This is a genomic window from Micromonospora sp. DH13 (genome assembly GCF_020873825.1).
GTDB lineage: Bacteria > Actinomycetota > Actinomycetes > Mycobacteriales > Micromonosporaceae > Micromonospora > Micromonospora haikouensis.
On sequence record NZ_JAHWGR010000018.1, the window covers coordinates 57,672 to 115,342 of the forward strand.

Annotated in this window: 47 protein-coding genes and 1 pseudogene (1 of these 48 only partly in view); 31 read left to right on the forward strand and 17 right to left on the reverse strand. The window is 72.6% G+C overall.

What is annotated here, in order from left to right; all coding sequences use genetic code 11:
• The first annotated feature begins 55 nt into the window (after window positions 1-55).
• Window positions 56-535: a GNAT family N-acetyltransferase gene (locus LPA42_RS18445; RefSeq protein WP_077937300.1), complete on the forward strand. Its 480-nt coding sequence runs from the start codon at window positions 56-58 to the stop codon at window positions 533-535.
• A 103-nt stretch (window positions 536-638) separates the two neighbouring features.
• The gene (locus LPA42_RS18450) at window positions 639-1,493 is read left to right on the forward strand and encodes an SMP-30/gluconolactonase/LRE family protein (protein ID WP_077937299.1); all 855 of its coding nucleotides are present in this window, start codon (window positions 639-641) and stop codon (window positions 1,491-1,493) included.
• A 61-nt stretch (window positions 1,494-1,554) separates the two neighbouring features.
• Here the strand turns inward: LPA42_RS18450 and LPA42_RS18455 are convergent, their stop codons facing one another.
• The 8 genes and pseudogenes from LPA42_RS18455 to LPA42_RS18490 form a co-directional block, all read right to left on the reverse strand.
• Window positions 1,555-2,502 (reverse strand): hypothetical protein, encoded by a 948-nt coding sequence (locus LPA42_RS18455; protein WP_077937298.1) that lies wholly within the window; start codon window positions 2,500-2,502, stop codon window positions 1,555-1,557.
• 105 nt (window positions 2,503-2,607) lie between these two features.
• Window positions 2,608-3,480 carry a helix-turn-helix domain-containing protein gene (locus LPA42_RS18460; protein ID WP_077937297.1) on the reverse strand — a complete coding sequence of 291 codons (873 nt, stop codon included), beginning with the start codon at window positions 3,478-3,480 and terminating at the stop codon, window positions 2,608-2,610.
• A gap of 151 nt (window positions 3,481-3,631) precedes the next feature.
• Window positions 3,632-4,024 (reverse strand): annotated as a pseudogene (locus LPA42_RS18465) (FAD-dependent monooxygenase); the annotation flags it as partial.
• A 163-nt stretch (window positions 4,025-4,187) separates the two neighbouring features.
• Entirely contained in the window at window positions 4,188-7,418 is a 3,231-nt protein-coding gene (locus tag LPA42_RS18470) for an efflux RND transporter permease subunit (RefSeq protein WP_077937296.1), read from the reverse strand.
• Window positions 7,419-7,580: 162 nt separating this feature from the next.
• The gene (locus tag LPA42_RS18475) at window positions 7,581-8,258 is read right to left on the reverse strand and encodes a response regulator transcription factor (protein WP_077937295.1); all 678 of its coding nucleotides are present in this window, start codon (window positions 8,256-8,258) and stop codon (window positions 7,581-7,583) included.
• On the reverse strand, window positions 8,255-9,451 hold the full coding sequence (locus LPA42_RS34510) for a sensor histidine kinase (protein ID WP_077937294.1): 1,197 nt from the start codon (window positions 9,449-9,451) through the stop codon (window positions 8,255-8,257). The genes LPA42_RS18475 and LPA42_RS34510 overlap by 4 nt, the downstream gene beginning before the upstream one ends.
• A 156-nt stretch (window positions 9,452-9,607) precedes the next feature.
• Window positions 9,608-11,422, reverse strand: a complete 1,815-nt coding sequence (locus tag LPA42_RS18485) for a family 43 glycosylhydrolase (RefSeq protein ID WP_077937293.1) — start codon at window positions 11,420-11,422, stop codon at window positions 9,608-9,610.
• A 40-nt stretch (window positions 11,423-11,462) separates the two neighbouring features.
• The gene (locus tag LPA42_RS18490) at window positions 11,463-12,893 is read right to left on the reverse strand and encodes a glycoside hydrolase family 43 protein (protein WP_077937292.1); all 1,431 of its coding nucleotides are present in this window, start codon (window positions 12,891-12,893) and stop codon (window positions 11,463-11,465) included.
• Window positions 12,894-13,649: 756 nt separating this feature from the next.
• On the opposite strand from LPA42_RS18490, the gene LPA42_RS18495 reads away from it, so the two are divergent.
• The 9 genes from LPA42_RS18495 to LPA42_RS18535 all read left to right on the forward strand — a co-directional run bounded on the left by LPA42_RS18495 (window position 13,650) and on the right by LPA42_RS18535 (window position 24,079).
• Window positions 13,650-15,905, forward strand: coding sequence for an alpha-L-fucosidase (locus tag LPA42_RS18495; protein ID WP_077937291.1), 2,256 nt, complete (start codon window positions 13,650-13,652; stop codon window positions 15,903-15,905).
• A gap of 100 nt (window positions 15,906-16,005) precedes the next feature.
• The gene (locus LPA42_RS18500) at window positions 16,006-17,076 is read left to right on the forward strand and encodes a sugar ABC transporter substrate-binding protein (RefSeq protein ID WP_077937290.1); all 1,071 of its coding nucleotides are present in this window, start codon (window positions 16,006-16,008) and stop codon (window positions 17,074-17,076) included.
• Window positions 17,073-18,614: a sugar ABC transporter ATP-binding protein gene (locus LPA42_RS18505; RefSeq protein WP_077937289.1), complete on the forward strand. Its 1,542-nt coding sequence runs from the start codon at window positions 17,073-17,075 to the stop codon at window positions 18,612-18,614. The genes LPA42_RS18500 and LPA42_RS18505 overlap by 4 nt, the downstream gene beginning before the upstream one ends.
• Complete coding sequence (locus LPA42_RS18510; protein ID WP_043962964.1) at window positions 18,607-19,647, forward strand: ABC transporter permease; 1,041 nt, start codon at window positions 18,607-18,609, stop codon at window positions 19,645-19,647. Before LPA42_RS18505 ends, LPA42_RS18510 begins: the two co-directional genes overlap by 8 nt.
• An 87-nt stretch (window positions 19,648-19,734) precedes the next feature.
• The gene (locus LPA42_RS18515; protein WP_096761626.1) at window positions 19,735-21,060 is read left to right on the forward strand and encodes an enolase C-terminal domain-like protein; all 1,326 of its coding nucleotides are present in this window, start codon (window positions 19,735-19,737) and stop codon (window positions 21,058-21,060) included.
• On the forward strand, window positions 21,057-21,962 hold the full coding sequence (locus LPA42_RS18520) for an amidohydrolase (RefSeq protein WP_077937302.1): 906 nt from the start codon (window positions 21,057-21,059) through the stop codon (window positions 21,960-21,962). The genes LPA42_RS18515 and LPA42_RS18520 overlap by 4 nt, the downstream gene beginning before the upstream one ends.
• A 19-nt stretch (window positions 21,963-21,981) precedes the next feature.
• Entirely contained in the window at window positions 21,982-22,299 is a 318-nt protein-coding gene (locus LPA42_RS18525; RefSeq protein WP_228986716.1) for an L-rhamnose mutarotase, read from the forward strand.
• A complete protein-coding gene (locus LPA42_RS18530; protein WP_077937287.1) occupies window positions 22,296-23,321 on the forward strand; it encodes a zinc-binding dehydrogenase in 1,026 nt (341 codons plus the stop codon). The genes LPA42_RS18525 and LPA42_RS18530 overlap by 4 nt, the downstream gene beginning before the upstream one ends.
• Window positions 23,318-24,079 carry an SDR family oxidoreductase gene (locus LPA42_RS18535; RefSeq protein ID WP_077937286.1) on the forward strand — a complete coding sequence of 254 codons (762 nt, stop codon included), beginning with the start codon at window positions 23,318-23,320 and terminating at the stop codon, window positions 24,077-24,079. The genes LPA42_RS18530 and LPA42_RS18535 overlap by 4 nt, the downstream gene beginning before the upstream one ends.
• A gap of 62 nt (window positions 24,080-24,141) precedes the next feature.
• Here the strand turns inward: LPA42_RS18535 and LPA42_RS18540 are convergent, their stop codons facing one another.
• Together LPA42_RS18540 and LPA42_RS18545 are read right to left on the reverse strand one after the other, a co-directional pair.
• A complete protein-coding gene (locus tag LPA42_RS18540; protein WP_077937285.1) occupies window positions 24,142-26,223 on the reverse strand; it encodes a family 43 glycosylhydrolase in 2,082 nt (693 codons plus the stop codon).
• Between the two features lie 256 nt (window positions 26,224-26,479).
• Window positions 26,480-27,883 carry an RICIN domain-containing protein gene (locus LPA42_RS18545; protein WP_077937284.1) on the reverse strand — a complete coding sequence of 468 codons (1,404 nt, stop codon included), beginning with the start codon at window positions 27,881-27,883 and terminating at the stop codon, window positions 26,480-26,482.
• 553 nt (window positions 27,884-28,436) lie between these two features.
• Between LPA42_RS18545 and LPA42_RS18550 the strand changes: the two genes are divergently transcribed.
• The 7 genes from LPA42_RS18550 to LPA42_RS18580 all read left to right on the forward strand — a co-directional run bounded on the left by LPA42_RS18550 (window position 28,437) and on the right by LPA42_RS18580 (window position 35,812).
• Complete coding sequence (locus LPA42_RS18550; protein WP_077937283.1) at window positions 28,437-29,828, forward strand: glycoside hydrolase family 43 protein; 1,392 nt, start codon at window positions 28,437-28,439, stop codon at window positions 29,826-29,828.
• 848 nt (window positions 29,829-30,676) lie between these two features.
• Window positions 30,677-31,843, forward strand: coding sequence for a glycosyltransferase (locus tag LPA42_RS18555; RefSeq protein WP_077937282.1), 1,167 nt, complete (start codon window positions 30,677-30,679; stop codon window positions 31,841-31,843).
• Window positions 31,840-33,162 (forward strand): aromatic ring-hydroxylating dioxygenase subunit alpha, encoded by a 1,323-nt coding sequence (locus tag LPA42_RS18560; protein ID WP_228986717.1) that lies wholly within the window; start codon window positions 31,840-31,842, stop codon window positions 33,160-33,162. Before LPA42_RS18555 ends, LPA42_RS18560 begins: the two co-directional genes overlap by 4 nt.
• Window positions 33,159-33,671 carry an aromatic-ring-hydroxylating dioxygenase subunit beta gene (locus LPA42_RS18565; RefSeq protein WP_077937280.1) on the forward strand — a complete coding sequence of 171 codons (513 nt, stop codon included), beginning with the start codon at window positions 33,159-33,161 and terminating at the stop codon, window positions 33,669-33,671. Before LPA42_RS18560 ends, LPA42_RS18565 begins: the two co-directional genes overlap by 4 nt.
• 7 nt (window positions 33,672-33,678) lie before the next feature.
• Complete coding sequence (locus LPA42_RS34515; RefSeq protein ID WP_077937279.1) at window positions 33,679-34,887, forward strand: MFS transporter; 1,209 nt, start codon at window positions 33,679-33,681, stop codon at window positions 34,885-34,887.
• Between the two features lie 3 nt (window positions 34,888-34,890).
• Window positions 34,891-35,283 (forward strand): carboxymuconolactone decarboxylase family protein, encoded by a 393-nt coding sequence (locus LPA42_RS18575; protein WP_077937278.1) that lies wholly within the window; start codon window positions 34,891-34,893, stop codon window positions 35,281-35,283.
• Window positions 35,273-35,812: a hypothetical protein gene (locus LPA42_RS18580; RefSeq protein WP_077937277.1), complete on the forward strand. Its 540-nt coding sequence runs from the start codon at window positions 35,273-35,275 to the stop codon at window positions 35,810-35,812. The genes LPA42_RS18575 and LPA42_RS18580 overlap by 11 nt, the downstream gene beginning before the upstream one ends.
• On the opposite strand, the gene LPA42_RS18585 is transcribed toward LPA42_RS18580, so the two are convergent.
• The 5 genes from LPA42_RS18585 to LPA42_RS18605 all read right to left on the reverse strand — a co-directional run bounded on the left by LPA42_RS18585 (window position 35,755) and on the right by LPA42_RS18605 (window position 40,810).
• The gene (locus tag LPA42_RS18585; RefSeq protein ID WP_077937276.1) at window positions 35,755-36,411 is read right to left on the reverse strand and encodes a flavodoxin family protein; all 657 of its coding nucleotides are present in this window, start codon (window positions 36,409-36,411) and stop codon (window positions 35,755-35,757) included. The two genes, LPA42_RS18580 and LPA42_RS18585, sit on opposite strands and share 58 nt — an antisense overlap.
• Before the next feature lie 169 nt (window positions 36,412-36,580).
• Window positions 36,581-37,408 (reverse strand): SDR family NAD(P)-dependent oxidoreductase, encoded by an 828-nt coding sequence (locus LPA42_RS18590; RefSeq protein ID WP_144082613.1) that lies wholly within the window; start codon window positions 37,406-37,408, stop codon window positions 36,581-36,583.
• Complete coding sequence (locus LPA42_RS18595) at window positions 37,405-38,247, reverse strand: amidohydrolase family protein (RefSeq protein ID WP_077937275.1); 843 nt, start codon at window positions 38,245-38,247, stop codon at window positions 37,405-37,407. The genes LPA42_RS18590 and LPA42_RS18595 overlap by 4 nt, the downstream gene beginning before the upstream one ends.
• Window positions 38,244-39,431 (reverse strand): mandelate racemase/muconate lactonizing enzyme family protein, encoded by a 1,188-nt coding sequence (locus LPA42_RS18600; protein ID WP_077937274.1) that lies wholly within the window; start codon window positions 39,429-39,431, stop codon window positions 38,244-38,246. Before LPA42_RS18600 ends, LPA42_RS18595 begins: the two co-directional genes overlap by 4 nt.
• Complete coding sequence (locus tag LPA42_RS18605; RefSeq protein WP_077937273.1) at window positions 39,431-40,810, reverse strand: aspartate aminotransferase family protein; 1,380 nt, start codon at window positions 40,808-40,810, stop codon at window positions 39,431-39,433. The genes LPA42_RS18600 and LPA42_RS18605 overlap by 1 nt, the downstream gene beginning before the upstream one ends.
• A 236-nt stretch (window positions 40,811-41,046) precedes the next feature.
• Between LPA42_RS18605 and LPA42_RS18610 the strand changes: the two genes are divergently transcribed.
• The 13 genes from LPA42_RS18610 to LPA42_RS18670 all read left to right on the forward strand — a co-directional run bounded on the left by LPA42_RS18610 (window position 41,047) and on the right by LPA42_RS18670 (window position 56,749).
• Window positions 41,047-41,862 (forward strand): IclR family transcriptional regulator, encoded by an 816-nt coding sequence (locus tag LPA42_RS18610; RefSeq protein ID WP_077937272.1) that lies wholly within the window; start codon window positions 41,047-41,049, stop codon window positions 41,860-41,862.
• Window positions 41,863-42,142: 280 nt separating this feature from the next.
• Window positions 42,143-44,242, forward strand: coding sequence for a hypothetical protein (locus LPA42_RS18615; RefSeq protein WP_198956519.1), 2,100 nt, complete (start codon window positions 42,143-42,145; stop codon window positions 44,240-44,242).
• A gap of 26 nt (window positions 44,243-44,268) precedes the next feature.
• Entirely contained in the window at window positions 44,269-46,485 is a 2,217-nt protein-coding gene (locus tag LPA42_RS18620; protein ID WP_228986718.1) for a hypothetical protein, read from the forward strand.
• A 32-nt stretch (window positions 46,486-46,517) separates the two neighbouring features.
• Entirely contained in the window at window positions 46,518-47,780 is a 1,263-nt protein-coding gene (locus LPA42_RS18625; RefSeq protein ID WP_228986719.1) for a Gfo/Idh/MocA family protein, read from the forward strand.
• Window positions 47,781-47,803: 23 nt separating this feature from the next.
• Window positions 47,804-49,039: an ABC transporter substrate-binding protein gene (locus LPA42_RS18630; protein WP_043962937.1), complete on the forward strand. Its 1,236-nt coding sequence runs from the start codon at window positions 47,804-47,806 to the stop codon at window positions 49,037-49,039.
• A 91-nt stretch (window positions 49,040-49,130) separates the two neighbouring features.
• Window positions 49,131-50,033 carry a carbohydrate ABC transporter permease gene (locus tag LPA42_RS18635; RefSeq protein WP_077937265.1) on the forward strand — a complete coding sequence of 301 codons (903 nt, stop codon included), beginning with the start codon at window positions 49,131-49,133 and terminating at the stop codon, window positions 50,031-50,033.
• Window positions 50,030-50,923 (forward strand): carbohydrate ABC transporter permease, encoded by an 894-nt coding sequence (locus LPA42_RS34520; protein WP_077937264.1) that lies wholly within the window; start codon window positions 50,030-50,032, stop codon window positions 50,921-50,923. Before LPA42_RS18635 ends, LPA42_RS34520 begins: the two co-directional genes overlap by 4 nt.
• A complete protein-coding gene (locus tag LPA42_RS18645; RefSeq protein WP_077937263.1) occupies window positions 50,920-51,951 on the forward strand; it encodes an NAD(P)-dependent oxidoreductase in 1,032 nt (343 codons plus the stop codon). Before LPA42_RS34520 ends, LPA42_RS18645 begins: the two co-directional genes overlap by 4 nt.
• Window positions 51,952-51,953: 2 nt before the next feature.
• Entirely contained in the window at window positions 51,954-52,961 is a 1,008-nt protein-coding gene (locus tag LPA42_RS18650; RefSeq protein ID WP_198956517.1) for a dihydrodipicolinate synthase family protein, read from the forward strand.
• The gene (locus tag LPA42_RS18655; RefSeq protein WP_077937262.1) at window positions 52,945-54,036 is read left to right on the forward strand and encodes a hydroxyacid dehydrogenase; all 1,092 of its coding nucleotides are present in this window, start codon (window positions 52,945-52,947) and stop codon (window positions 54,034-54,036) included. Before LPA42_RS18650 ends, LPA42_RS18655 begins: the two co-directional genes overlap by 17 nt.
• A 62-nt stretch (window positions 54,037-54,098) precedes the next feature.
• The gene (locus LPA42_RS18660) at window positions 54,099-54,938 is read left to right on the forward strand and encodes a fumarylacetoacetate hydrolase family protein (RefSeq protein WP_077937261.1); all 840 of its coding nucleotides are present in this window, start codon (window positions 54,099-54,101) and stop codon (window positions 54,936-54,938) included.
• Window positions 54,935-55,879: a GNAT family N-acetyltransferase gene (locus tag LPA42_RS18665; protein ID WP_077937260.1), complete on the forward strand. Its 945-nt coding sequence runs from the start codon at window positions 54,935-54,937 to the stop codon at window positions 55,877-55,879. The genes LPA42_RS18660 and LPA42_RS18665 overlap by 4 nt, the downstream gene beginning before the upstream one ends.
• A gap of 135 nt (window positions 55,880-56,014) precedes the next feature.
• Complete coding sequence (locus tag LPA42_RS18670) at window positions 56,015-56,749, forward strand: alpha/beta fold hydrolase (protein WP_096761623.1); 735 nt, start codon at window positions 56,015-56,017, stop codon at window positions 56,747-56,749.
• Between the two features lie 15 nt (window positions 56,750-56,764).
• Here LPA42_RS18670 and LPA42_RS18675 read toward each other — a convergent pair whose 3' ends face one another.
• Entirely contained in the window at window positions 56,765-57,136 is a 372-nt protein-coding gene (locus LPA42_RS18675) for a UBP-type zinc finger domain-containing protein (protein WP_228986720.1), read from the reverse strand.
• A gap of 133 nt (window positions 57,137-57,269) precedes the next feature.
• A protein-coding gene (locus LPA42_RS18680; RefSeq protein WP_077937259.1) for an NAD(P)-dependent oxidoreductase crosses the window boundary here: on the reverse strand, window positions 57,270-57,671 show its 3' portion. It continues 468 nt past the right edge of the window; only the last 402 of its 870 coding nucleotides appear in the window; the start codon falls outside the window, past its right edge; it ends in the stop codon at window positions 57,270-57,272.

Below are 57,671 nucleotides of genomic sequence, written 5' to 3' on the forward strand. Positions count from 1 at the left end.
GTCGCGCCGGGATAATGCGTTGCTCGCCGCCGCGGCGATCGGAAGGCTACGCCGGATGGGGACAGAGCCCGAGCACGAGCGCCCGGTCCGGCCGGCGACGGTGTCCGACGCCGACCTGGTTGCCGAGATGCTGGACGCCTTCAATCGCGAGTTCGACACCCCCACGCCGGGGCCACGGGTGCTCGCCGCCCGGCTGCGGCGGCTCCTCGCCGGTGAGCACTTCCTGGTCCTGCTCGGCGGCGACCCGGCCGTCGGGGTGGCCGTGCTCTCCTTCCGGCCCAGCCTCTGGTACGCCGGCCCGGTGGCCACCCTCGACGAGTTGTACGTGCGCCCCGAGACGCGCGGACGGCGGTACGGACACGCCCTGCTGGAGGCCGCCTGCCGGCTGGCCGGCGAACGCGGCGCCGGCTCGCTGGAGATCAACGTCGACGGCGCGGACGTCGACGCCCGCCGCTTCTACGAGGCGCACGGCTTCACCAACGTCGAGCCCGGGGCACCCGAGCCGATGTTCTACTACTATCGCGACCTGGACTGACCCGGGGCGATCCCGACGCCGGCACGCCACCGCCCGGGCCTGGGCGGCCAGCCCCTGCCGCCGCTCGGCGTGACCGGAGCGCGGATCGACTGAGGAGTGTCGGATGGTCGACGTCGAGCAGGTCACCCCGCCCCTCGCCGGGCACGGGGAAGGGCCGGTGTGGTGCCCGGCCGACCAGCGGCTGCGGTGGGTCGACATGCTGGCCGGGGACATCCTGGCGCTGGACCCGGCCACCGGGGTCGTCGCCCGCCGGCACGTCGCCCCGGTGGTCGCGGCCCTGCGCCCGCGATCCGCCGGTGGGCTGGTCGTCGCCGTCGAGCGGGGCTTCGCGCTGTTGGGGGACGACTCGGTGGAGCTGTTGCCCGAGGTCTGGCCGGACCCGTCGATCCGGATGAACGACGGGGCCTGCGACCCCCTCGGGCGCTTCTACTGCGGCTCGATGGCGTACGACGCGGCACCGGGGCGGGCCGCGTTGCACCGGCTCGACGCCGACGGCGCGGTCGAGACGGTGCTCACCGGGCTCACCGTCTCCAACGGGCTGGCCTGGACCCGGGAGGGCGACGCCGCCTGGTACGTCGACTCGGCCACCCAACGGTTGGACGTCTTCGCCTTCGACCTGGCGACCGGGGAACTGCGCGACCGGCGGCCGGCGGTGGACGTGCCGCCGGCGGTGGGCACCCCCGACGGGCTCTGCCTCGACAGCGAGGGCGGGGCCTGGGTGGCGCTGTGGGACGGGGGCGCCGTCCACCGGTACGCGCCGGACGGCCGCCGCACCGCCGTCGTGGAGCTGCCGGTCCGGCGCCCCACGTCGTGCGCGTTCGGCGGTCCCGACCACGCGGACCTCTACGTCACGTCGTCCCGCCTGGGCCTGCCGGCCGACGACCGCTCCCCGGCGGGCGCGCTGTTCCGGTTCCGCCCCGAGGTGCCGGGCTTCCCGGCCCATCCCTTCGCCGGCTGAGCACCCGCGATGCCGCCCTCGACGGCGTTCTCGTCGACGCCCGCCCGCCGGAGGGGAACGGTCAGCGGCGCGGCAGGGTGGCGACGATCAGGTTCGGGTCGGCGGCCGTCAGGTAGGCGGCGCTGGTGACGTACGCGGTGTTCGCGCGCACGGCGACCGCGGTCGGGTTCTGCAGGCCGTCGGCGGCGGTCAGCAGGGTCGTCGACCGGCCGGCGGCGTCGACCCGGACCACCCGGTTGGCACCGACGAGGGCGGCGATCACGTCGCTCCCGGCGAAGGCGAAGTCGTCGATGCTGCTCAGGCCGCTCGCCCGCACCTCGACCGGCCCGGGCTCGCCGTGGCGTACCGGGATCCTCAGCAAGGTGCCCCGGTCGTGGTTGCCGGCCCAGACCGCGCCGTCGCGGGCCTTGATCCCGTTGACGCCGAGGAACCCCGTCGCGGCCAGCTCCGGCGCCGACGACCACACGACGGCACGCCCGCCCGGCTGCACCGCCGAGATGGTGCCGAGCACCGAGTCGGTGACGTAGAACGTCCCGGTGCGCTCGTCGAGGGCCAAGCCGTTGGGCAGGCCGGCAGCGGGCAGCGCGGCGACACGGCACGGGACGCCGCCACGCGGCAGCCGGTACAGGCCCGTCGTCGCCGCGTCGCCGCTGGCGTACAGGAAGTAGATCGTGCCGTCCGGCTGCCGCACGATGCCCGTGGTCAGGGCGAAACCGAGGGCGGGCGTGTGGATACCGCCGTCGGCGGGGGCCGCCAGCGTGGCCAGGACCCGGACGGTGCCGTCCCGGTCGATCGAGGCGACCTGACGGGCAGCGGCGAACGTGACGTACGCGGTGCCGTCCGGCGCGAGGGCGATGTTCTCCGGCAGCTGACCCTGCGCGAAGTCGAAGTGCCGGAAGATCCGGGCGGAGGCGGGCGGCCCGGCGAGGGCGGCCGGTCCGGTGCCGGTGGTCAGTAGCGTCGCGGCGGCGAGTCCCGCGGCCACGGCGGCGAAGTTCCTTCTGCGCATCTCTGTCCTGTCTTCGTTCGGCCGCGGACCCGGTTTCGGGCACGCGGGATCGCCGCGCCGCGCACGGCGCGTACTTCTGGGGCGGGTTCTTCTCGGAGCCGGTGGTCAGCTCGCGGCGGTCACCCGGGCGGTGGCGGTGCTGTGCGTGAGCAGCATCATGGCCGCGTGTGACGGCGAGCCGACCTCGGTGGTGGCCAGCACGACCTGCTGGCCACGCTCGGTGCGCAGGCTCTGCTGGGTGACGCTGATGGCGCCCACCAGCGGATGCCGCATCTCGTACACCGGCTCGGCACCGGATTTCACCCGGTGGTCGGCCCACAGGGCGGCGAACTGGGGGCTGCCCAGCGACAGCTGCCCGATCAGCGTCGCCAGCGCCGCGTCGTCGGGATGTTCGCCGGCGGCCAGCCGCAGCGTGCCCACCACGGCGCGGGCCTTCGCCGGCCAGTCCGCGTACAGCTCGCGGACGTGCGGGTCGAGGAAGACCAGGAGGGGCATGTTGGGACGGCTCTCCGCGCGCTGCGGGGCGGCGAAGTCGACGTGACCGGCGAACAGCGCGTTCCCGGTGCGGTTCCAGGCGAGGACGTCGCCGCGCCGTCCCAGGACCATCGCGGGCACCTCGCCCAGCGCCGCCATGAGCTGGCGCACCGCCGCGCTGACCGTCTCCGGCGCCGACCGCCGTCCGGTGGCCCGGCGGCGGACAGCGCCGCCGGCCAGGACGTGCAGATGCCGCCGCTCGGCGTCGTCGAGGCGCAACGCCGTGGCGATCGCGTCCAGGACCTCCGCCGACGCGTTAGACGACTGCCCCTGCTCCAGCCGCGCGTAGTAGGACGGGCTGACCCCGGCGAGCAGGGCCAGTTCCTCCCGGCGCAGACCGCTCACCCGGCGCCGGCCGCCGTAGGTGGTCAGGTCGACGTCCTCCGGCCGCAACTGTGAGCGGCGGGCCTGGAGGAACTCCCCGAGCTGTCGTTTCGCGTCCACGACAGGAAGTATTCGGCAGGCCGCAGGCGTCAGCCACACCTTGCCAGGGTGAGGCACCCGGGCTTCCCGCCCCTCGACACCGACACCGGCACCGAAGACACCGCCGGTGCTGGTGCACGCCCTCCCAGTGGCCGAGGTCGACCAGCGCGGTGACCTCGGTGTCGCCGCGCAGGGTGGCGCTGCCGTGCCGGTCGAGGTTGGCGCGCAGGATCGCCTCCAGCTCCGGCTGGTCGAACAGGCTCCCCTGCGGGTAGCCGTGCCGGCCCGGTGTCACGTCGCGGGGGAACTCGGCCAGCACCCGCAGGCTCCGGTCGACCAGGCGCAGGCCCCGGTGTGGCCTGGAGATGGCCGCGAACTCCTCCCGCAGGCCCAGGCGGGCGAGGATGCGGTGCACCTCGTCGTCGAGGGCGACCGCGCGGGGCAGCGGATAGATCTCCGCCCACCGGTCGAGCACCAGGCACTCCACGCCGTGCTGGGCGAGCAGCGTCGCGGCGGTGAGCCCGGTGGGACCCGCGCCGACGGTGACGACCGGGGCCACGGTCACCGTGCCGCCCGCCTCATCATGGGGAGCTTACCGACGGCGGCGGCTCGCGGCCGGCCGAGGACCGGCACCGGTCCCCCGGCCGACCGACGTGGGACTGCCCGGCCGACCGCCCCCGGCCGGCACGCGCGATCCGAGTGTCGGCCGGGGGCGGTCGCCAGGCTCGTCAGGCGACCGGGACCGGTTCCTCGGCCACGGTCTCGGGCTGCGGCGCGGGGCTGCTCCGGCGGGCCTGGCGGCGTTCCCGGCGGCCCTCGACCATCGTGTAGAGGACCGGGATCAGGACCAGGGTGAGCAGGGTGGAGGTGACGAGGCCGCCGATGACGACGACGGCCAGCGGGGTGGAGATGAACCCGCCCTCACCGGTGATGCCCAGCGCCATCGGCAGGAGGGCGAAGATGGTCGCCAGGGCCGTCATCAGGATCGGGCGCAGCCGGCGCTGGGCGCCCTCCACGACCGCCTCGGCGACGCTCATGCCCCGCTCGCGGTACTGGTTGACCAGGTCCATCAGCACGATGGCGTTGGTGACGACGATGCCGATCAGCATCAGGATGCCGATCAGCGCGGCGACGCCCAGCGGCGTGCCGGTGACCAGCAGCAGGGCGAACGCGCCGACGAACGCGAACGGGATCGACACCAGCAGGATCAGCGTCTGGCGGATGCTGCGGAACACGCCCACCAGGATCAGGAACACCAGGGCGATCGCGGCGACCATGGCCAGGATGAGCTGCGAGAACGCCTCGCTCTGGTCGGCGGTGACGCCGCCGATCTCGTAGCTCGCCCCGGCCGGCAGGGTGAGGGTCTCGAGCTTGTCGGTGACGGCGCTGCTGGCCGCACCCGTGTTGTCGCCGACCGGGGTCGCGGTGACGGTGTTCGTCCGCTCGCCGTCGACGTGGGTGCGCTGCACCGGCCCGTCGATGCGGCTGACGGTGGCGACCTGGTCCAGGCGTACCGTGCCGGTGCCGGCGGGCAGCACGAGCGCCTTGACCTTGGCGAGGCTGTCCGGCCCGGTGTCGGCCGTCCGCACGAGCACGTCGCGCGGGGCGCCGTCGAGCGTGACCTGGGTGACCGTGGTCCCCTCGACGGACTGCCGCAGCGCCGAGACGATCGCGCCGGTGGTCAGCCCGGAGCGGGCTGCGGCCTCGCCGTCGGGCACGATGCTGATCTGTGGCGCGCTCTCGCTGAGGTCGCTCTCCACGTCGGTGACCTGCGAGACGCCGGTCAGGGCCTCCTGCACCTGCCGGGTGGCCTGGCTCAGGGCCTGGTCGTCGTCGGCCTGGATCGACACCGAGATGGTGCTGTCGCCGCCGGGCCCGCCGCCGCCGGGGCCGCCCCCGCCGCCGAGCTTCAGCTCGCCCGCGTCGGTGATGTCCGCGATCCTGTCGCGCACCGCGTCGCTGACCGTCGCGCTGTCCGCGCCGTCGGCCAGGTTGAGGGTGTACGAGACGTTGTTGGCGGTACGCGAGCCGAAGAACCCGCCGGACGACCCGATCACCACCTGGTACGACTCCACGCCGTCGACCGAGGCGAGGACGCCCTCGACCTTCTTCGCCGCGGCGTCGGTCGTCGCCAGGTCGGTGCCGGCCGGCAGGGTCTGGGTGACCCCGATCGAGTCCTCGCCGGAGTCGCCGAGGAAGGTGGTCTTCAGGCCCCCGGCCATCACGACCGTGGCGGCCAGCAGGGCCACCGCCCCGGCGAGCACGGTCTTGCGGTGGCCGACCGCCCAGCGGATGACCGGCAGGTAGACGCGCGGCAGCAGGCCCTGCCGCTCGCGTTCCTCCACCCGGGCGCGATACTCGTCGGCCGGCACGCCGGCGGCGTCCGCGGGCGCCTTCAGGAACCAGTAGGCCAGGACCGGGACGACGGTGAGCGACACCAGCAGCGAGGCGAGCATCGCGGCGGAGACGGTGATCGCGAAGGAGCCGAACAGCACGCCCACGAACCCGCCGACCAGCGCGATCGGCAGGAACACCGCCACGGTGGTGAGCGTGGACGAGGTGACGGCGCTGGCGACCTCACGGACGGCGGACAGGACCGCCGAGCGCCGGTCCTCGCCGTAGCCGAGATGGCGCTTGATGTTCTCCAGGACCACGATCGAGTCGTCCACGACGCGGCCGACGGCGATGGTCAGGGCGCCGAGGGTGAGGATGTTCAGCGAGTAGTCGCGCAACCACACCGCGATGAGCGCGACGAGCAACGACAGCGGGATGGACACCGCGGTGACCACGGTGGCGCGGGCCGAGCGCAGGAACACCACGATGACGAGGATCGCCATCAGCAGGCCCAGGGCGCCCTCCTCGACGAGGCCGTTCACCGCCTTCTTGACCCCGGGCCCGGAGTCGGAGACGACGACGAGCCGGGCGTCGTCGCCGAGCGCGGCCTGCAGCTCCGGCAGCTGGTCTCGAACGTCGTCGGAGATCTCCGGGCTGCTGCCGCCGTGGTCCATGGTGAGGGAGATGCCGAGGCTGGGCTTGCCGTCGGTGCGGGTGATCGACGTGACGGGGGCATCCGTGAGCGCCACGGTCGCGACCTGCTTGAGCTGCACGGGCTTGCCCGAACCGGCACCGGACGGGGCCGCGGCCGCCGGCGCGGGCGCGGCGGGGCCGCCCGGTCCGGCCGCGGGGCGGCCGGCGGCGGCCGGGCTGCCGGCGGACGCGGCCGGCGACAGCCACATGTTCTGGAGCTGGCTCAACGACGTGACCGGCTGGCCGACGGCCAGGCTGAGGTTGCGCCCGTCGGAGGTGATCTGCCCGGCCGACGAGGTGCCACCGAGGGCGCCCAGCGCGGTGACGATCGACTGCGTGCTCAACCCGGCCTTGCTCAGGGCGGCGGTGTCCGGCGTGACGGTCACGATCTGGTCGCGTACGCCCGAGATCGCGACGTCGTTGACGCCGTCGACCGCCCGCAGCGCCGGCACGACCTTCTCGTCGAGGGCCGCGGCGAGCGCGTGCTGGTCACCGCCGGAGGTGGCGGCCAGGACCATCGTCGGCAGGTCCGCGGTGCTGCCGGTGAGCACCTGCGGGTCGACGCCGGCCGGCAGCGCGGAGGAGATCTTGGAGACGGCCTGCTCGACGTCCGTAGAGGCCTGGTCGATGTCGCTGTCGAAGGAGAACGAGACCATCACCTGCACCGAGCCCTGCTGCGAGGTCGAGGTCGTGCTCTCGACCCCGTCGATGCCCTCGACGGCCTTCTCGATCGGGCCGGTGACCTGCTCTTCGACGACTTCGGGCGCGGCGCCGGGGTAGCTGGCGACCACGGTCACGGCCGGGAAGGACAGATCGGGCAGCAGCTGCTGCTTGAGCGACGGGATCGCATAGATCCCCAGGGCGACGAGGAGGACGGTGAGCAGCGCCACCAGCCTCCGGTTCGCGAGACTGACCCGGGACAGGAACAACACCAGCGACCTCGCTCGCGGCTAGACGATTCGGTGGCGCGCAGGGCGCCTGGCGAAAGTCTCCGGGCGGAGGGGTCCCGTTGGCATCGTCCAGCTGCGGTCGGTCCACTACCACAAATGTGGTATTCCGACCCACCGTCGTACCGCCGTGGGAGGGCGCGTCCCCTACGGGGTGGCGTCCCCGGGCCTGACCAACCCGCTCTGGTAGGCGACCACGACCAGCTGCGCCCGGTCCCGTGCGCCGAGCTTGGTCATGGCGCGGTTGACGTGCGTCTTCGCGGTGGAGGGCGCGAGGTGCAGCCGGGTGGCGATGTCGTCGTTGGACAGGCCGAGGGCGACCAGGGCGAGGACCTCCCGCTCCCGGTCGGTGAGCACGTCGAGCACGGTGGTGTCCGGCGGCGGGGCGGGGTCGCCGCTGGTGAGGAACCGGGCGATCAGCGCCCGGGTGGCCTTCCCGGACAGCAGCGCGTCGCCGCTGGCGACGGTCCGGATCGCCTCGATCAGTTCGGTGGGGGTGGCCCCCTTGCCGAGGAACCCGCTCGCCCCGGCCCGCAGCGCTCCCAGGACGTACTCGTCGAGCTCGAACGTGGTCAGGATGAGCACCCGCACCCCGGCCAGGTCCTCGTCGGCGGTGATGAGCTGCGTGGCCTGGAGGCCGTCGACCTCCGGCATGCGGATGTCCATGACCACCACGTCGGCGCGCGCCGCGCGGGCCAGCCGGACCGCCTCGCGGCCGCTGGCCGCCTCCGCGACGACCTCGAGGTCGGGCACGGATTCGATGATGCCGCGCAGGCCGGTGCGGATCAGGGCCTGGTCGTCGGCGAGGAGCACGCGAATGGTCACGGGGTGCCTCCGGGGCGTGCCGTGCTGGGCAGCACGGCGCGGACGTGGAACCGGCCGGCGCCGGCGGGCCCGGCGGCGAGGCTGCCGCCGACGGCGACGGCGCGTTCGCGCATGCCGATCAGGCCGTGGCCGGTGGGGTCCGACCGCTGGTGGCCGGAGCCGGTCGGGTTGTCGACGTCGATGACAAGGTCGTCGGGGCGGTATTCGACCCGCAGGCCGGCCGCGTCACCGGTGCCGTGCTTGTGCGCGTTGGTGAGCGCCTCCTGCACTATCCGGTAGGCGGCCTGGTCGATCGCGGCGGGCAGCGGCCGCGCCGGGCCGACCTGCTGGTGCTCGACCCGCAGGCCGGCGGCGGCGACGGAGTCCAGCAGCTCCCCGAGCTGCGCCAGGCCGCGCACCGGTTCGGTGGGCGCGTCGGCGTCGCCGTTCTGCCGCAGCAGGGCGAGGATGGTGGTCAGTTCGTCGAGCACGGTCCTGGCCGCCTGTCGCACGTGTGCCACCGAGGCCGCCGCCTGGTCGGGCCGGGTGTGCACGCTGTGTTCGGCCAGCCCGGCGTGCACGTTGATGACGGCGATGTGGTGCGCGACGACGTCGTGGAGGTCACGGGCGATCCGCACCCGCTCCTCGGCGACCCGACGGCGGGCTTCCTCCTCGCGGGTCCGTTCCGCGCGGCGGGCCCGCTCCTCGACGGCGGACACGTACGCGCGGCGGATGCGAGCGGCGTCGCCGATCGCGGTGGCCATGCCGATCCAGGCGGCCACGCCCAGCGGCGGGCCGAGCCAGCCCTCGCCGGTCCAGGCGACGGCCGCGCCGTACACGACGACCGCCGCGCCCCCGCCGGAGAGCCAGGCCGTGGGTCGGTTGGTGTGCGCCGCGACGGTGTAGGCGGCGACGGCGGTCACCACGAGGAAGGCCGGGGGTTGCCCGCCGGCGGCGACGGCGCCGGCGGCGAGCAGGGCCGAGACGGCGAGGACGGGCAGCGGCCACCGGCGGCGCACCAGCACCAGCGTGAAGGCCGCCCCGGCGGCCAACGCGTCGGGCCAGGCCAACGGGCGGCCCTCGGTCTCCCCCGGCCGGCCGACGAGCGTCATGACGAGGATCAGCGCCGCGACGGCCGCGCCGAGCAGCGCGTCGCGTGCGCCCGGGTGCGTCCGCCACCAGGCCGGCGACTGGTGAGCGCCCGGTTCGTCCATGAAGATCACATTACCGGGCGGCCCGCCCACCAGCGTCTGCCGAGCGTGGTACGCCCACCTACCGCAGCCGTGGTAGCGGACGGCGGGCGCGGGGTGCCCCGGCAGGGCCGGCGCGGAAGATCAGCGCCGACCCCACCGGGGGCGGGTCCCAGGCCGTCAGGCGCGGGACCACTGCATGCTGGTCGCGGAGCCGCAGGTGCGCTGCTCCAGGGCCGCGCCCGGGGTGGTCGAGCCGCCGACCACGTTGAGGCACTTGTTGCTGTTGAGGTTGACCAGCTGGTAGTAGCCGTCGCCGGTCGACCGCCAGGTGAAGACCTGGTTGGCCCCACCGTGGCAGGTGTACTGGACAACCCGCGCGCCGTCCGCGGTCGAGAAGTCGAGCACGTCGGCGCACTTCCCGCTGTTGACGCTCTGGAGGGTGACGTTGCCGTTGCCGGCGTCGTTGAACCGCCACTGCTGCCAGGCGTTGCCGTTGCTGGTCCACTGGCCGATGACGGCCAGGTCGTTCAGGTTGGGCGACTGCACGTCGATGACCTGTCCGCTGTTGCGGTTGGTGACGCGGTAGGACGTGGTGGTGCCGGTGCCGGCGGTGAACTGCCACCAGTCGAGGTTGAACAGGTCGCCGCTGCCGCCGGTGAATCGCAGGTAGAGGTCGCGGGTGCCGGTCGCGCCGGTCACCGCGCACGACGTGTTGGCCCAGGTCTGCCAGCCCCCGGTGCCCGCGACCCGGCAGGTCCCGACGAGGGGCCCGGTGGTGCTGTCCAGCCGCACCTCGATCGTGCCGCCGCTGGTCGCCGACGCGGTCCGGGCGGTGAACGAGGCCGCCCCGGTGCCGAACGCGACGCCCTTGACCTTGATGTAGTCGCCGTTGTTGATCGACCACACGTTCTGCGTGCCGCCGCTGGCGGGTTGCGTCTCGACGCCGACGGACCAGGCGATGGTCTCGGCCTCCTGCCGCACGTACGGGTTCAGCGTGCCCACCTGCGGGGCCCCCGTCGTGGTCATGTTCATGCTCGGGATCGTGCCGTCACTGTTGTAGGAGAACTTCTCCACCGCCACCGACCTGGTGAAACCACCACCACCCGGCAACGCGCCATTGTGGTAGAAGAAATACGACCCGCCGTTGAAGTCCACGATCCCCGGATGATTGGTGAAACTGCTGCCCTGCCGCGGCATCACCGTCCCCCGGTACGTCCACGGCCCCGTCGGACCCGGCGCCGTCGAATACGCGATGAACTCACCACAACACTCCGCCGCGAAGATGTTGTAGTAGACACCGTTGCGCTTGTACACCCACGGCGCCTCCTCATACAACGTCGGACGACTCGCGTTGCCGTTACGCGTGCCGAACCCGGCCGTGGTCAACGGGATCTTCGTCGGGCTGCCCGAGTAGGAGATCATGTCCTGGTTCAGCTTCACGTACCACAGGTTCGGGTTACCCCAGTACAGGTACGCCTGCCCGTCGTCGTCGATCATCACGTTCGGATCGATCTCACCATTACCCAGCAACGGACGACCGATCGCGTCGCGGAACGGACCGGTCGGACTGTCGGCCACCCCGACACCGATCACCATCCCGCCACCACGCTGCTTCACCGGCACATACCAGTAGAACTTCCCGTTACGCGCCGCCACGTGACCCGCCCACGCATCCGACTCCGCCCACGCGAACGTCGCCAGACTCATCGGCGAACCATGATCAGTCCAGTTCACCATGTCGGCCGACGAGAACACCCGCCAGTCCTTCATCGTGAAGTACGTCGACCCGTCCTCGTCATGCCCGGTGTACAGATACACCCGACCGTTGTGCACCAACGGCGCAGGATCCGCCGTATAGATCGTCTGCACGATCGGGTTGTCGGCGTGGGCCGGGCTCCCCGGCAGCAGCGTCGCGATCAGGAACAGGCTCACGAGCCAGGCGCCGGCGCGTCTGATCCGGGCCCTGGTCGCGGGCGGGCTTGCGACTGTCATCGTCATCTCCTGGTGGTGGTGTGCGGGGCCGGCGACGCGGTCAGTAGCCGACCCGGAAGGTCGCGTTCTCCCGCTCCGTGGCGGTGGTGATCTCGTGGATATAGAGCTGGTTGCTCTGCTGCCGCAGGTACCTGGTGGGGAAGTTGTAGGAGCGGAACGACGACCAGCCCGAGTTGGCCAGGCCGGCGACCCGGTAGAAGGTCGCGTCGGCGCGGAAGATCGCGCTGTTGTCGTTGGCCGCGAGCACCATGCTGTAGTTGGAGTGCCGCAGGTACCGTCCGGGCTGGTTCACCGACTCGAACGACACCCCGGCCGGGTCCGCGAGCCCCGGCACGAGCCGCCACTGCGAATCCTGGTACGGGTCGAACGGCATCGCGTCGACGCGGCCGACGCCGTTGGCGTGGCGGACGTACGACCCGGGGTTGGTCCAGGACTTGATGCGGTTCCACTGGGTGGTGCCGCCGTAACGGTTGAGCAGGTTCGTGCGGTCGGTGGCGCTGATCGGGTGGATCGAGTTGTGCTTGGCGTTGAGCGGGGGCGTGTAGTTGCGCTGGTTGACCGCCGTCCAGGTGCCCGCGACGATGTCGCCCTGCCAGGCGAGGAACACGCTGTTCGGGCAGAACGTGTCGCCCCACAGCCACCACGTCGACGAGGTCAGCGACTTGACCACCGTGGGCGCCTCGATGCAGCCGCCGCCGGTGCCGTTGGTGTAGCGGACGAAGCTGCCCGGGTTGAGCGACGTCGACCGGGCGCCGTACAGGGTGGAGGGCGAGTTGCTCTTGTAGTAGAGGTAGTTCATGCCGTTGACGCCGGTGACGACGTGCGAGTCGATGACACCGCTCGGGCCGCCGTCGAAGAGGACGACGGGCGAGGTGACGTTGGTGAAGTTGCTCGTGTACACGACCATGATCACCGAATAGGTGTAGCCGGCCGGGACGGTCGAGTAGGTGATCGCGTACTGGTTGCGGGACGCGTCCCAGTAGATCGACGGGGCCCAGGTGAACGAGCCCGGGTTCGGCCAGTTGATGTTGAGCAGGCGGTCCGCCGACCAGTTCACCAGGTCGGGCGAGGTCCAGATGTGGATGTTCGGGTTCGGGGCCCAGAAGTTGCCGCCGACCGGGATGTCGGTGGCCGCCAGCACCCAGGTGCCGTCGTTGAGCCGGAACAGAAACGGGTCGCGGATCCCCCGGGTGCCGGCCGTCGGCGTCAGGATCGCCTCGTTGTTGTTGAGCGGCGTCCACTCCAACGCGTCGGAGCTGACCGCCAGGTGCACGCTGTTGACGTTGCCGGCACCGCTGACGGACTCCTTGAAGTACGCCATCACGTAGGCGGAGTCGGCGGCCATCGCGGGCGCGGGGGCGAGGATCACCGCGGCGAGGGCGGCCAGCAGCGTGGTCACCACCGTCAGCACCGCGGCGCGTAGTGACCTCGATCGTCTTCTCGATCGTCGCGCGACAGCCTTGTCGGGCATCAGGCATCTCCTCTCGGGACGGGTTTCCGCGGCTCGACGGGCCAGCGGATTCGACGGGGGCGGCGGGATGGGTGCGACCGGACGGGGGCAACGTGCAGGCCTGTCGGCGTGGCGCCCCCGCGCCGACCCACCGCACCAGCGCCGGAAGGGCAGCCCGGCGCACGGAATGTGAACGTTCTCAGCAGGGTTTCGACCCCTCCGGACAGCTCCCTGCAGCGACCGGAGGGGTCGCGCGCCGGCCGGCGTTTCACAACTGTGAGCGATAACATAGCCGCTCGTCAAGATTTAACGGCGCAGATGCCAGGCGGAAACGCCGCCGTCCCGACGGCGCGCCTGCCTGCGCCCCGAGGTCAGGACCCGGCGGGCAAGCCTCGCCCCCGACGCCGCGATGTTATCGCTAACACACGGCGCGGCAGGCGGCTCGCCCCCCGGACGCCCGCGCGAGGGGGACTGCGCCACCCCTCGCGAAGTCGGGACGATCGGGGTGAAGATGAGAGCCCTCGATGTTAACGTTCATACGATGTCTCGCGGAGCGAGACCGACGCCCCGCCGCCTCGACACGGGCGCTGTGGGCATTGATCTGATGTCTGCCTGACGCCCGGCCCCGCCGCCATCCAGGCACGCACGGCAAGAGCAGCCCACGCAGCCGTCGATGAGCATTGACGTTACGCATCGGAAACCTTTAACGTCTGACGTCTCGGCCGTGAGACAGGCCGCCACACCACTACCGCCCACTCCGCCTCTGGAGGGAGCTCCATGTCCCGTCCCTCGATCTCCCGACGTTCGCTGCTGGCCGCACTGGGTGTTACCGGCGCCGCCGCCGCCACCGGCGGCCTGATCCGTCCCTTCCCCGCCTCCGCCGCCATCCCCGGCCCCACCAGCTACTCCGAGTCGTGGGCCTCGGTCGGCCAGCACCCGGCCGCGGCCGAGTGGTTCCAGGACGCCAAGTTCGGCATCTACTACCACTGGGGCGTCTTCAGCGTCCCGGCGTTCGCCAACGAGTGGTACCCGCGCAACATGTACAACAACGGCTCCGGCGAGAACAACCACCACAAGAGCGTCTACGGTGACCCGTCGGTGTGGCCGTACCACAACTTCATCAACGGGGCCAACGACAAGTCCGGTCGGTTCGTCCAGTTCGCCCCCAAGCTCAAGTCCGCCGGCGGCAACTTCGACCCGAACGAGTGGGCGCAGCTGTTCGTCGACGCCGGGGCGAAGTTCGCCGGCCCCGTCGCCGAGCACCACGACGGCTTCTCCATGTGGAACAGCCAGGTCAACGAGTGGAACTCCGTCGCCAAGGGACCCCGCCTCAACCTGCTGAAGCTGCACACCGACGCGATCCGGGCCCGCGGCCTCAAGGTCCTCGTCGCCATGCACCACGCGTTCAACTTCACCGGCTTCTACCAGTGGGCGCCGCAGCAGTCCGACGCGAGCCTTCGCAAGCTCTACGGCCAGCTGGGCACCGCCGCCGAGGAGCAGCTCTGGTACGACAAGCTCCGCGAGATCATCGACCAGTCCCAGCCGGACATCATCTGGCAGGACTTCGACCTGGCCCGCATCAGCGAGGCGCAGCGGCTGAAGTTCCTGGCGTACTACTACAACCGGGCCGTCGCGTGGGACAAGGAGGTCATCGCCACCTACAAGGACGGCCTGGAGCGTGGCGGCGCGGTCTTCGACTACGAGCGCGGCGGACCGGCCGCCCTGCGTGACCCCTACTGGCTGACCGACGACAGCATCAGCAGCTCGAGCTGGTGCTACACCACGGGGATCGGCTACTACACGCTCAACCAGATGCTGCACTCGCTGATCGACCGGGTCAGCAAGAACGGCAACATGGTGCTCAACATCGCGCCGATGGCCGACGGCACGATCCCGTCCGGGCAGCAGACGATCCTGCGCGGCATCGGCGACTACCTGCGCCGCTTCGGCGAGTCCGTCTACTCCACCCGGGCCTGGACGACGTACGGCGAGGGCCCGACCCAGATGGGCGGCGGTTCCTTCACCGAGCCGCGCGCGGGCACCCCCCAGGACATCCGGTTCACCCGCAGCAAGGACAACCGCGTGCTGTACGCGACGATCCTCGGCTGGCCGGGCAGCTCCGTCAACATCACCACGCTCTCGTCCAGCCGGATCAACCTCAGCTCGCTGGCCGGCGTGCAGCTCCTCGACACCACCGCCGGCAGCTACGTCAACCTGCCCACCCGCACCCAGGACGCCAACGGGCTGCGGATCACCCTGCCGTCGGCGAGCGCGCCGTTCAGCGCGCCCGCGTACGTGGTGAAGCTGACCTTCAACGGGACGATCCCGACCCCCGGCGGCGGGCCCACCACCTCCGCGCCGGTCGGCGTCTACGCCAACGTCAACTACGACAGCGGCGTCAACCTGTCGGTCGGCAGCTACACGGCCGCGCAGCTGCAGTCCGCCGGCATCGGGCTGCGGGCCATCTCGTCGGTCCGGGTCACCGCCGGCCACCAGCTCGTCGGGTACGCCAACGACAACTTCTCCGGCACCAGCTGGACGTTCACCGCCGACAACGCCGACCTGCGCAACACCGGCAACAACGACGCCATCGCCTCGCTGCGGGTCACCTTCAACCCGGCGACGTACCAGCGGATCGTCAACGTGACCAACGGCCTGGCGCTGGACAGCGGCGGCAACGTCGCCTCCGGCTCGCCGCTGAAGCAGTGGACCTGGGACAGCAACGCCAACCTGCAGTGGCAGATCGTCGACCTGGGCACCGGCTACTACCGGATCGTCAACCGCACCAACGGCATGGTCGTCGACGGCTTCGGCCTCACCAGCAACGGGGCCGCGGCGCAGCAGGCGGCGTGGAACGGCGGCAACAGCCAGCAGTGGCAGATCACCGACCAGGGCAACCGGCGGTACCGGATCGCCAACCGGGCGACCGGGCTGGTGCTCGACGGCGGCGGCCAGGTCGCCTCCGGCTCGCAGGTCAAGCAGTGGACCTGGGACGGCAACACCAACCTGCTCTGGACCATCACCACCGCCTGATCCCCGCAGCGCACCACCCGGCGCGTGTGTCGCCGCGATCCCCACGGGTCGCGGCGGCGCACGCGCCGGACCCACTCCCCCCAGAGATGGAGAAACCATAATGAACCGGAAAAGCGTGTTGGGCACCGGGCTGACGTTGCTGCTCGGCGCGACGGCCGCCCTCACCGCCGGCTGCGGCGACCAGGCGGGCGACGGGGCCGCCTCGGGCGGCGGCAAACCGCTCGTCGGGGTCGACTACCCACGCTCGGACACCGACTTCTGGAACTCGTACATCAAGTACGTGCCGAAGTCCGCCGAGGAGCTGGGCGTCGAGGTGAAGACCACCAACTCGCAGAACGACGTCGCGAACCTCATCTCGAACGCACAGACCTTCATGAGCCAGGGCGTCAAGGGGGTGGTGATGGCCCCGCAGGACACCGCCGCCATCGCGCCGACCCTGGCGCAGCTGGAGAGCCGCAAGATCCCGGTGGTCACCATTGACACCCGGCCCGACACCGGCAAGGTGTTCATGGTGGTGCGCGCCGACAACCGCGCCTACGGCACCAAGGCGTGCCAGTTCCTCGGCACCAAGCTCGGCGGCAAGGGCAAGGTCGTCATGCTCCAGGGCGGCCTGGACTCGATCAACGGCCGGGACCGCACCGAGGCGTTCAACGAGTGCATGGGCAAGGAGTTCCCCGGCATCAAGGTGTTCGGCGAGGCCACCGACTGGAAGGCCGACGTGGCGGCGTCGAAGCTGCAGACCCGCTTCGCGTCGGACCCGGACATCAAGGGCATCTACATGCAGTCCTCGTTCGCGCTGTCGGGCACGCTGCAGATCCTCAAGCAGCGGGGCCTGCAGGTGCCGCCGACCGACCCCAAGCACGTCTTCGTGGTCTCCAACGACGGCATCCCCGAGGAGCTGAAGAACATCGGCGACGGCCTGATCGACGCCACCGTCAGCCAGCCCGCCGACCTGTACGCCAAGTACGGGCTGGAGTACGCCAAGGCGGCGATCGAGGGCAAGACGTTCCAGCCGGGCCCCACCGAGCACGGCAGCACCATCATCCAGGTGCGCGACGGCCTGCTGGAGGACCAGCTCCCCGCGCCGCTGGTGACGCTGGACGGCGCGCCGGTCGCGGGCCAGCCCACCCTGAAGTTCGACGACGCGTCGCTGTGGGGCCGTAACGCATGAGTGCCGCCCCGCACCGCCCCGGCGACGGGCTGGCCGACGACGGCCAGCCCGTCGTCGAGGCCGTGAACATCACCAAGCGCTTCGGGTCCACGCTCGCCCTGTCGGAGGCGGGCATCCTGGTCCGCCGGGGTGAGACGCACGCCCTGGTGGGACGCAACGGCGCCGGCAAGTCGACGCTGGTGAGCATCCTCACCGGGTTGCAGGCCGCCGACGCCGGCGCGGTGGCCTTCGACGGGCGTCCGGCGCCGCCCCTGGGCGACCGCGACGCCTGGCGGCAGCGGGTCGCATGCGTCTACCAGAAGTCGACGATCATCCCCACCCTCACCGTGGCGGAGAACCTGTTCCTCAACCGGCACGCGCGGGGGCGCAGCGGACTGATCCGCTGGTCGAGCCTGCGGCGGGAGGCGGAGCAGCTGCTGGCGACGTGGTCGGTCGACGTCGACGTACGCCAGCCGGCCTCGACGCTCTCGGTCGAGCAGCGGCAGTTCGTGGAGATCGCCCGCGCCCTGTCCTTCGGTGCCCGGTTCATCATCCTCGACGAGCCGACCGCCCAGCTCGACGCCGCGGGCATCAACCGGTTGTTCACCCGGATCCGGGACCTGCGGGCGCACGGGGTGACGTTCCTGTTCATCAGCCACCACCTCCAGGAGATCTACGAACTCTGCGACCGGGTGACGGTCTTCCGCGACGCCCGGCACGTCGTCACCGCGGACGTGGCCGAGTTGAGCAAACAGGCGCTGGTCGCCGCGATGACCGGCGAGGACGTGACGATGCCGGAGGCGGACCATCGTCCCCTGCCGTCCGACGCTCCGGTGCTGCTGTCGGTGCGCGACCTGGTCACCTCGTCCGGCGCCGAGTTCTCGCTGGAGGCCAGGGCGGGCGAGGTCGTCGGCATCGCCGGCGGCGGCGGCAGCGGCAAGGTCGAGGTCGCCGAGGCGCTCGTCGGCCTCGCCCGCCCGGCGGGCGGGACGGTAGCCGTCGGCGGCCGGGCGCTGCGTCCCGGCAGTGTGCCCGACGCGATCGACGCGGGCGTGGGGCTGGTGCCGCAGGACCGGCACCGGGAGGGCCTGGTGGCGTCGATGTCCATCGCGGAGAACGTCACGATGACCGTGCCGCACCGCGTCGGGCGCTACGGCCTCATCTCGTCGGCCCGGCGCGACGCCCTGGCCCGGGACACGATCGCCGACCTGGCGATCAAGGCGTCCGGGCCGCACGTGCCGGCCTCCGACCTGTCCGGCGGCAACCAGCAGAAGGTCGTCATGGGCCGGGCCCTGGCCAGCGATCCGCGGGTGCTGGTCCTCATCACGCCGACCGCCGGGGTCGACGTGCGGTCCAAGCAGACTCTCCTCGGCGTCGTCGAGGACGTGCGCAGCCGGGGCACCACCGTGCTGGTGGTCTCCGACGAACTCGACGACCTGCGGATCTGCGACCGCGTGCTGGTGATGTTCCAGGGCCGGGTCGTCGGCGAGATGGCCCACGGCTGGAGCGACAACGATCTGGTAGCCGCCATGGAAGGGGTGGACCTCCACCATGTCTGACACGCTGTCCACCACCAAGACGCCGTCCCCGGCGCCCCCACCGTCGGCCGCGCCGTCGTCGCGGAGCCTGGCCATCGCCCGGCTGCGTGACCTGGCCCTGGTGCCGGCGATCATCGCGGTCGCGATCGTCGGGTCGATCGTCAATCCGGTCTTCCTCAGCTCCGACAACATCATCAACGTGCTGCAGAGCATGTCGGAGATCGCCATCCTCGTCCTCGCGCAGACCATCGTGCTGATCACCGGCAAGATGGACCTGTCGCTGGAGTCCACGTTCGGCCTGGCGCCCGGCATCGCCGCCTGGCTGATCGTGGACCCCGCGCTCACCCGGGGCCTCGGGCTCGGCGTGCTGCCGGACGGCTGGGCGATCCCGGTGGTCCTGCTCGTCGGCGCCCTCGTCGGCGCGTTCAACGGGCTGCTCATCGTCCGGTTCGGCCTCAACGGCTTCATCGTGACGCTGGGCATGCTGATCATCCTGCGCGGGCTGCTCACCGGCATCTCCGGCGGGCAGACCTTCTTCGCGCTGCCCGAGTCGATGACGTACCTGGGCTCCGCGAGCTGGTTCGGGGTGCCGGCCTCGATCTGGGTGTCGCTGCTGCTGTTCGCCGCCGGGGTCGTCGTCCTGGGGCACACCCGTGCCGGCCGGGCGCTCTACGCGATCGGCGGCAACGAGGACGCGGCCCGCGCGGCGGGCATCCGCACCGACCGGGTGCTGTGGATCGCACTCATCGTGGCCAGCGTGCTCGCGGCGCTCGCCGGCCTGCTGATCAGCGGGCGGCTCGCGGCGGTGCCGTCGGCCCAGGGCAGCGGCGCGATCTTCCAGGTCTTCGCGGCGGCGGTGATCGGCGGCGTCAGCCTCAACGGCGGCAGGGGCAGCGTGTTCGGCGCCTTCACCGGCGTCCTGCTGCTGTTTATGATCATCAATGTGTTGACCCTCGCCGGAGTGCCCGCGCAGTGGACCAACTTCCTCAACGGCGCCGTCATCCTGGTGGCCCTGGTGGTCTCCCGCATCACCGGGGGGAAGGCGCAGACGTGAGACGACCGGCCCGCCGGGCGGGCCCGTCGCGAGGCAGACCCACGAGCCGGGCAACCCGGCCGACGTTCTATCCCTTCAGGAGTTCCGGTGACTGAGCGCATCACGTCCGTAGCAACCATCGACGTACGATTCCCCACCTCCCGGCACCGCGACGGGTCGGACGCGATGAACCCGTTCCCGGACTACTCCGCGGCGTACGTGATCCTGCGGACCTCGTCGGGGGCCACGGGCTACGGCCTCGTCTTCACGGTGGGCCGCGGCACCGAGATCCAGGTCGCGGCCGTGCAGTCGCTCGCCCCGATGGTGGTCGGCCAGTCGGTCGACGAGCTGACCGCCGACCCGGGCGCGCTGGCCCGCCGGCTCGTCGGCGACAGCCAGATCCGCTGGCTGGGCCCGGAGAAGGGCGTCGTGCACATGGCCGCCGGCGGCCTGGTCAACGCCGTGTGGGACCTCGCCGCCCGGCGGGCGGGCAAGCCGCTGTGGAAGCTGCTCGCCGACCTCACCCCGGAGCAGCTCGTCGCGCAGGTCGACTTCCGCTACCTGCGCGACGCCCTCACCGAGGACGAGGCGCTCACGCTGCTGCGCGAGGCCGCCGACGGCCGGGCCGAACGCGAGGTCCGGCTGCTCGCCGAGGGCTACCCGGCGTACACCACGACCCCCGGCTGGCTCGGCTACGACGACGAGAAGCTGGCCCGGCTCTGCGCCGAGGCGGTGCGCGACGGGTACGGGCTGATCAAGCTCAAGGTCGGCGGGAACCTGGCCGACGACGTCCGCCGGATGGGCATCGCCCGGGCGGCCGTCGGGCCGGACGTGCGCATCGCGGTCGACGCCAACCAGATCTGGGGCGTGCCGGACGCGATCCGGTGGATGCGCGAGCTGGCCGCGTTCGACCCGTACTGGATCGAGGAGCCGACGTCGCCGGACGACGTGCTCGGGCACGCCGCCGTGCGCAAGGCCCTGGCCCCGGTGAAGGTGGCCACCGGCGAGCACGTGCACAACGCGGTGATGTTCAAGCAGCTCCTGCAGGCCGACGCCGTCGACGTGGTGCAGATCGACGCGTGCCGGGTCGCCGGGGTCAACGAGAACCTGGCGATCCTGCTGCTCGCCGCGAAGTTCGGGGTGCCGGTCTGCCCGCACGCGGGCGGCGTCGGGCTCTGCGAGCTGGTGCAGCACCTGGCCATGTTCGACTTCGTCGCGCTCAGCGGCAGCACCGACGACCGGTCCATCGAGTACGTCGACCACCTGCACGAGCACTTCGTGGATCCGGTACGCATCAGCGGCGGGCGGTACCTGGCGCCCACCGCGCCCGGGATGAGCGCGGAGATCGTCGCGGCGTCCGTGACCGACTTCCGCTACCCGGACGGGCCGCAGTGGACGCGCCGGCCGGCGGCGGCGGGAGCGGCGACGGCATGATCATCGACGCGCACCACCACCTGTGGCGGCCGGAACGCGGCTACGCGTGGCTCGACGCGCCCGAACTGGCGACCATCCGCCGGCCGTTCACCCCGGCGGACCTGACCGCCGAGCTCGCCGCGGCCGGCGTCGACGGCACCGTGCTGGTGGAGGGGGGCCGCTGCCACCCCGACGAGGCCGCCGAGTTCCTCGGCTACGCCGCCGACACCGCGCCGATCCTCGCGGTGGTGGCCTGGCTCGACGTCGCGGCCGACGACGTGGCCGCCACCGTCGAGCGCTACCGCGGGCTGCGGGGCGGCGACCACCTGGCCGGGGTGCGCTCGCAGGTGCAGGGCGAGGCCGACCCCGACTATCTCGACCGGCCCGACGTGCGGCGCGGGCTCGCCGAGCTCGCCGCCGCCGGGCTCGTGTTCGACCTGGTGATCCGCGCCGACCAGCTGCCGGCGGCGGCCCGGGCGGCCCGGGCGCTGCCGCAGCTGCGGTTCGTGCTCGACCACCTCGGCAAGCCCCGGATCGACGAGGGCGGGGCGGGGCTGCGCCGCTGGCGCGGGCCGCTGGCCGACCTGGCCGCCTGCCCCAACGTCACCGCCAAGCTGTCCGGCCTGGTCACCGAGGCCGGGCCGGACTGGACGCCGGACGACCTGCGCCCGTTCGTCGAGGTGGCGGTCGAGGAGTTCGGGCCGCAGCGGCTGATGTTCGGCTCCGACTGGCCGGTCTGCCTGCTCCGGTCGGACTACGCCGGCGTGGCCCGGGCGTTGGCGGCGGCGCTGCCCCCGCTGTCGGCCGCGGAGCGGCACGAGATCCTCGCCGGCACCGCCGTGCGCGCCTACGACCTGGCGCGGCGGGTCGCGCAGCTCCCCCCGGCGCCGGCCGGGGAGCCACACCCCACCGGAAAGGCATGACGTGCGACGCTACGGCTGGGTGATCCGGCTGCGACCGGACCACCGCGACACCTACCTGCGGCTGCACGCCGCCGTCTGGCCCGGCGTCGAACAGACGCTGCGCGAGGCGAACATCCGCAACTACAGCATCTTCCTGCACCGGGACCTGCTGTTCGGCTACTACGAGTACGTCGGCGAGGACCACGACGCGGACCAGCGCCGCATCGCCGAGGACCCGCAGACGCGGGAGTGGTGGAAACTGACCGACCCGTGCCAGGAGTCGCTCGCCGAGCCCGGCTCGGGGCACTGGTGGGCCCCGATGCACGAGGTCTGGCACCTGACCGAGGAGGCGTCGTGAACCGCAGCGCGCAGTACGTCGGCGACAACACCTTCGTGGTCGCCGAGGCCGACCCCGTGCCGCCCGGCCCCGGCGAGGTGCGCATCGACGTCGCGTACACCGGGATCTGCGGCACGGACCTGCACGTCGCGCACGGCGCGATGGACCGGCGGGTCCGGGTGCCCGCGGTGATCGGCCACGAGATGGCCGGCCGCATCGCCGAGGTCGGCGCGGGCGTCGAGGGCCACCGGGTCGGTGACCCGGTGACCGTCATGCCGCTGGACTGGTGCGGTGAGTGTCCGGCCTGCCGGGCCGGCCACAGCCACATCTGTCACCGGCTCAACTTCGTCGGCATCGACTCGCCCGGTTCGATGCAGCGTTCCTGGACGGTGCCCGCGCGGCTGCTGGTGCCGCTGCCCGCGGACCTGCCCCTGACCCACGCCGCGCTGGTCGAGCCGACCGCGGTCGCCGTGCACGACGTGCGGCGCTCCCGGCTCACCGCCGGCGAACACGCGGTGGTCATCGGCGCCGGCCCGGTCGGGCTGCTCATCGGCACGGTCGCCAGGGCGGTCGGCGCCGAGGTGACGGTGCTCGAACTCGACCCGCACCGCCGCGAGCTCGCCGCCGAGCTCGGGCTGAGCACCCTGGATCCGGCGGCGGTCGACGTCGTGCGGCACGTCCACGAGGCGACCGGCGGGGCCGGCGCCGCCGTGGTGTTCGAGGTGTCCGGCTCCGCCGCCGGGGTCCGCACCGCGACCGACCTGCTCGCCGTGCGCGGGCGGTTGGTGGTCGTGGCGATCCACCCCAACCCGCCGGCGGTGGACCTGCACCGCGTCTTCTGGCGCGAGCTGGAGCTGATCGGCGTGCGGGTGTACGAGCGCGACGACTACGCCGAGGCCGTCCGGCTGGTGCACGGCGGGCAGGTGCCCGCCGAGCGACTCATCACCCGGATCGTGCCGTTGACCGAGGTGGCCGAGGCGTTCCGGGCGCTCGCCGCCGGCGGCGAGGTGAAGGTCCTCGTGGACTGTGGAGGTGCGGCGTGAACCCGTTCGACCTGAGCGGCCGGCTGGCCGTGGTGACCGGCTGCCGGCGCGGGATCGGCCTGGCCATGGCGGAGGCCCTGGCCGCGGCCGGAGCGGACATCGTCGGCGTCAGCGCGGCGCTGGAGGAGTCCGGCAGCGAGGTCGGCCGGCGGGTGGCGGCGCACGGCCGGTCGTTCGAGGCGTACCGGACGGACCTGTCCGACCGCGTGGCCGTCCGCGCGCTCGCCGAGCGGCTCGGGCAGCTGCCCAGACCGGTCGACATCCTGGTCAACAACGCCGGCACGATCCGCCGCGCCCCCGCCGCCGAGCACTCCGAGCAGGACTGGGACCACGTGCTGGAGGTCAACCTGTCCGCCCCGTTCCTGCTCGCCCGGGAGATCGGCCGGGAGATGGTCCGGCGCGGCAGCGGGAAGATCATCTTCACGGCGTCGATGCTGAGTTTCCAGGGCGGCGTGACGGTGCCGGGCTACGCGGCGGCGAAGTCGGCGATCGCCGGCCTGACCCGGGCGCTGGCCAACGAGTGGGCCCCGCACGGGGTCAACGTCAACGCGATCGCGCCGGGCTACATCGACACCGACAACACCCGGGCGCTGCGCGAGCAGCCGGAGCGCAACCGGGCGATCCTGGAGCGGATCCCGGCCGGTCGGTGGGGTCGGCCCGACGACCTCGCCGGGGCCACCGTCTTCCTCGCCTCCGACGCGGCGGCGTACGTCAGCGGGGCCGTCATCCCGGTCGACGGGGGCTGGCTCGCGCGCTGAGCCGCCGAGGGCCGCAAGGCCGTGGTGCCGGGCCGGGGGCGTCGCCCCCGGCCCGGCGTCTGTCACGGGGTGGTCAGGTCGAACCGGCGGACGGTGACCGCGCCGCCGAGCGCCTGGGTGGCGTAGTTGAAGATCGCGAAGCGGTAGCCCATGAAGAACTGCCAGGCGTTGTTCAACGTCAGCGCGTTGCCCAGCGGGACGAAGTTCACCCCGTCGGTGCTGTAGGAGAAGGACGCCTGCCGCCCGCTGCCCGGCCTGATGTCGGCCTTGGCCCGCAACCAGATCCGGCCACCGCTGACCGCCGCGCTGGCGATCTCGGTGCCGGTGCTGGTGGTCCGCCAACTGCCGTCCATGGTCAGGCCGTTGGTCATCACCACCCGGGTGGCCCCGTTGTCCCGGCGTACGCCGATCCAGGCCGAGGAGTCGCGGAGCATGGCCAGCCCGGAGCGGTCGCCGTCGCGCATGGTCGAGTAGTCCAGCTCGATGGTGGCCGTGGAGGTGGGCCCCTGGATGCGCCGGGTCGCGGTGTTACGGGCGCTGTAGAGGTCGTTGGTGACGGTGGCCGTCTGCAACCGCAGGCCGCTGCCGGCCGACCACTTCGTGTTGTCCGGGTTGTGGTTCCACTCCCAGTGCGGGCTCAGCGTCGTGCTGGTGAAGGTGTCCGCGCCGGTCATCGGCGCGACCGGCCGGGCCGGCAGCGGCGACGGGTAGCTGCTGCCCCAGGCGCCGTTGACGGTCTGGATCTGCGGCCAGCCGTCGGCCGTCCAGGTGATCGGCGCGAGCGCCGGCACCCGGCCACCCGGGTACGCGTCGACGAACGCCATGTAGTACCACTGGCCGTTCTGGGTCTGCACCAGGCCGCCCTGGTGCGGCACGCCGCCGCCGGAGATCGGGCCGGGCATGTTCAGCAGCACCTGGCGCGTCTCGTACGGGCCCCAGGGGCTGGTCGAGCGCAGGATGTACTGCCCGTTGGCCGGCTTGGTGACGAAGATGTAGTAGTAGCCGTTGCGCTTGTAGAACCGCGAGCCCTCCAGCGTGCCGATGTTCGACGGCGTGGTGTACACCTGCTGCGTGCGCACCTGGCTCAGGCCGTCCGCCGACAGCTGCGCCACGTGCAGGGTGCTGTTGCCGTACGCGACGTACATCGTGTCGTTGTCGTCGACGAGCAGGCCCGCGTCGTAGTAGCAGTTGTTGATCTCGGAGCGCTTCTGCCAGGTGCCGCTGACCGAGGTCGACGTGTACACGTACGACTTGTTGAAGTCGATGCAGCCGATCCAGTAGAACGTGCCGTTGCTGGCGCGGTAGTTGAGCGTCGACGCCCAGATGCCGTTGACGTAGGCCCGGGAGGTGGAGCTGGGCAGGTCGTACTTGGTGCCGAAGTCCAGCCGGGGCACCGAGTGACCGGCGAACTCCCAGTTGACCAGGTCGTACGAGCGCAGCACGGGCGCGCCCGGGGAGTAGTGCATGGTGGACGAGGAGAGATAGTAGGCGTCACCGACGCGGATGATGTCGACGTCGGCGAAGTCCTGCCACAGGACCGGGTTGGTGTAGCTGGAGCCGCCCGGGTTGCCGCCGTCGCCGACGCGGACGAGCTGCCACTGCTGGTTGTTGCCGCCCCAGTCGGCGTACTGCACCACGTTGCCGCCGTCGGCGGTGGAGGCGTTCTGGATCTCCACGGCCTTGTTGGAGTGCCGGGCGATCAGCCGCACGTACCCGTCCGCGGAGTCGGCCAGGCGGAACTGCTGGTTGGTGCCGTTGGCGTCCGACCACTGCACCACCGCCGCGCCGTCGGCCGTTGACGCGCCGGAGACGTCCAGCACCTTGCCCGAGTGCCGCGACTTCAGCCGGTAGTAGCCGCCACCGGAGTCCACGAACTGCCACTGCTGCCAGGCGCCGTCGTTGCGCGTCCACTGGGTGATCCGCGCCCCGTCGTTGGTCGCCTGGTTGTACAGGTCCAACGCCTTGCCGCTGTTGCGGTTCACCAACACGTACGACGCGGTGGTGTCCACCGTCGCGGCCACGGCCGCCGACGGCACCACCGCGACGATCCCGGCGCCGAGCAGCATCGCCAGCATGGCGGCGGCGACCCGGGGCAACCGGCCACGCCGTCGCGCGCCCGGCACGACCTGTTCGATGAGTGCCATGTCCCTCCTTCGTGGACGGTCGACGGACGGCCAAGGCCGCCGACACCAACTCCTGTTAGCGCTCACATCGAGCACATTGACTGTGGGCGATAACACTCCGGACGTCAAGCCGTAACATTCGCCGGGCCCTCGGTCGACGGGGCGTGGGAACGCGCACACCGCGAGCCCACCGGCGACGGCCACGGCCGGGGGCCGCCCGGCGGTCGGCATGACCCGCCGGGCGGCCCGTCACGGCCCGTTCACTGCAACGGTCCGGTCACTGGAACTGCGTGATGAAGCTCCACGCCGTCGCGGGGACCCAGGTCCGGGCTCCGCTGTCGCCTCCCGCGCCGTCCTGGGGCGCGGCGATGTGGCCACCGTCGAAGGCGGCCCAGACCACCGGGTACCCCGAGCGGCAGCCGGAGTAGGTGGTGACGACGTGGGTCAGGCTGCCCGCCGACGGCTCGCGGGGCGACTGCGGGGTGCAGCCGTTGTTGGCGACGAAGCGGTCGCGCAGGGAGCGGCCACTGGCGATGTTGTCACCGATGCCGTGCACGCCCAGGTACGCGACGGGCTGGGTGCCGCCGCTGCAGCCGCTGAGCGTGCCCGGGGAGGACTGCACCACGACCGCGCGGAAGATGTTCGGTCGGGAGCAGGCCAGGGAGAAGCTCATCGCGCCGCCGTAGCTGAACCCGATGGAGAAGCGCTGGCGCGGGTTGACGCAGAGCGCCCCCTCGATCCGGCTGAGCATGTTGTCGACGAAGGTGACGTCCTCGCCGCCGGCGTTGGCCCAGCCGTTGTCGATGCCCTGCGGGGCGACGAAGATCGTGGAGTTGTTCGCCAGCCGCTGGAGCCCGTAGTAGGACCAGGTGTTGCGGTCCACGGTCTGACCGGTGTCCACGTCGACCGCCGTGCCGCCCCACCAGTGGAACCCGAAGACCAGGCGGTACGGGGTGTTCTGGTTGTAGTTGGCCGGGATCCGCAGGATGAAGGTGCGGTTCTTGCCGCCGCTGGAGATGGTGTGCGTGCCGCTGGCGATGCCCGGCGCCTTGCCGCAGCCGGCAGTGCCGTTGCCCGGCGGCGGCGTGGTCGGCGTGGTGCCGCCGTCGACGCGGACGAGCTGCCACTGCTGGTTCGACCCGTTCCAGTCGGCGTACTGGACGACGTTCGCGCCGTCGGCGGTCGAGGCGTTCTGGATCTCCACGGCCTTGTTGGAGTGCCGGGCGATCAACCGCACGTAGCCGGCGTCGGAGTCGGCCAGCCGGAACTGCTGGTTGGTGCCGTTGACGTCCGACCACTGCACCACCGCCGCGCCGTCGGCCGTCGACGCGCCGGAGACGTCCAGCACCTTGCCCGAGTGCCGCGACTTCAGCCGGTAGTAGCCGCCACCGGAGTCCACGAACTGCCACTGCTGCTGGTTGCCGTTGTTACGCGTCCACTGGGTGATCCGCGCCCCGTCGTTCGTGGCGAGGTTGTACAGGTCCAGAGCCTTGTTGCTGTTGCGGTTGAGCAGCACATACCAGGCGCCGGTGTCCACGGTCGCCGCGGCGGCCGGTGTCGAGTTCACCGCGACCACCGCGCCGCCCACCAGCACTGTCGCCGCGGCCGCGGCCGTGACCCGGGCCAGCCACCCGCGTCGTCGGAACGACGCGGGTGACAGGAGCCCTGCGAGAGCAACCATGTTTCCTCCAATGACGACGGTCGGACCGAACGGTCCCGGGCGGGCACGCCACGCCGAGGCGCGACCGCCGAGACCAGCTGATTGAGGGCGCTCACCAGGGCATATGCGTGCCCCGGCCAGAGCGACATCCTGAGTCGAGGCACAACGACCGGCCGCCCTCGGGCCACCTCCCGGCACCTCGCCTATCGACTGTGAGCGATAACATGATGTTCGTCAAGTCGTAACCGTCGACACCGGGGCGCTCCGGCGTCCGGGGCTGCGAGCAGCGGTGATGCGCGACAGCGCCGCGCGGCCTTGCGGCGACGTTACGGCCACGTTATGTTATCGATAACATCCAGACCGATGCATGGATGTGCAACCCGCGTCTGCCCTCAAGCCCGGGTCACGGCACCGATCCGAGGCCCGGTCCGACGACGCCCAGAGCCTGGTGGCGCCGTCGGATCCCCCGCTCGGCCAGGTCCACACCCGGCAACGGGCCCGGCACGAGCACCGGGGCCACCCCCTCGTCCCGAGTCCATCCCCGCGACGCTGCGACCAGAAAGGCCGACACACCATGGCGTTGACCCGACGGCAGTTCACCCTGGGGGCGCTCGCCTCCACCGCGCTCACCACGACCGGGCTGTCGCTCGGCGCGCGGCCAGCCCTGGCGGCCACCTACACGGCCTACGCCATGACCTACTTCACCGAGTCGCCGAGCTTCACCGGGGCCAACTACGGCCTGCACGTCGCCGTGAGCCGGGACGGCCTCAACTGGACCCCGCTCAACCAGAACAACCCCGTGGTCACCCCGACCGCCGGCGACCTCGGCCTGCGCGACCCGTACATCCACCGCAAGCAGGACGGCACGTTCGTGGTGGTCGCCACCGACCTCTACGGCACCAACTTCGGGCGCAACAGCCAGTACCTGCACGTGTACGACTCGACGGACCTGACGAGCTTCACCGGCTACCGGCGGATCCAGATGCACACCTACAGCAACGTGCACACCTGGGCCCCGACGGTGTTCTGGGACGCCGGGCGCGGCCAGTACGCCATCGTCTACTCCGCCAACACCAGCACGGACCTGTTCCTGGTGAACTACACCTCGGACTTCCGCACCGTGAGCGCGCCGCAGACCTACTTCAGCCCGGGCTTCCCCATCCTCGACGCGGACATCCGGGTCAGCGGCGGGGTCACGTACCTGTTCTACAAGAACCTCTCGAACGGCAACCTGTACGGCGCCCGTTCCAGCACCGGCGCCCCCAACAGCTTCACCACCTACACCGGCGGCCTGCGGCAGGGCAACGCCATCGAGGGGGCGCACCTGGTCCCGCGCAACGACGGCGGCGCCTGGTGGCTGTGGGGGGACTCGTTCTCCCCGGTCAACAACGACATGTACATGTGGTCCACCAGCAACGTCGGTGGCAACTCGTGGTCGGTCATGAACCAGCGCGACTACACGCCGCCGCTGAACTGCAAGCACGGCTCGATCACCGGCATCACCGACGCCGAGTACAACGCCGCCGTCAGCCGCTGGGGCGCCCCGAGCTGGGTCCGGCTGAAGTCCTCCAACCTGCCCGACTACTTCGTCCGGCACTCCAACGGCGCGGTCCGCATCGACCCGTACCCCTTCGACCCGTACCAGGACCAGATGTGGCGGATGGTGCCCGGCCTCGCCGACTCCTCCGCGGTGTCGTTCGAGTCGGTGAACCGCCCGGGCAACTACCTGCGGCACAGCGGCTACGTGGCCCGGCTCGCCGCCAACGACAACACCTCGACCTTCCGGGCCGACGCGACCTTCTACCGCACCGCCGGGCTGGCCGACAGCTCCTGGTCGTCGTTCCGCTCCTACAACTTCCCCGACCGCTACCTGCGGCACAGCAACTACGTGCTGCGCATCGACCCCCTCAGCGCGGGCTCGTCGGAGGCGGACCGCCAGAGCGCCACCTTCCGGGTGACGTCCTAGCGACGCCGGGTCCCCCGCCGTCGCGCCGACCCCGTCCCGGCGCGACGGCGGGTGGACCGCGCACGGGCGGGGTCGTCCGGGCGGCGACCGCGGGCCACGGTCGCCGCCCGGCCCGTTGCGGGCCCCAGGTGCCAGAACGCACGTGGTACGCGGCGGCGGAACAGTCGGTGCAGGGCCAGCACGGCGGGGAGCTCATCCTCGGCGAGGTCTTCGCCAACGGCACCAGGACCGGTCACCGCCACTGGAACCGGCTGCCCGACGGCAGGCACATCGACCTCACGGCCGACCAGTTCCGCCCGGACGAGGCCGTCGTCGGCGGTCAGGTGCAGCAACGGCCGCCGGGCACCCCGACGATGCCGCGCCGAGCACGAGGCGCTGAGGCAGCGGGTGCTCGTCGAACTGTCGTCCCGGCCTTCCCCCCGCCGGGCGGCCACCGGAGAGGCCCGGTCGAGGGCTGCCGGCGGGCGGAGCCGCGGTCGCGACACACCGCGACACCCGCGACACGCAGAGGCATTGACATCGATTGCACATCCCGGCAGGCTTTGTGAAACCGTCTGCGGGCAGGCGGCGAACCGGGTTGTTCGAGTTGTGCCGAGTAACGTCAATCGATGTTCCCCTCAGCGATGAGGGAAATGCGTAACACCTCGTAGTAGTACCTGGACGTCGACGGTCCCTTTCGCCTGCCGGGCGTTTTCCCGCCTGTCCGGGGGCAGAGTCCTGCCGTTCGTGCGTCGCCGTCCCGACTCGTTGCCGAAGCCAGGGGGTGTCGCGGTCGTGGCTGCTGTGATTCGTCCGGAGCCAGATCCCGGGTCGGCCTGGTCGTCTTCTCTCGATGGATCGGAGATCTGATGCGCGTCGCCCTGCTCACCACGACTCAGCACGGCCATCTGAACCCGTATGTTCCGGTGGTCAACGCGCTCCAGAGTGCTGGCAGTGAGGTCGCGCTGTTGCTGTTGTCCGCCGACGGCGGCGCGCTCGACGAGCAGCGCCGCCAAGCACTGGGCAAGGCAGAGGTCCACGGGGTCGGGCAGGTCGAGATGGCGCCGTGGAGCGACGACCCGGAGAAGATCGGCCCGATGCTCCGGTCGTCGCCGGTGGCGGACCAGACCGCCGACGCGATCCGGGCGGTCGAACCGGACTTCGTGCTCGTCGACTCGCTGCCGGTCACGGCGGCGGCCATGGTCGGCGCGCACGCGTCCGGCGTGCCGTACGGGATGATCTGGGCCAACCTCGGCGGAGTGTGCCCGGCCGAGCACCGGCGGGGCCGCTGGCCCTACGACGAGCAGGTCGGCGCCTATCTGACCGGGCACGGGGTGGGGTGGTCGACCCGGACCCACTCCGCGCGGTCGCCGATCCTCAACCTGATGCCGACGATTCCCGCCCTCGTCGGTGCCGACGCGGTGACCGACGACGGTGTGCAGCTCGTCGGGCTGCCGGGCGCGGCGGGGGCACGCGGGGACGAGGTCGCCTTCGCGGGCCTGGACCGGCTCGACCCCGACCGCCCGGTGGTGTACGTGTCCTTCGGCACGATCTTCTACCGGCGGCCGGAGCTGCTGCGCACGGTGATCCTCGGGGCGGCCGCGACCGGCGCCCAGGTGATCGCCGCGGTGGGCGACCTCGCCGCGGAGCTGGCGCTGCCCGACGACGTGCTCACCGCCCCCTACCTGCCGCAACGTGAGGTGCTCGAACGCGCCGACGTGTTCGTCACCCACGGCGGCTACAACTCGGTGGCGGAGTCGGTCCGGGCGGCGACGCCGATGCTGGTGATCCCGCTGGCGGTGGACCAGCCCATCCAGGCGCACTTCGTGGGCAGCGCGGGCTTCGGCACGGCGTTGCCGCCGGCCGACGTCACCGGGCAGGCGGTCGCCGCCGCGGTCGCCGACCTGCTCGATCCCGCCCGGGACTACCGGGCCCGGCTGCGCGCCGCGCAGCCGGAGTGCGGCGACTCCGCCGCACGCACGGCCGAGCTGGTCGTCGGCGCGGTCGAGACGCTGCAGCGGCAGGGGGCGCGGTGACCATCGAACTGCAGCGGCCGGTCGGCGACCCGATCGTGCTCGACGATCCCGGGCGTCACTCGTTCCGGGTGGACCGCCGCGCCTACACCGACGAGGACGTGGCCGCCCGGGAACTGACCCGCATCTTCGACCGGTGCTGGTTGTACGTCGGGCACGAGTCGGAGGTGCCCGGGCCGGGCTCGTACGTGGCCCGCGACGTCGGCGGGCGTCCGGTGGTCATGGCGCGCGGGTCCGACGGGGTGATCCGGGTGTTCGCCAACAGTTGCACCCACCGTGGGGCCCTGATCTGCTCGCAGCCGGCCGGGCAGGTCAGATCGTTCCGGTGCCCGTACCACGACTGGACGTTCTCCAATCAGGGCGACCTGGTCGGGGTCCCGATCCCGGACGGATACGGGCCGGGTTTCCGGAAGGCGGACTTCGGCCTCGCGCGGCACCGCAGTGACACCTACCGCGGTTTCGTGTTCGTCACTTTCGATCCGCAGCAGCCGCTCACCCTGACCGAATACCTGGCGGGCGCGACGGAATACCTCGACCTCGTCGACGACCAGTCCGAGGCGGGGATGGAGGTGATCCGCGGCGCGCAACTGCACGGGGCCCAGGCCAACTGGAAGCTCATGATGGAGAACAGCGTCGACATCTACCATTTCCGGGCCCTGCACAAGCGGTACGTCAGCTACATGGAGTCGCTCGGGTCGGTGCCACCCCGGCGGCGGGGCGGCTTCGGCCGTGCCCTCGGCCGGGGTCACGGCGCCAACGAGCTGCCGCCGGCGGCGGCCCGGCCGCTCGCCTACTGGACGCCGATGTTCGGCGCCGAGGTCCGGCCCCGGATCGAGGCGACGGCCGCCCGCTTCGTCGACCGGTTCGGCCCCGAACGCGCCCAGCGGATCACCGGCACCAACCGCGCGCTGCTGGTCTTCCCCAACCTGATGATCATCGACGCGATCGCGATCACGATCCGCAAGATCGACCCGGTCGGTGCCGGCCGGATGGCCATCACCTCGGTCGCCCTGGCCCCCAGGGACGAGGATCCGGACATCCGGGAGCTCCGCAAGAGCCACTACCTGACGTTCCTCGGTCCCGCCGGCTTCGCCACCCCCGACGACATCGAGATCATCGAGTCGTGCCAGCGGGGCTACCTCAACCGCACGGTCCGCTACTCCGACCTGTCCCGGGGCATGAACAAGGAGGTCCCGGAGACGACCGACGAGCTTCCCGCCCGCGAGTTCTGGCGGCAGTGGGACCGGCTGATGCACGGCGACGACGGCCACCACGTCGAGGTTGCCCACCCCGGCGGCGCGCACGGGACGGGCCCACGATGACCATCGAGCTGAGCGTCGACGAGGCGGCCCAGGTCCGGCTGTGGCACCGGGTGAGCCAGTTCCTGTTCCGCGAGGCGCGCCTGCTCGACGAGTGGCGCCTGCGCGAGTGGTACGACGAGATGCTGACCGACGACGTCCGCTACGCGGTGCCCGCCACCGACGTCCGCGACGGGACGACCGACGCGCTCGGGCTCGTCGACGACGACGCCGCCCGGCTGCGCCAGCGCATCGAACAGCTCCTCAACGACGAGGTGTGGTGCGAGAACCCCCGGTCGCGGACGAACCGGATGATCGGCAACGTGGAGATCCTGGCCGACCGGGGCACCCACCTCGACGTGGCGGCAAACGTCGTCGTGCACCGGTTCGGGCACGGGCGCTCCGACGCCTACGTCGGTAAGTACCGGTTCGAGCTGGTCGTCGCGGGCGAGTCGTTCCGGGTCCGGCGACGGGTCGTGGTGCTCGACCACGAGACGTTGTACGAGCACGGCAAGCTCAGCATCATCCTGTGACCGGGCAGTGACGGCGGCCGGCACCGGCAACGCCCCACCCGTTGCCACCGCCCAGCCGGGTCTCCCCCGCGAGGTCTACGTCCTCAGTGTCGTCGGTGGCTGCGTCATGCTCGGCCTGGGGCTGGTGCTGCCGGTGCTGCCGGTGTACGCGGCGACGTTCGGGGCGGGGCCCACCCGGATCGGCGTGCTCGTCGCCCTGTTCGCGTTGCTGCGGCTGGCCGCCAGCCCGTTCTGCGGCCGGCTCGGCGCCCGGTTCGGGGAACGGCGGGTCCTCGTCGCCGGCCTGCTGCTGTGCGCGGTCTCCTCGGCCCTCACCGCGTTCGCCTCGTCCTACGGGCAGCTGCTCGTGTTCCGGGGCCTCGGCGGCGTCGGTTCGGTGCTGTTCTCGGTGTCCGCCCTGGCGACGCTCCTGGCGGTCGCGCCGGCCGACCGGCGGGGCCGGGCCAGCGCCGTGTTCGAGGCGGGCTTCCTGCTCGGCGGGGTCTGCGGACCGGCGCTGGGCGGGCTCCTCGCCCTCGTCGACCTGTCCACGCCGTTCCTGGCGTACGCCGTGCTGTTGCTGGCCGCCGCGGCGCTGACCCTGGCGGTGCTCCGCACCGGCCGCACCGCCGGCGCGGAGCCCGGCCGGGACGCGGTCGGGCTGCCGGTCCTGCTGCGGGACCGCCGCTACGTGGCGGCGTGCCTCGCGGCGCTGGCGCAGGGCTGGGTCCTGTTCGGGCTGCGCGGCGCGCTGGTGCCCACGGTGGTGGTGGCCTGGCGGCACGACGTGACGTGGGTCGGCTGGGCGTTCACGACGTCCGCCGTCGTCCAGGCGCTGCTGATCGTTCCGGCGGGTCGGGTCGTGGACCGGGCCGGCCGCCGGCCCGCCATGGTCGCCGGCACCGGGGTGGCCGCGGCGGCGATCGCCGCCCTGGCGTTCGTGGACAGCTACGCCTGGCTCGTCGTGCTGCTCTGTGTGTACGCGGCGGGTTCGGCGCTGCTCAACGCCGCGCCGGCCGCGCTGATCGGTGACGTCGTCGCGGGCCGCGCCGGCAGTGGCGTCGCCGTCTTCTCGATGTGCACCGACGTCGGCGCCGTGGTCGGGCCCGTCGTGGTCGGCCTCGTCGCCGAGCGGGTGGGCGTGCCGGCCGCCTTCGGCAGCGGCGCGGCGCTCCTGGCCGCCGCCTTCGTGGCGGCGTGGACGTTGCCAACTGTTCGGCCAATGCGAAGGAGTTGATCGATGAGCCAGCCGGATGTCCGCCACGAGCAGGGCGTGGCCATGTTCCAGCAGGTCTTCGGCCGCGAACCGCGCCCGGGCTCCTACCCGGAGTTCCTGCGGATCACCGTCGACCACCTGTTCGGCGAGATCTGGACCCGCCCGCACCTCAGCGTCGAGGAGCGGGAACTGGTGGCGCTGACCGCGGTGGCGCTGGCCCGGACCGACTGGGAGCTACGCGGCCACATCGGCGCCGCCCTGCACCTCGGGATGTCGCGGGAGAAGATCGTCGAGGTCATCATCCAGCTCGCCTACTACGGTGGCTGGCCGGTGGCCAACAACGGGCTACGCGTCGCCCAGGAGGTCTTCGCCGAGTTGGACGCCGCCGCGGACAAGGACGCGGACCGTGACCGGTGAGTCGTCTCCCCTCGACCCGGCCGAGAAGGTCGACCTGTGGCGTCAGCGGTTCTTCGAGGCCCAGGCCGCCGCGGAGGAGTTCGTCCTGGGCGAGCACGGCGAGGAGGGCCTTGCCGCGTGGATCCAGGCGAACTCCCGGATCACCGCGGAGCTGCTGCGGGCGCAACGGCCCGCCGGGGTGTCCGCCACCGACCACTTCATGACGCGGCTGCGCAACCAGCTGTTGCTGTACGACTCGGCGGTGACGAGTGAGCCCGGCCCCTCGGGCACCGTCCTGCGCAACGCCGACTGCGGGATCCTGCGGTACCGCAAGCGGGCCGCCCGCGCCGGCGTCGTGCTGACGTTCTCGTCGCCGTGCGCGTACTGCCAGGAACTCAACACCGCCATCGCCGCCCGCTACGTGGAGCCGGACGTCACGGTGACCTGTGACCAGGCGGGCGAGGGGTGCACCTGGCGCGCGGAGTCCCCTCCTCACGCACCGGCGGGGGACGCGGCCGGCTCGCCGCAGCGGGGACGGGCCGGCGCCTGAACCACCGGCAGGGCCGTGCGGTCGGGGGCCGGCGACCGGCTGGCGTCGAGCGTCATGCCGAGTTGCCGGCCCACGGCCACGCACAGGTCAACCGCCGCGGTGCGGGTCAGGTCCTGGTGCTCGTTCTGGGTGACGCACGCCGACGCCACGTTCCTGTTCCGCAGGCGCAGATACCACGGGAACAGCGCGCCCAGCGCGGGCTCGGTCAGCATCGTGCGCGAGTGGACGATCGTGCCCACCAGCAGGTTGCCGAACGGGCGGTGCGGGGCGTTCATGAAGCTCTTCAGGCGTTCCTGGAAGATCTTCAGCACGGCCGGCACGTTCCCCGCGTACACCGGCATGGCGAGCAGCATCGCCTGCGCGCCCTCGGCCAGGTCGACGACGTGCGCGAAGTCGTCGTCGAGGGTGCACCGGCCCACCTCGGGATCGAGGCAGGTGTCCTCGCCCTCGCACATCGCGATGCGGTGGTCGATCAGCCGGATCCGTTGGATCTGCGCGTCGCCGACCTCCCGGACGACGCCGGTGATCGCCGCTTCGAGCAGCGCGTCGGTCACCGACGGCAGACGTTTCTGCGTGCAGGACAACGCGACGATCTTCATTCGAGGGCCTCCCCTGTCCGCTCGGCGCCAACCCGGGGCCGGCCACCTGACGAAGCCCCGTGGCCGTCACGCGGAGGCAGCACCAACCTACCGACAGTGGGGCAACGCCGGAAGCGCTCGCACCGCGTGCGCTCCCGGCCCGGACGCCGCGGCGGGGCCGGCCGCGTGGTCAGAGGCTGCTGCGGTAGGGCGGCATGAACCGCAGCCGGGGCATCTGGTCGGCGAGCACGCCGCCGTCGACGACCAGGTGGGTGCCGTTGATGTAGCGGCCGGCGGCGGAGGCCAGCAGCAGCAGCGCGCCGACGCAGTCGGCCGGCGTGCCGTAGCCGCCGCGCAGCGGGATCCGCTCCGCCCAGGCGGCCTCGAACGCCTGCCGGTCCAGGGGGAACTCGCCGTCGATCGGGGTGGCGATCATGCCGGGGGCGATCGTGTTGGCGGTGATGCCGTGCGGCCCCAGCTCGGCGGCGAGCGACCGGGTGAGCAGCTCGACGGCGGCCTTGGAGGCGTTGTAGTGGGCCAGCCCGGCCTCGGCCATCAGCCCGTTCTTGGAGGAGACGTTGACGATCCGGCCCGCCACCCCGTCGGCGATCATGTGTTCGGCGGCGCGCTGGGCGAGGAAGAAGACGGCGTCCACGTTCACCCGCATCACCTCGCGCCAGGCGGCGACGGTGATCTCGTTGAAGTGCTCCAGCCGGGCCACGCCCGCGTTGTTGACCAGGATGTGCACCGGGCCGCGGTCGCGGCGTACCCCGTCGAACCAGGCCGCGATCGCCTCGGTGTCGGCGAGGTCGAAGGGGTACGGGTGGCAGGCGCGGCCCCGCTCGGTCACCGCGGCCACGACCGGGTCGAGGTCGACACCGGGCCGGTCCACCACCACCACGTCGGCGCCGGCCGAGGCGAGGCCGGCGGCGAACGCGGCGCCGAGCCCTCGCGCGGCGCCGGTCACCACGGCCAGCCGGCCGGACAGGTCGAAGGAGGGCGGGACGCGGGAGGTCATGCCAACCCCAGCAGGTCGAGGGACGGACGGTGGATCAGCCGCTCGATCTGCTCGGTGTCGAGCGGGTCGAGGCCGGGGATGCCGGGCACCCGCCCGACCGCCCGCAGCCCCTCGATCGAGGCGTCGACGGTGGTGAAGGGGTAGTCGCTGCCGAACATCAGCTTGTGCCACACGCCGTAGTCCTGCACGAGCCGCAGGCTGTGCCAGAGCTGGAAGGGGCGGTAGTGCAGCGCGGACACGTCGGCGTAGACGTGCCGGTGCTTGCGGACGACCGCGATGCACTCCCCCTCGTACGGGTGGCCGAGGTGGGCGAGCACCATGCGCAGCTCGGGGTGGCGGATGGCCACCTCGTCGAGGTGCACCGGAAGCGCGTAGCGCAGCGGCGCCGTGGAGACGAACGTGGTGCCGGTGTGCACCAGCAGCGGCAGCCCGTGCCGTTCGGCGTAGGCGTACAGGTCGTCGTAGGCGGGGTCGGCGGGGTCGAACCCGGCGTACATCGGCATCAGCTTGATGCCGCGCAGGCCCAGGTCGCGGTGCCCGTGCTCCAGCTCGTCGCGCCAGCCGGGCTGGGTGGGGTCCAGGGCGAGGTAGCCGACGAGCCGGTCCGGCCGGGCGGCCACGTACGCGGCCACCGCCGCGTCGTCGACCCACAGCCCGGACCGGCGGGCCTTGCCGCCGACGACGACGGTGCGGGTGTCCGCCGGTGCGGTGGCCGCGTACTGCGACCACCGCACCGTCAGGTCGACCTCGCCGCCGTGGGCCCGCGCCGCCTCGGCGGCGAACGGGTCGCCGACGTGGTCGGGGCAGTCGAACAGGTGCGAGTGCACGTCGACGATCATCGGCGGTCCCGCTTCTCCCACCCCTCGGCGAACATGTTCCAGAAGCCGTGGCTCGGCGGGTGCTCGGCGAACACCTCGTCCACCAGCTCGATGCCGAGGCCGGGCGCGGTGGGCAGGTCGATGTGCCCGTCGACGACCGGCAGGGCGCCCCGCACGGCGTCGAAGACGTAGTCCTCCAGCAGCCCGTCGAAGGTCTCCAGGATCTTGAAGTTCGGCATCCCGAGGACGGCGTGCACCGAGGCGGTGGTGCACAGCGGCGAGTTGGAGTTGTGCGGGGCGACCACCATGGCGTGCTGGTCGGCGATGGCGGCGAGCTTGCGCACCTCGGTGAAGCCGCCGGCCATGGAGAGGTCGGGCTGGATGATGTCGACGGCGTCGGTGGCGAACAGCCGGGCGTACTCGTAGCGGTTGTGGAAGTGCTCGCCGCCGGAGATCGGCATGGTGGCCCGGGCGCGCAGCTCGGCGTACCGCTCGATGTGGGTCCACGGCAGCGGCTCCTCGAACCAGCCGAGGTCGAACGGCTCCAGCTCCCGCACCAGCCGGGCGGCGGTGTGCATGGCGAAGCGGGCGTGGCCCTCGACGTACAGCTCGATCTCTTCTCCGACGGCGGCGCGGACGGCGGCGACGATGTCGATCGAGCGGCGCAGCTCGGCCCGGGACAGCTCGCCGAGGCCGGCGCCGAACGGGTCGAACTTCAGCGCTGTGTACCCCTTGGCGACGGTGGCCCGCGCCCGCTCGGCGAACGCGGTGGGCTCCCGGTCGCCGGTGTACCAGCCGTTGGCGTAGACCCGGACGCGGTCGCGGCAGGCGCCGCCGGTGAGCCGGTACGCGGGCACCCCGAGGGCCTTGCCCATCAGGTCGTAGAGGGCCTGGTCGACGCCGGAGACGACGATCCCGCCGACGTCGCCGCCGCGCAGGAAGTCACCCTGGTACATGCGCAGCCAGATCTCCTCGACGTCGAACGGGTCGGCGCCGATCAGGTGCCGCCCGGCCATCGCCTCGGCGAGCTGGCAGGTCTCCCGGGCCCGGTACGGGTGGGTGATCTCGCCGACGCCGGTCAGCCCGGCGTCGGTGTGCACCCGCACGTAGGAGAAGTCGCGCCAGGCGGTGCCGAGGGTGAGGGTCTCCACCCGGCTGATCCGCCCGGCCGGCCCGACCGGTCTGGTCTTGTCGACGGTGAGCATCAGCGGCCCTCCCCGCCGGCGACCGCGCCGCCCATGGTGGCGGTGCCGGCCAGCTCGGTCGTCCCCCCGGAGGCGAGCGTGTCGCGCACGGCCGCCCGGGTGGCCTCGACGAGGTGGTCGATGTCGGCGTCGGTGTGTGCGTAGGAGATGTGGTTGCGCTTGAGGTTCAGCGGCAGCTCGAAGATGCCGTGCTCGGGCATCCGCCGACGGTAGCCGATGAACATGCCGGCATCGTTGCGCAGCAGGTCGTCGTAGCTGCGGGGTGCCGGGCCCGGCATGAAGTAGGTCACGAACACGGAGCCGTGCCCGGTGACCACGGCGGGGACGCCGAGGTCGGCGAGGACCTCGGCGATGCCGGCGCGGGCCCGCTCGCCGAGGCGGTAGACGTGCTCGTGCACGGGCTCGGCGCGCAGCTTGCCGAGGGTGGCGAGGGCGGCGGCGACCACCGCCGGGTGGCCGTTGTAGGTGCCGGCGAAGAAGGCGGGCGCGCCCGGACGGGTGCTGAACAGGTCCATCAGGTCGGCGCGGCCGCCCAGGGCGCCGATCGGGTAGCCGTTGGCGATGGCCTTGCCGAGGGTGGTCAGGTCGGGGGTGACGCCGCTGATCCGCTGCCAGCCGCCCAGGTCGTGCCGGAAACCGGTGATCACCTCGTCGAAGACCAGGACGCTGCCGGCGCGGGTGCACTCGTCGCGCAGCGCCTGCAGGAACTCCTGGTCGGGCAGAAGGCAGCCGACGTTGTGCGGCACCGGCTCGACGATGACGGCGGCGATGTCGTCGCCGTGCGCGGCGAAGGCGGCCCGGACGGCGGCCACGTCGTTGAAGCGCAGCACGAGGGTGGCGTCGAGGACCTCCGGCAGGATGCCCGTGGAGATCGGGTCGGGCACGCCGACCCGGTCGGGGGCGGAGATCACGTTGAGGCTGACCGAGTCGTGCCAGCCGTGGTAGCAGCCCTGGAACTTGACCACCAGGCGGCGGCCGGTGGCGGCGCGGGCGACCCGCAGGGCGTGGAAGGTGGCCTCGCTGCCGGTGCTGGTGAGCAGCACCTTCTCGATGCTCGGGACCAGCTCGGCGAGGGTCTCGGCGAGTTGGATCTCGCCGTGGGTGACGGCCACCCCGCACAGGTCGACCCGCGTGCCGGCCTCGGCGACGGCGGCGTTGACGTCCGGGTCGTTGTGGCCGAGCAGGGGCGGCCCGAAGGCCGCGTGGTAGTCGGTGTACTGGCGTCCGTCGGCGTCCCAGAAGCGCGCGCCGGAGGCGCGGGCGATCACCATCTCGGTGAGGCCCGGGATGCTGCGCTGCCCGCTGTTGACGCCGCCGGGGATGACCCGGCGTGCCCGCTCGGCGAGGGTGACGCCGGACGGGGCCGATCGTGAATTCACACCTTCTCCTCATCGGTGCGGCGCGGCGACCCAGCCCGGTCGCGACGCCGCGGTTTGTCCGCCGCGGGAGGAACCAACAAAACTTCGGAACAGTGTTCGGCTATACCAAACGATGTTCGGCATACTAGGCAGGTGAAATCGCGAAGGTCAACAGCGAGGGCCCGAATTCCGAACGGGTTTGTTACGCTGTTCGGTCTTGGCGAACAGCTTCAGCGTCCCTGACCGAAAGAAGGACCATGGCCACCACCGAAGACGGCGACAGCTCCCGCTACCTGGTGCGCAGCGTCAGCCGCGCGGCCGAGGTGCTGGAGGTGCTCTCCGCCGCCGCTCCCAACGAGGGGCTGAGCGTCACCGACGTCGCCCGCGCCTGCGGCCTGTCCAAGAGCGCCGCGTTCGCCACCCTGCACACGCTGTGCCACCACGGCCTGGCCGCCGACGACGGCGAGGGGATGAACCGCCGCTACCGGCTCGGCATGGCCCTGGCCCGCCTCGGCGTCCGAGCCCAGGAGCAGCTGTCGCTGCGCGACATCGCCCGTCCGGTGCTGACCGCGCTGACCCGCGACACCGGGCTCAGCTCCCGGCTGGCCGTCCCCGAGGGCGCCCACGCGGTCGTCATCGACCAGGTCAGCAACGGCGAGCGCATCCAGATCGAGCTGCGGATGGGCACCCGCGAGCTGCCGCACTGCACCGGGCTGGGCAAGGCGTTGCTGGCCGAGATGACCCCGGCGCAGGTGGCCGAGCTGATCGGCCGGGTCGGGCTGCCCCGGCGCACCGACCACACCATCACCGACCTGGACTCGCTCGTGGCCCACCTGCACGACGTCCGCAAGGCCGGGTACGCCCTCGACGACGAGGAGGACGCCGAGGGGGTGTTCTGCATCGGCAGCGCCCTGCGCGACCACAGCGGCGGGTGCTGCGGTGCGATCAGCGTGACCGGGCTGAAGCTCGGCCTGCCCAGCTGGCGCTACCAGGAGCTGGGCCGGCAGGTGCGCCAGGCCGCCGAGGCCATCTCCGTCCGCCTCGGCCACGTCCCGGCGGAGCAGACCCCTTGACAGCCGGTTCACCTGCTGTTTAACGTTCCCGCCAACGTCACGGCCCCGGCCGTGGCAGGTCGCGGCCCCCCAGCCGCGGCCGTCTCGGGCGAACAGCTGACTCCCGTCGCGCCGCAGCCCCGGCGCCGGGCGTTCCGGTCAGCAGCTCCGCCGCCTGCGCGCCTCGCGCGTTTGCCCGACCTTCCCCCGCCTGTGGCCGCCCCTTGGCGCCCGCAGGCCCCCAAGCAACCGCCGTCCGGCGCCCCGCCGGACGGCTGGACCGCGAAGGTTGAGGCTCTCCATGGGTCTACTTGGCACGTCCACGCCCACCCCCCACGACCAGATGCTGCGCGTCGACACCGTCGCCGACCTGGCCCGGCTCGCCCCCGCCACGCTGGCCGCCCGCGCCCTGGTGCGGGTCGCCGGCTACCACCGCCCCGGCGACGGCGGCGGCGGCCTGCTGCGTTGGGACCCCACCAGCACCGCCGCCGGCAACGGCGGCACCGTGCACGACCCGTACCCGGGCCGCGGCGACCGGCGCGGCCGGTGGCTGGCCGTGCACGACGGGACCGGCGACTTCCGGCGGTTCGGCATCTTCGGCCGGGACACCCCCGCCGACGCCGCGCTGGACGCCATGGTCGGCGACCCGACGATCCACCGGGTCGAGGCCCACACCGACCTGCGCTTCGTCAAGCGGCACACCTTCGGCCGCAGCGACATCGAGCTGGACTTCGGCGGGCACACCGTGCACACCGACGGCATCGAGCGCAACACCCACGACAACCCGTTCGGCGCGGTGCTGTACTTCCGCGGCACGGTGACCGACACGGTGATCACCCATACCCTCACCGAGACCGTGCCCGAGCTGACCGACGTCTTCCAGGTGCCGGACTCGGCGCGGTTCGCCGTCGGCCAGTGGTGGACGGCAACCAGCAATGCCCTCGCCGGCGCCGACGAGCGCGAACTGCAGAAGATGGTCCAGGTCACCCAGATCGTCGACGGCACCCACATCCGGGTGGGCTACCTCAACGGCTGGACCCTGGAGCCGGGCCGCCGGATCACCTGGCAGCGGGTGGAGCCGGTCCAGCGGGCCCACGTGCGCGACATGGTCTTCCTCGGCCACGTCGCCTTCACCGGCGAGTACCCCGGGTCGGGGCCCGACGACCGCGAGTACAGCGGCTCCCACCCCGTCGCCTACGAGTACGCCGTGCGCTGCGACGTCTCCGGCATCGACGCCACCGGCACCTGGTGGCCGGTGATCATGCGCCGCTGGTGCACCCACTTCACCACCGCGAACTGCACCCTGAAGAACCCGCCGGCCGTGATGTACGGCGGCGCCGGCTACCTCACCCAGCAGATCTACTGCCTGTACGGGCACGTGGTGGACTGCCGCAGCAGCAACGCCCGGCACCTCAACGACCTCACCGCCTCGGCGTACTGCACCGTGGAGAACTGCCACGGCGACGGCGACGACGCCGGCGGCAACCCGTTCACCACCCACGGGCAGTACGAGCACGACCTGGTCTTCACCGGCAACTCCGGCCTGATGGACATCGCCAACAGCGGTGGCCAGTGGGGCATCAGCGCCAAGCGGATCACCGTCCGCCGGCACGTCTGCTCCTGGTTCGTCGCCGGCACCAAGATCACCGACCTGACCCTGGAGGACGTGCGGGTCATCCCCCGCTCGACCTTCGACCCGGCCGGCACGCTCCAGGTCAACGCCGACGGCGCGCAGCTGCGCGGCTGCTCGGCGCGGACGCTCAGCATCGCCCAGCGCTCGGCCCGATCGGGCCGGCCCACGATCATCGCCGACTGCGACTTCGACCAGCCCGCCGGCACCGTGATCGTGCAGACCCCGGTGAGCAACCCGGTGCACTTCGTCCGCACCACCTTCCGCGGCCTCGACGGCGCGATCCTGCGCGGCTCGGGCCCGGTGCGCTTCACCGACTGCACGCTGACCGGGGCGCCCGGCGCGGCGCCGCTGCTGATCGGCGCGGCCGAGGTGGTGGTGCGCGGCGGCACCCTGACCGACACCGGCATCGAGCTGTCGGCCGTGCGCGACCAGCGCCTCGTCGTCGACGGTGGCGCGGCGGTCACCGGCACCAACGCCCGGGGGGCCCTGCTGACCCGGGCCGCCGGCACGGGGGCCGTCCGGATCGAGCTGGGCGACTACCGCAGCACCGCGGCCGACGCGCAGACCGCGCACGTGCGCGTCGACGCCGGGGTCAACCGGTACCGCGCCGTCGGCGCCCGCTTCTCCGGCGGCCGGCTGACGCTCGCCGACGCCGCCTTCGGCGCCGGTTCCACCCTGCTGCACACCGGGTGCGTCGAGGCGGGGGTCGCCCGCGAGCTGCCCGCCGAGTCCGCCCGCGTCGTCACCCGCGACAACCTCGCCCTCTGACCGCCCCCGCAGGAGGAGACACCCCCATGCACGCCGACAACGCCAACCCCGACGGGACACCCACCCACCACCTCGCGCCGGCCTCCCGCCGCGCCGTGCTGCGCGCCTCCGGGCTCGGCGGGCTCGCCCTCGCCGGCACCGCCCTCGCCCTCTCCCCCGCCACCGCCGCCTCCGCCAAGCCGGACGGCCCGCCCGCCCCGCCGGCACCGCTGGCCCCCGGCCTCAACGGGGTGCTGCACGTGGGCACCGTCGCCGCCCTGCTCGCCGTCAAGCCCCAGAGCCTGCGCGCCGGGCAGGTCGTGCACGTCGACGGCTACCACGCCGCCGGCGACGGCGCCGCCCGCCTGCTCCGCTGGGACGCGGCCAGCACCGCCCCCGCCAACGGCGGCACCGTCCTCGCCCCCGACGGCGACCGGCCCGGGCGTTGGCTCCAGCTCCACGACGGCGTCGTCGAGTTCCGGCACTTCGGCATCTTCGACGCCGGCACCCCCGCCGACGCGGCCCTCGACGCGATGGTCACCGACCCCACCGTGCACCGCATCGAGGCCCACTCCGACCTGCACTTCGTGAAGCGGCACCGGTTCACCCGCAGCGACCTGGTGCTCGACTTCGGCGGGCACACCATGTCCACCGACGGCATCGCCGACGCCGGCCGCGACGACCCGTTCGCCGCCGTGCTGTTCTTCCGGGGCAAGGTCACCGACGAGGTACGCACCCACACCCTGACCGAGGCCGTCCGGGAGGGCTGGGACTCGTTCCAGGTCGCCGACTCCGCGGCGTTCGCCGTCGGCCAGTGGTACGCCGTCGAGGTCAACCGGCTCGCTGGCACCTGGGAGCGGGAGCTGCAGAAACTCGTCCAGGTCACCCAGATCGTCGATGGCACCCACATCCGGGTCAACTACAAGAACGGCTGGGAGCTGGCCGCCGGGCGCACCCTCACCTGGACCCGGGTCGAACCGGTCAGCCGGGTGCACGTGCGCAACCTCGTCTTCACCGGCAACGGCGCGGACCAGTACACCGGCTCGCACCCGGTCGCCTACGAGTACGCGGTGCACTGCGACGTCGCCGACATCGACGCCACCGGCACCTTCTGGCCGGTGATCATGCGGCGCTGGTGCACCTACTTCCACACCGCCCGGTGCACCCTGAAGAACCCGACCTCCGTCACCTGGGGCGGCGCCGGCTACCTCACCCAGCAGATCTACTGCCTGTACGGGCACGTCGAGGACTGCCGCACCTCCAACGCCCGGCACCTCAACGACTGGACCGCCTCCGCGTACGGGTACGTCACCAACTGCCACGGCGACGGCGACGACCAGGGCCCCTTCGTCACCCATGGCCAGTACGAGCACGACCTCGTCTACACCGGCAACTCCGGGCTGATGACGTTCGCCAACTCCGGTGCGGCCTGGGGCTCGGCGGCGAAGCGGATCACCGTCCGCAAGCACGTGTGCTCCTGGTTCGTGGCCCGGGTCAAGGTCACCGACCTGACCCTGGAGGACGTCCAGGTCATCCGCAAGGCCGGGCTGGCCGGCTCCGGGATGCTGTGGGTCAACGCCGACGGGGTGCAGCTGCGCGGCTGCTCCGCCGACGACACGCTGATCATCTCCCAGCAGTCCACCCGCTCGCAGCGGCCCAACGTCATCGAGGGCTGCTCCTTCACCCTCGCCACCGCCGGCACCGACGTGGTGCAGGCCAGCGTCACCACGCCGGTGCACCTGGTCCGCACCACCATCCGCGGGGTCGACGGGCACACGTTCAGCGGCACCGGGCGGCTGCACCTGACCGACGTGACGCTCGTCGGCGCGCCCGACGCCGCGCCGGCCACCGTCAAGTCCGCCGACCTGCGCGTGACCGGCGGCACCCTCACCGACACCGGCATCCGCCTCGCCGGCACCGCCGACCAGCGGATCAGCGTCGGCGGCGGCGCGGTGCTCAGCGGCACCAACTCCGCCGGGGCGCTGCTGTCGCGCGCCGCGGCCACCGGCGTCGTGCGGTGGGAGCTGGGCGGCTACCTCAGCACCACCGCCGACGCCGGCACCGCGCACGTCGCCGTCGACGCCGGCACCAACCGGTACTCCGCCGTCGGCGTCCAGTTCACCGGCGGGAAGCTGCGGCTGGCCGACGCCGGCTTCGGCGAGGGCTCGTACCTGCACCACACCGGGTGCGTCGAGGAGGGCGTGTCCCGGGAGCTGCCCGCCGCCGGCCCGCGCGTCCGCGACGCCGGGAACCTCACGGTCTGACCACACCACGACGAGAGAAGGCGAGGAGCCAGGTGCGACAGCAGGACCGGCCGGTGCGGGTGGCGCTGGCGGGCGCGGGCAACCGGGGCCAGACGTACGCCCGCTGGGTGGCCGCCAACCCCACGCGGGCGCGACTCGTCGCGGTCGCCGACCCGCGTCCCCACCAGCGGGGTCTGATCACCGCCGCCCACCCGGGCGCGGCGGAGTTCGCCGACTGGCGGGACCTGCTGGCGGCGGACCTGGCGGCCGACGCGGTCGTCGTCGCCACCCAGGACCGGATGCACGTCGAGCCGGCCGTCGCGTTCGCCAAGGCCGGCCGGCACCTGCTGGTGGAGAAGCCGCTCGCGCCGACGGCCGACCAGTGCCGCGAGATCGTCGACGCGGTACGCGCCACCGGCGTGCTCTTCGCCGTCTGCCACGTGCTGCGGTACACCCCCTACACCGACCTGGTGAAGCGGGTGGTGGACAGCGGGGTGCTGGGCGAGATCGTCAGCGTCCAGCACCTCGAACCGGTCGGCTGGTGGCACTACGCCCACTCCTACGTGCGCGGCCCCTGGCGGCGGGAGGAGCTGGCCACCCCGATGCTGCTGGCCAAGTCCAGCCACGACCTGGACTGGCTCGGCTACGTCACCGGCCGGCGCATCGAGCGCGTCGCCAGCTTCGGCGGGCTGCGCCACTTCCGGCCCGACCAGGCGCCGGCCGGCGCGGCCGCCCGGTGCCTGGACTGCCCGGTCGAGCCGGGCTGCCCGTACTCCGCGCCGAAGCTGTACCTGCCGGTGCTGCGGGAGCACGGGCCGATCTGGCCGGTCAGCGTCGTCACCGACGGCACCGACGAGGCCGCGCTGGTCGAGGCGCTGCGCACCGGCCCGTACGGGCGGTGCGTGTACTCCGGCGACAACGACGTCGTCGACCACCAGGTCGTGGCGATGGAATTGACCGGCGGCGTCACCGCCACCTTCACCATGGCCGCCTTCACCGAACAGACCCACCGGCAGACCCAGCTGTTCGGCACCCACGGCTGCCTGTCCGGCGACGGCGAGCGGGTCCGGGTGCACGACTTCCGCACCGACCGGATCGAGGTCCTCGACGCCGGCACGGTCGGCGGGTCCACCGCCGCCGACGACCACGGCGGCGGCGACACCGGGCTGATGGACGCCTTCGTCCGCGCCGTGGCCACCGGCGACCACCACCACATCCGGTCCGGACTGGACGAGACCCTCGCCAGCCACCTCGCGGTCTTCGCCGCCGAGACGGCCCGGCACACCGGCGCGGTCGTGACCGTGCCCGCGCAGTGAACCACTTCGAGAGGAACGCACAGATGAGACTTCGCAGATTCGCACCGGTCGCGGCCGTCGCGCTGGCGGCCGGGCTGCTCACCGCCTGCGGCGGCGGCTCCGAGGCCGGCGGCGACAGGCAGAGCGTCACCATGTGGATCTACCCGGTGGTCCCCGACGAGGCCACCCACAAGGGCTTCTGGGACAAGCAGGTCGCCGCGTTCAAGGCCGACCACCCGGACGTCGACGTCAAGGTCGAGATCTTCCCGTGGGCCAAGCGGGAGGAGTCGCTGACGGCGGCGATCGCCGGCGGCAAGGGCCCGGACGTCGTCTACCTGATCCCCGACCAGCTCGGCAAGTTCCAGAAGATGATCGAGCCGGTGGACGACTACCTGCCCGCCGACGCGAAGGCCGACTACCGGGAGAACGTCCGGACCGCCGTCACCCTCGACGGCAAGATGCTCGGCGCGCCGCTGCTGACCAGCAGCAACCCGCTGATGTGCAACGCGAAGGTGTTCGCCGCCGCCGGGCTCACCGAGTACCCGAAGACCTGGGCCGACCTGCTGGCCCTCGCGCCGAAGCTGAAGGCGAAGGGCTTCGACGCCACCAACTACTACGCCGACCCGAGCGCCACGCTCAACCAGTCCTTCTACCCGCTGCTCTGGCAGGCCGGGGGTGACGTGTTCACCGCCGACGGCACGTCCGTGGCCTTCGCCGGGCCCGAGGGCGTCAAGGCGCTGACCTTCCTCAAGCAGCTCGTCGACGGCGGCTACGTGCAGAAGGACCTGATCACCAGCATCCCGGCGTTCGAGCAGACCAACGTGGCGAAGAACAAGGTCGCCTGCACCTGGCAGCACGTCCCCGCCGACGTGGAGCAGTTCTGGGGCAAGGAGAACATCAAGATCTTCCCGCCGCTGAGCGACGTGAAGAGCGTCGGCTACGGCACCGTGGGCAGCCTGTCGATCCTCAAGGGCAGCAAGGCCAAGAAGGCCGCGGGCGAGTGGATCACCTTCGTCACCGCGCCGGCGGTCGCCTCCGCGTACGACGTCGCCGGCGGCTACTTCTCCGCCAAGACCTCCGCCGGGTCGCTGTACCCGCAGGACCCGGTGAGCACCGAGATGGAGAAGACCCTGGGCAGCACCACGGTCGGCCCGCTCCACGAGAAGAGCCGCGAGGTGATGGGCGTGCTCGCCCCCGAGATCCAGGCCGCCCTGATCGGCAAGAAGACCCCGGAGCAGGCGCTCGCCGACGCGGCGAAGGCCGCCGACGCGCTGCTCTGAGCCCCGCCGGCCCGCCGCGGTGCGGCGGCGGGCCGGGCACCACCACACCGGCCTGACCGGCCGGTGTCGAACCTGCGAAGAGGATGGCGAGATGGCCGTACCTGCTCAGCTGCCGGCCCGCAGAGCCCGGCGGGTGATCGCCCGGCGCGAGGCACGATGGGGTCTGCTCTTCGTCCTCCCCGCGTTCCTGCTGTTCCTGGCGTTCCGCTTCGGCCCGGCGATCGCCGGCCTGGTGCTCGGCTTCATGGACTACACGATCGGCGGCGACGCCGAGTGGACCGGCCTCGACAACGCCCGGCGGCTGGCCGACGACCCCGTCTTCTGGCAGGCGCTGCGGGTCACCGCCGGCTACACCGTGCTGTACGTGCCGCTGACGGTCGCCGCGTCGGTCGGGCTGGCGCTGCTGGTCCGGCGCGGCTTCCGTGGCGTCGGCCTGTTCCGGTCGGTGTTCTTCCTGCCGGTGGTCACCAGCCTGGTGCTGGTCGCCACCATCTTCTCCTGGGTGTTCTCCTCCGACGGCCCGTGGTCGCGGATCCTGGGCTGGGTCGGCCTGCCCGACGACTCCTGGCTGGCCTCCAGCACGCTGGTGCTGCCGGCGCTCGCCCTGGTCGGCGTCTGGTCGCACTTCGGCTACGGCATGCTGATCGTGCTGGCCCGCCTCCAGGACCTGCCCCGCGAGCAGGAGGAGGCGGCGCTCACCGACGGCGCCGGCCCGTGGCAGCGGTTCCGCTGGATCGTGCTGCCCCAGCTCAAGCCCGTGCTGTTCTTCCTGCTGGTGATCGAGACGACCGCCTCGTTCCAGGTTTTCGACCTGGTGTACGCGATGACCGGCGGGGGCCCCGCCCGCGCCAGCTACACCCTCGTCATGGCCCTGTACGACCAGGGCTTCAAGTACTTCGACCTCGGCTACGCCAGCGCGATCGGGGTGGCCCTGTTCGTGATGACGCTGGTCGTCGCGCTGATCCAGCGGCTGACCCTCGGGAGGGACAAGTGACCGCCACGACCACCGCCCCCGCGCCGACCCCGGCGCCCCCGCCGCGCCGCCGACGGCGCTCCTACCGGGCGCTGCAACCCGGGCCCGGCGGCGTCGTGCTGCGCTACGTGCTGCTCGCCGTGGCCAGCGTGGTCACGTTGTTCCCGTTCTACGCGATGGTGGTGCTGAGCCTCAAGCCCGCCGCCGCCGTCGAGTTCCCCGGCAGCCTGCTGCCCTGGCCGATCGAGTTCGACGCGTACGCGACGGTGCTCGACTCGCGGGACATCCTGCGCTGGCTGCTGAACACCACCATCTACTCGGTGGTCAGCGTCGTCGCGGTGCTGCTGCTGGCCGCCATGGCCGGGTACGCGTTCGCGAAGAAGCGCTTCCCCGGCCGGGAGACCATGTTCTGGTCGTTCCTGGCGATGGTCATGGTGCCGTACCACGTCACCCTCATCCCCACCTTCATCCTCATCGCCAAGGTCGGCGGGGTCGACACGTACTGGGGGTTGATCCTGCCCACCCTGGCGAACGCGCAGGCGGTGTTCCTGATGCGGCAGTTCATCCAGGGCCTGCCCGACGAGCTCTTCGAGGCGGCGAAGATCGACGGCGCGTCCGAGTGGCGGATGTTCGTGCGGATCGTGCTGCCGCTGTGCAAGCCGATCCTGGCCACCCTCGGCGTGTTCGTCTTCCTGTGGCACTGGAACGACCTGCTCTGGCCGCTGATCATCGGGCAGAGCGGGGACATGCGCACCCTCACCGTCGGCATCGCCTCCCTGCAGAAGGAGCAGGTGCCGCTCAACGTCATGCTCGCCGGCTCGGTCGTCGCGTTCGTGCCGATCTTCGCCGCCTACCTCGTGGGCCAGCGGTACTTCACCGAGGGCGTCACGATGTCCGGAATCAAGGGATGAGTACAGTGTTTACCAGTGAGTCCGAGTTGGAGGAGCGGCTCGCCCGGCCCTCGCCGGCGCTCGTCGCCGACCTGGCCGGCGGCGCCGGCGACCTGGTGGTCCTCGGCGCCGGGGGCAAGATGGGTCCGTCGCTGTGCCGGCTGGCCCGCCGGGGGCTCGACGCCGCCGGCCGCACCGGCGACCGGGTGTACGCGGTGTCGCGCTGGTCGGACCGGGCGACCGCCGCCGCGCTGGCCGCCGACGGGGTGGAGCCGGTCGCGTTCGACCTGCTCGGCGACGGCGACCTGGCCGGGCTGCCCGACGCCGCCGACGTGGTGTTCATGGTGGGCGCGAAGTTCGGCACCGCCAGCGCCCCCTACCTGGCCTGGGTGGTCAACGCGGTGCTGCCCGCAGCGGTGGCCCGGCGTTACCCGGCGGCCCGGATCGCCGCCTTCTCCACCGGCAACGTCTACCCGATGGTGCCGGTGGGCACCGGCGGCTGCGTGGAGACCGACCCGACCGGGCCGCTCGGCGACTACGCGATGAGCTGCCTCGGCCGCGAGCAGGTGTTCGCGCACGCCGCCGCCACCCGGGACACCCCGGTCGCGGTGCTGCGGCTCAACTACGCGGTCGACCTGCGCTACGGCGTGCTCGCCGACATCGGCCACGCGGTGCTCGCCGGGGAGCCGGTCGACGTCACCACCGGCCACGTCAACGTGGTCTGGCAGGGCTACGCCAACGAGGTGGCGCTGCGCGCGCTCGGGCATGCCAGCACCGACGTGTTCACCCTGAACCTGACCGGCCCGGAGACCGCCCCGGTGCGCCGGATCGCCGCCCGGATGGGCGAGCGCCTCGGCCGGCCGGTCGGCTACACCGGCGAGGAGGCGCCGACCGCGCTGCTCAACGACGCCACCCGCTGCCACGCGCTGTTCGGCTACCCGGACGTCGCGCTGGGCACCCTGATCGACTGGCAGGCCGACTGGCTGGCCGCCGGCCTGCCCACCTCGGGCAAGCCCACCAAGTTCGCCGTCCGCGACGGGAGGTTCTGACCGTGTCCCTGGACCTGCTGCGCGCGGGGACCGTCATCCCCGCGCACCCGCTCGCGCTGACCGCGGACCGCCGCCTCGACGAGCGGCGGCAGCGCGCGCTGACCCGCTACTACCTGGCCGCCGGGGCCGGCGGCCTCGCCGTCGGCGTGCACACCACCCAGTTCACGATCCGGCAGGCCAGCCTGCTGCGGCCGGTGCTCGCCCTGGCCGCCGAGACCGTCGACGCCGAGGCCGGGCGGCCCGTGGTGAAGATCGCCGGGGCGTGCGGCGACACCGCCCAGGCCGTCGCCGAGGCCGAACTCGCCGCTGGCCTCGGCTACCACGCCGTGCTGCTGTCCCCCGTCGTGCCGGGGGCCGACGAGGCGTACCTGCTCCGGCGGGCCCGGGCGGTCGGCGAGGTGCTGCCGGTCGTCGGCTTCTACCTCCAGCCGGCCATCGGCGGGCCGCGCCTGTCCCCGGCGTTCTGGCGGGCGTTCGCCGACCTCCCCTCGGTGGTCGCGGTGAAGCTGGCCCCGTTCGACCGGTACCGGACCCTGGAGGCGGTGCGCGGGATCGCCGCCGCCGACCGGGGCGCGGAGGTGGCCCTGTACACCGGCAACGACGACCACATCGTCGGCGACCTGCTCGGCGAGTTCGCCGGCCGCCGGTTCGTCGGTGGGCTGCTCGGCCAGTGGGCGGTGTGGACCCGCGCCGCCGTCGGGCTGTTCGCGCGGGCCCGGGCGGCCCGGGACGGCGACGCGGCGGCGCTGGCGGAGCTGACCGACCGGAGCGCGGCAGTCACCGACGCGAACGCGGCGGTGTTCGACGCCGCGAACGGCTTCCACGGCTGCATCGCCGGGGTGCACGAGGTGCTGCGCCGGCAGGGGCTGCTCGACGGGGTGTGGTGCCTCGACCCGGCCGAGGCGCTGTCGCCCGGCCAGGCGGAGGAGCTGACCCGGGTGAGCGCCGCCTACCCGTGGCTGACCGACGACGACTTCGTCGCGGAGCACCGCGATGGCTGGCTCCGGTGAACCGCCGACGGGAGCCGGCACGGGAGCCGGGCCGGCGGGCGGCCCACCGGTGACCCCGCCCACCGGCGCGCGCCGCCCGGTCACCGTGGTCAGCGTGTCCGCCGCGCTGCGGGCCCAGTTCTTCCCCGACCGGGTCGGCGACCGGCTGGCCGCGACCACCGACGCCACCCTCGTCGACGACCACGCGGCGCTCACCGGCGTCGACCTGGCGTCGGTGCTGGCCCGGGCCGAGGTGCTGGTCACCTCCTGGGGTGTGCCACGGCTCGACGCGGCCCTGCTCGACCGGGCCCCGGCGCTGCGGCTGGTCGCGCACACCGGCGCGTCGGTCAAGCCGTTCGTGACCGCCGAACTGTTCGCCCGTGGCGTCACGGTCACCCAGGCCGGGCAGGGCATGGCCCGGTCGGTGGCCGAGGTCGCCCTCACGTTCACCCTGGCCCTGCTGCACCAGACGCCCCGCTTCGACCACGCCCTGCACGCGGGCGCCGAGTGGCACCGGGCGGAGCAGGCGCCGCCCCGGCACGAGATCCTCGGCTGCCCGGTCGGCGTCGTCGGCGCGTCCCGCACCGGGCGGGCGTACCTGGAACTGGTCCGTGCCCTCGGCGCGGAGGTCAGCGTCTGCGACCCGACCCTGACCCCGGCGGACGCCGCCCGGCTCGGCGCCCGGCTGGTCGGCCTGGACGAGCTGCTCGCCGGCAGCCGCATCGTCGCGCTGCACGCGCCGACCCTGCCGGAGACCCGGCACCTGCTCGGCGCCCGCGAGCTGGCGCTGCTGCCCGACGGCGCCGGGCTGGTCAACACCGCCCGGTCCTGGCTGGTCGACGAGGCGGCGCTCGTCGCGGAGCTGACCCGCGGCCGGATCGACGCCGCGCTGGACGTCTTCGACGAGGAGCCGCTGCCCACCGGCCATCCCCTCCGGGCGCTGCCCAACGTGCTGCTCACCCCGCACCAAGCCGCCGGCACCGTGCAGGGCCGCCGGCGGCAGGGCGAGATCGTCGTCGACGAGATCGTCCGGTACGCCAGCGGGCGGCCCCTCGCCCACGCGGTCACGCCCGAGCTGCTCGCCCGGACGGGCTGACCGGCGCAGCCACCCCCACCGGGGCCCGTCGAGGGGCCCACCGCACCATCTGAGAGGACACCATGAAGTTCATGCGGATCGGCCCGGTCGGCGCCGAACGGCCGGTGCTGTTCGACGGCACCGACCACTTCGACCTGAGCGGGGTCACCGCCGACATCGACGCGGCGTTCCTCGCCGGGGACCCCGTGGCGCGCGTGCGGGCGGCCGGCCCCCTGCCGCGTCTCGACGTGACCGGGGAGCGGGTCGGCGCGCCGGTCGCCCGGCCCGGGGCGGTGCTCTGCATCGGGCAGAACTACGCCGCGCACGCCGCCGAGTCCGGCGTCGCCCCGCCCGAGCGGCCGATCCTGTTCCACAAGTCGCCGAACACCGTCGTCGGCCCGTACGACCGGGTGCTGATCCCGCGCGGCTCGACCCGGACCGACTGGGAGGTCGAACTGGCCGTGGTGATCGGCCGGCCGGCCCGCTACCTCGACTCCCCCGCCGAGGCGCTGGCCCACGTGGCCGGGTACGCGGTCGCCAACGACGTGTCCGAGCGGGACTACCAGTTCGCCGACCCCGGGGGCCAGTGGGCCAAGGGCAAGTCGTGCGAGACCTTCAACCCGCTCGGCCCCTGGCTGGTCACCCCGGACGAGGTGGGCGACCCGCAGGCGCTGCGGCTGCGCTCGTGGGTCAACGGCGCACCACGGCAGGACTCCCGCACCGCCGACATGATCTTCGACGTGGCGTACCTGATCTGGCACCTGTCCCAGTTCACCGTGCTCGAACCCGGCGACCTGGTCAACACCGGCACCCCGCAGGGGGTGGCGCTCTCCGGCCGGTTCCCCTACCTCGCGGTGGGCGACGTGATGGAGATGGAGATCGACGGGCTGGGCCGGCAGCGCACCGCGCTCGCGCCGGCGTGACCGCCCCGGTCGCGTACCGTCCGGCCACCGCGGCGGACGTGCCGTCGCTGCACGCCACCTGGGCGGAGGCGTTCGACGACGCGCACGTCGTGCGGCTGTGGTCCGGCGACCCCGGCCGCCTTCCGCGTACCTTCGTGGCGGTGCAGGCCGGGACGGTCGTCGCCGCCGTCTACTACCTGCCCCGCCGGATCCGGGACGCCGCCGGCGGCGTCGACCTGGTCGGCGGCGTCGCCAACGTCGCCACCCGGGTCGGGGCACGGGGACGCGGGCACGTCCGCCGCCTGCTCGACCTGGCCGTCACGGCGATGGCCGCGGACGGCTGCGCCTGGTCGCTGCTGTTCACCGGCACACCCGGCGTGTACGCGTCCAGCGGCTACCGGCCGTTCACCCTGCGCTACCCGACCGGGCGGCCGGCGGCAGCCACGGCCGCGGCCCCACCGACGGGCTGGACGGTGCGGACGGAACCCGGGGTGGACTGGGCGGAGCTGGCCCCGGTGCACGCGGCGTTCAACGCCGACCGGCCGCTCAGCACCGTGCGCGCCGCCGACGACTGGCGACTCCGGGTGCCGGTCTGGTATTCCCCGCCCACCGAACTGCTGGTGGCCCGCCAGCGGGGCCGGGTCACGGGCTACCTGGCCGCGACCTGGGCTCCCGGGCGCGTCCGGGTGGTCGAGACCGCCGCCCTGCCCGACCGGCCGGACACCCTTCCCGCCCTGTTCCGCGCCGTCGCCCGCGCCGCCGCCGCGCGCGACGTACGGCACTGCGTGGCCCGGCTCCCCGCCGACCCGGCGATCGACGCCGCGCTGCCGTGCCTGCTGGCCGACCCGGTGGTCGAGGCCGACACCACCGGGATGGTCCGGCCGATCCACGCGACACCCGACCACCTCGCCGCGATCACGGCGGCACCCGGGGCGTTCCACTGGCCGGCCGACTACCTGTGACGGCACGCCACACCGGGCCTCCGCCGCCGCCCGACGGTCTCTGCCGGGTGAGCCGGCCGGTGGACGTACGACGCGGTGCGCCGGTGGCCCGAGGATGGGGTTGACGTTCGAGCCACTATTCGGAGGTAACCGGCGATGTCCATCACCACCGCACAGCCCGGCAGGCCGACGGTCGTCCTCGTCCACGGAGCCTTCGCCGAATCGGCGAGCTGGGACGGCGTGATCGCCAAGCTGCTCGACGGCGGCTACCCGGCGGTGGCCGTGGCCAATCCGCTGCGCGGCGTCCGACACGACGCCGACTACCTGCGCGCCGTACTCACCGGGATCGACGGGCCCGTCGTCCTCGTCGGGCACTCGTACGGCGGAATGGTGATCTCCAACGTGCCGGCGGGGGCCGCGAACGTCACCGCCCTGGTCTACGTCGGGGCGTTCGCCCCCTCGGCCGGTGAGAGCGCCGCCGACCTGGCCGGGCGGTTCCCCGGCAGTTCCCTGGGCGAGACGCTGGTCCCCGTCACACTTCCCGACGGCGGCACCGACCTCTACATCCGGCAGGACCGCTATCACCACCAGTTCGCCGCCGACTCGCCGGCGCAGCGGGCCGCCGTGATGGCGGTGACCCAGCGGCCGATCACCGAGGCCGCCCTGGGCGAGCCCTCCGGCGAGCCCGCCTGGCAGGCGGTGCCGTCCTGGTTCCTGTTCGGCAGCGAGGACCTCAACATCCCGGTCGCCGCCCACCGGTTCATGGCCGAGCGGGCGGGCTCCCGGCGGACGGTGGAGTTGCCCGGCGGCTCGCACACCGTGGCCATCCCGGAGGCAGCCGCCCTCGTCGACCTCATCCGTGCGGCCGCCGACGCCACCACGTCGCCGTGATCGTCGGCAGCGGGGTCAGTGCAGGTGGCGCTGCCAGTCCTGCGGCACCCGGCCGGCGGGACCGGGGGCGGGCTGGTCGAGTGGGCGCGAGTGCGGCTCGGCCAACTCCGGCCCCTCGGCGTAGAACTGGTCCTCGGAGTAGTCCCAGAACCACGCCTCGCCCGGTTCGAAGCTCCGCACCACCGGATGCCCCGTCGCGGCCGCGTGCGCGGTCGCGTGCTGACTCGGCGAGGAGTCGCAGCAGCCGACGTGACCGCAGGCCGCGCAGCGGCGCAGGTGGAACCACCACCCGCCGGAGGACGCGCACTCGACGCAACCCGGGCCGCTCGGCGGCACCGCCGGATCGATCGCCGCGACCATGGCTGGCGGCTCGGGCTGCTCGTCCACGACACGCTCCTTCTCGACTCGCGGCCGCGCCGGCCGGACCGGCCCACCGGCGCCCCGCCACGTGATCCCGGCCCGCAGTCTGGCACCCACGACCGTCACCCGCACCCACCGGGCCCGCGCCCCGCCTCCGGGGTTAGGGGGTGAAGCTGGCGTAGTAGGACGCCCCCATGTCCTGCCCGCCGTGTCCCTGCGCCGCCGCGCGCCGGAACCGTTCCGCGCCGGCGGCCACGACGTCGAGGCGTACCCCGTGGTCCTCGCCCGCCGCGACGATCAGCCGCGCGTCCTTCTCGGCGGTCTCCACCGCGAAACTCGCCGGCGACAGCCGGCCCTGCCGCACGAGGTCGGCCTTGGCGTGCAGGTAACCCATGTCGAGCGGGCCGCCCTCGATCACCTCGAAGAAGCGGTCCGGGTCGACGCCGAGCGCCCCGGCCAACGCGAGCATCTCCGCCGCGCCGTGCGTCACCGTGAGCACCCAACTGTTCGCCACCAGCTTCAACCGGGTGCCGTCGCCCCGCGCGCCGTCCTCGCCCAGCCA

Excerpts from the sequence above, each read along its gene's own strand:
- LPA42_RS18450 (WP_077937299.1), top strand. The coding sequence starts at position 639 with ATGGTCGACGTCGAGCAGGTCACCCCGCCCCTCGCCGGGCACGGGGAA.
- LPA42_RS18545 (WP_077937284.1), bottom strand. The coding sequence starts at position 27,883 with ATGGTTGCTCTCGCAGGGCTCCTGTCACCCGCGTCGTTCCGACGACGC.
- LPA42_RS18615 (WP_198956519.1), top strand. The coding sequence starts at position 42,143 with ATGGGTCTACTTGGCACGTCCACGCCCACCCCCCACGACCAGATGCTG.
- LPA42_RS18505 (WP_077937289.1), top strand. The coding sequence starts at position 17,073 with ATGAGTGCCGCCCCGCACCGCCCCGGCGACGGGCTGGCCGACGACGGC.
- LPA42_RS18565 (WP_077937280.1), top strand. The coding sequence starts at position 33,159 with ATGACCATCGAGCTGAGCGTCGACGAGGCGGCCCAGGTCCGGCTGTGG.
- LPA42_RS18520 (WP_077937302.1), top strand. The coding sequence starts at position 21,057 with ATGATCATCGACGCGCACCACCACCTGTGGCGGCCGGAACGCGGCTAC.
- LPA42_RS18645 (WP_077937263.1), top strand. The coding sequence starts at position 50,920 with ATGAGTACAGTGTTTACCAGTGAGTCCGAGTTGGAGGAGCGGCTCGCC.
- LPA42_RS18485 (WP_077937293.1), bottom strand. The coding sequence starts at position 11,422 with ATGACAGTCGCAAGCCCGCCCGCGACCAGGGCCCGGATCAGACGCGCC.
- LPA42_RS18635 (WP_077937265.1), top strand. The coding sequence starts at position 49,131 with ATGGCCGTACCTGCTCAGCTGCCGGCCCGCAGAGCCCGGCGGGTGATC.
- LPA42_RS18500 (WP_077937290.1), top strand. The coding sequence starts at position 16,006 with ATGAACCGGAAAAGCGTGTTGGGCACCGGGCTGACGTTGCTGCTCGGC.
- LPA42_RS18590 (WP_144082613.1), bottom strand. The coding sequence starts at position 37,408 with ATGACCTCCCGCGTCCCGCCCTCCTTCGACCTGTCCGGCCGGCTGGCC.
- LPA42_RS18670 (WP_096761623.1), top strand. The coding sequence starts at position 56,015 with ATGTCCATCACCACCGCACAGCCCGGCAGGCCGACGGTCGTCCTCGTC.
- LPA42_RS18610 (WP_077937272.1), top strand. The coding sequence starts at position 41,047 with ATGGCCACCACCGAAGACGGCGACAGCTCCCGCTACCTGGTGCGCAGC.
- LPA42_RS18660 (WP_077937261.1), top strand. The coding sequence starts at position 54,099 with ATGAAGTTCATGCGGATCGGCCCGGTCGGCGCCGAACGGCCGGTGCTG.
- LPA42_RS18585 (WP_077937276.1), bottom strand. The coding sequence starts at position 36,411 with ATGAAGATCGTCGCGTTGTCCTGCACGCAGAAACGTCTGCCGTCGGTG.
- LPA42_RS18455 (WP_077937298.1), bottom strand. The coding sequence starts at position 2,502 with ATGCGCAGAAGGAACTTCGCCGCCGTGGCCGCGGGACTCGCCGCCGCG.
- LPA42_RS18555 (WP_077937282.1), top strand. The coding sequence starts at position 30,677 with ATGCGCGTCGCCCTGCTCACCACGACTCAGCACGGCCATCTGAACCCG.
- LPA42_RS18620 (WP_228986718.1), top strand. The coding sequence starts at position 44,269 with ATGCACGCCGACAACGCCAACCCCGACGGGACACCCACCCACCACCTC.
- LPA42_RS18510 (WP_043962964.1), top strand. The coding sequence starts at position 18,607 with ATGTCTGACACGCTGTCCACCACCAAGACGCCGTCCCCGGCGCCCCCA.
- LPA42_RS18540 (WP_077937285.1), bottom strand. The coding sequence starts at position 26,223 with ATGGCACTCATCGAACAGGTCGTGCCGGGCGCGCGACGGCGTGGCCGG.
- LPA42_RS18600 (WP_077937274.1), bottom strand. The coding sequence starts at position 39,431 with ATGCTCACCGTCGACAAGACCAGACCGGTCGGGCCGGCCGGGCGGATC.
- LPA42_RS18575 (WP_077937278.1), top strand. The coding sequence starts at position 34,891 with ATGAGCCAGCCGGATGTCCGCCACGAGCAGGGCGTGGCCATGTTCCAG.
- LPA42_RS18630 (WP_043962937.1), top strand. The coding sequence starts at position 47,804 with ATGAGACTTCGCAGATTCGCACCGGTCGCGGCCGTCGCGCTGGCGGCC.
- LPA42_RS18655 (WP_077937262.1), top strand. The coding sequence starts at position 52,945 with ATGGCTGGCTCCGGTGAACCGCCGACGGGAGCCGGCACGGGAGCCGGG.
- LPA42_RS18495 (WP_077937291.1), top strand. The coding sequence starts at position 13,650 with ATGTCCCGTCCCTCGATCTCCCGACGTTCGCTGCTGGCCGCACTGGGT.
- LPA42_RS18550 (WP_077937283.1), top strand. The coding sequence starts at position 28,437 with ATGGCGTTGACCCGACGGCAGTTCACCCTGGGGGCGCTCGCCTCCACC.
- LPA42_RS34510 (WP_077937294.1), bottom strand. The coding sequence starts at position 9,451 with ATGGACGAACCGGGCGCTCACCAGTCGCCGGCCTGGTGGCGGACGCAC.
- LPA42_RS18595 (WP_077937275.1), bottom strand. The coding sequence starts at position 38,247 with ATGATCGTCGACGTGCACTCGCACCTGTTCGACTGCCCCGACCACGTC.
- LPA42_RS18490 (WP_077937292.1), bottom strand. The coding sequence starts at position 12,893 with ATGCCCGACAAGGCTGTCGCGCGACGATCGAGAAGACGATCGAGGTCA.
- LPA42_RS18445 (WP_077937300.1), top strand. The coding sequence starts at position 56 with ATGGGGACAGAGCCCGAGCACGAGCGCCCGGTCCGGCCGGCGACGGTG.